This window comes from Streptomyces sp. NPDC031474 (assembly GCF_055581185.1).
This window is the reverse complement of record NZ_JBVIJX010000039.1, coordinates 1-44,982: the sequence shown is the minus strand read 5'-3', so window position 1 is coordinate 44,982 and position 44,982 is coordinate 1. Positions and strand designations below refer to the sequence as shown.

General features: G+C 69.4%; 44 protein-coding genes and 7 pseudogenes. 28 read left to right on the top strand and 23 right to left on the bottom strand.

Annotated elements, in window-relative coordinates; all coding sequences use genetic code 11:
• Window positions 1–105 precede the first annotated feature (105 nt).
• The 7 genes and pseudogenes from ACZ5SK_RS45580 to ACZ5SK_RS45550 form a co-directional block, all read left to right on the top strand.
• Window positions 106–441, top strand: a pseudogene (locus ACZ5SK_RS45580) (DDE-type integrase/transposase/recombinase); the annotation flags it as partial.
• Window positions 442–646: 205 nt separating this feature from the next.
• Window positions 647–1,084, top strand: a pseudogene (locus ACZ5SK_RS45575) (IS30 family transposase); the annotation flags it as partial.
• A complete protein-coding gene (locus ACZ5SK_RS45570; RefSeq protein WP_468577893.1) occupies window positions 1,065–1,379 on the top strand; it encodes an integrase core domain-containing protein in 315 nt (104 codons plus the stop codon). The pseudogene ACZ5SK_RS45575 and the gene ACZ5SK_RS45570, both read left to right, overlap by 20 nt.
• A gap of 578 nt (window positions 1,380–1,957) precedes the next feature.
• Window positions 1,958–2,203, top strand: coding sequence for a hypothetical protein (locus ACZ5SK_RS45565; RefSeq protein WP_457495995.1), 246 nt, complete (start codon window positions 1,958–1,960; stop codon window positions 2,201–2,203).
• Complete coding sequence (locus tag ACZ5SK_RS45560; RefSeq protein ID WP_468577891.1) at window positions 2,200–2,565, top strand: hypothetical protein; 366 nt, start codon at window positions 2,200–2,202, stop codon at window positions 2,563–2,565. The genes ACZ5SK_RS45565 and ACZ5SK_RS45560 overlap by 4 nt, the downstream gene beginning before the upstream one ends.
• Window positions 2,535–3,505: pseudogene (locus ACZ5SK_RS45555) on the top strand (ATP-binding cassette domain-containing protein). The gene ACZ5SK_RS45560 and the pseudogene ACZ5SK_RS45555 overlap by 31 nt, the downstream one beginning before the upstream one ends.
• 89 nt (window positions 3,506–3,594) lie before the next feature.
• Window positions 3,595–4,141, top strand: a pseudogene (locus ACZ5SK_RS45550) (SigE family RNA polymerase sigma factor).
• 22 nt (window positions 4,142–4,163) lie between these two features.
• Here the strand turns inward: ACZ5SK_RS45550 and ACZ5SK_RS45545 are convergent.
• Window positions 4,164–4,343: pseudogene (locus ACZ5SK_RS45545) on the bottom strand (hypothetical protein); the annotation flags it as partial.
• Between the two features lie 80 nt (window positions 4,344–4,423).
• Between ACZ5SK_RS45545 and ACZ5SK_RS45540 the strand changes: the two are divergent.
• Genes ACZ5SK_RS45540 through ACZ5SK_RS45530 form a run of 3 tightly spaced genes read left to right on the top strand, consistent with a single transcriptional unit; the run spans window position 4,424 to window position 7,808 of the window.
• Window positions 4,424–5,185 carry a tyrosine-type recombinase/integrase gene (locus ACZ5SK_RS45540; protein ID WP_334581031.1) on the top strand — a complete coding sequence of 254 codons (762 nt, stop codon included), beginning with the start codon at window positions 4,424–4,426 and terminating at the stop codon, window positions 5,183–5,185.
• A gap of 20 nt (window positions 5,186–5,205) precedes the next feature.
• A complete protein-coding gene (locus ACZ5SK_RS45535; protein WP_334573844.1) occupies window positions 5,206–5,484 on the top strand; it encodes a tyrosine-type recombinase/integrase in 279 nt (92 codons plus the stop codon).
• Window positions 5,481–7,808 (top strand): tyrosine-type recombinase/integrase, encoded by a 2,328-nt coding sequence (locus ACZ5SK_RS45530; protein ID WP_334573842.1) that lies wholly within the window; start codon window positions 5,481–5,483, stop codon window positions 7,806–7,808. The genes ACZ5SK_RS45535 and ACZ5SK_RS45530 overlap by 4 nt, the downstream gene beginning before the upstream one ends.
• Before the next feature lie 65 nt (window positions 7,809–7,873).
• Here ACZ5SK_RS45530 and ACZ5SK_RS45525 read toward each other — a convergent pair.
• The 3 genes and pseudogenes from ACZ5SK_RS45525 to ACZ5SK_RS45515 all read right to left on the bottom strand — a co-directional run.
• Window positions 7,874–8,506 (bottom strand): annotated as a pseudogene (locus tag ACZ5SK_RS45525) (IS5 family transposase); the annotation flags it as partial.
• A 75-nt stretch (window positions 8,507–8,581) separates the two neighbouring features.
• Window positions 8,582–8,812, bottom strand: coding sequence for a hypothetical protein (locus ACZ5SK_RS45520; protein WP_334573840.1), 231 nt, complete (start codon window positions 8,810–8,812; stop codon window positions 8,582–8,584).
• 188 nt (window positions 8,813–9,000) lie between these two features.
• Entirely contained in the window at window positions 9,001–9,702 is a 702-nt protein-coding gene (locus tag ACZ5SK_RS45515) for a DUF6192 family protein (protein WP_468577890.1), read from the bottom strand.
• Between the two features lie 49 nt (window positions 9,703–9,751).
• On the opposite strand from ACZ5SK_RS45515, the gene ACZ5SK_RS45510 reads away from it, so the two are divergent.
• Window positions 9,752–10,477, top strand: coding sequence for a glycosyltransferase family protein (locus tag ACZ5SK_RS45510; protein WP_334573837.1), 726 nt, complete (start codon window positions 9,752–9,754; stop codon window positions 10,475–10,477).
• A complete protein-coding gene (locus ACZ5SK_RS45505) occupies window positions 10,405–10,821 on the top strand; it encodes a glycosyltransferase (RefSeq protein ID WP_334573835.1) in 417 nt (138 codons plus the stop codon). The genes ACZ5SK_RS45510 and ACZ5SK_RS45505 overlap by 73 nt, the downstream gene beginning before the upstream one ends.
• A gap of 401 nt (window positions 10,822–11,222) precedes the next feature.
• On the opposite strand, the gene ACZ5SK_RS45500 is transcribed toward ACZ5SK_RS45505, so the two are convergent.
• Window positions 11,223–11,894 carry a CocE/NonD family hydrolase C-terminal non-catalytic domain-containing protein gene (locus ACZ5SK_RS45500; RefSeq protein WP_334573833.1) on the bottom strand — a complete coding sequence of 224 codons (672 nt, stop codon included), beginning with the start codon at window positions 11,892–11,894 and terminating at the stop codon, window positions 11,223–11,225.
• 691 nt (window positions 11,895–12,585) lie between these two features.
• Here ACZ5SK_RS45500 and ACZ5SK_RS45495 point away from each other — a divergent pair.
• Window positions 12,586–13,128: a hypothetical protein gene (locus tag ACZ5SK_RS45495; protein WP_334573831.1), complete on the top strand. Its 543-nt coding sequence runs from the start codon at window positions 12,586–12,588 to the stop codon at window positions 13,126–13,128.
• 148 nt (window positions 13,129–13,276) lie between these two features.
• Here ACZ5SK_RS45495 and ACZ5SK_RS45490 read toward each other — a convergent pair whose 3' ends face one another.
• On the bottom strand, window positions 13,277–13,603 hold the full coding sequence (locus tag ACZ5SK_RS45490; RefSeq protein ID WP_334573829.1) for a TetR-like C-terminal domain-containing protein: 327 nt from the start codon (window positions 13,601–13,603) through the stop codon (window positions 13,277–13,279).
• 5 nt (window positions 13,604–13,608) lie between these two features.
• Window positions 13,609–13,860, bottom strand: a complete 252-nt coding sequence (locus ACZ5SK_RS45485; RefSeq protein WP_334573827.1) for a TetR/AcrR family transcriptional regulator — start codon at window positions 13,858–13,860, stop codon at window positions 13,609–13,611.
• Window positions 13,861–14,001: 141 nt separating this feature from the next.
• Here ACZ5SK_RS45485 and ACZ5SK_RS45480 point away from each other — a divergent pair, with 141 nt between their 5' ends.
• The gene (locus tag ACZ5SK_RS45480) at window positions 14,002–14,652 is read left to right on the top strand and encodes a DUF1269 domain-containing protein (protein ID WP_468577886.1); all 651 of its coding nucleotides are present in this window, start codon (window positions 14,002–14,004) and stop codon (window positions 14,650–14,652) included.
• An 810-nt stretch (window positions 14,653–15,462) separates the two neighbouring features.
• Here ACZ5SK_RS45480 and ACZ5SK_RS45475 read toward each other — a convergent pair.
• Window positions 15,463–16,638 (bottom strand): trans-sulfuration enzyme family protein, encoded by a 1,176-nt coding sequence (locus tag ACZ5SK_RS45475; protein WP_334573824.1) that lies wholly within the window; start codon window positions 16,636–16,638, stop codon window positions 15,463–15,465.
• A gap of 671 nt (window positions 16,639–17,309) precedes the next feature.
• Here ACZ5SK_RS45475 and ACZ5SK_RS45470 point away from each other — a divergent pair.
• A complete protein-coding gene (locus ACZ5SK_RS45470; protein WP_334573822.1) occupies window positions 17,310–18,212 on the top strand; it encodes a LysR family transcriptional regulator in 903 nt (300 codons plus the stop codon).
• A gap of 8 nt (window positions 18,213–18,220) precedes the next feature.
• Here the strand turns inward: ACZ5SK_RS45470 and ACZ5SK_RS45465 are convergent, their stop codons facing one another.
• Window positions 18,221–19,417, bottom strand: a complete 1,197-nt coding sequence (locus tag ACZ5SK_RS45465; RefSeq protein WP_468577895.1) for an IS110 family RNA-guided transposase — start codon at window positions 19,415–19,417, stop codon at window positions 18,221–18,223.
• Window positions 19,418–19,601: 184 nt separating this feature from the next.
• Between ACZ5SK_RS45465 and ACZ5SK_RS45460 the strand changes: the two genes are divergently transcribed.
• The 4 genes and pseudogenes from ACZ5SK_RS45460 (at window position 19,602) to ACZ5SK_RS45445 (ending at window position 22,952) form a co-directional block, all read left to right on the top strand.
• Window positions 19,602–20,210 (top strand): transposase, encoded by a 609-nt coding sequence (locus tag ACZ5SK_RS45460; protein WP_334581029.1) that lies wholly within the window; start codon window positions 19,602–19,604, stop codon window positions 20,208–20,210.
• A gap of 19 nt (window positions 20,211–20,229) precedes the next feature.
• A pseudogene (locus tag ACZ5SK_RS45455) lies at window positions 20,230–20,394 on the top strand (NF041680 family putative transposase); the annotation flags it as partial.
• A gap of 301 nt (window positions 20,395–20,695) precedes the next feature.
• Window positions 20,696–22,405: an MFS transporter gene (locus ACZ5SK_RS45450; protein ID WP_468577884.1), complete on the top strand. Its 1,710-nt coding sequence runs from the start codon at window positions 20,696–20,698 to the stop codon at window positions 22,403–22,405.
• A 130-nt stretch (window positions 22,406–22,535) separates the two neighbouring features.
• A complete protein-coding gene (locus tag ACZ5SK_RS45445) occupies window positions 22,536–22,952 on the top strand; it encodes a nuclear transport factor 2 family protein (RefSeq protein WP_334573819.1) in 417 nt (138 codons plus the stop codon).
• Window positions 22,953–22,989: 37 nt separating this feature from the next.
• Here ACZ5SK_RS45445 and ACZ5SK_RS45440 read toward each other — a convergent pair whose 3' ends face one another.
• Entirely contained in the window at window positions 22,990–23,769 is a 780-nt protein-coding gene (locus ACZ5SK_RS45440; protein ID WP_334573817.1) for an IclR family transcriptional regulator, read from the bottom strand.
• 147 nt (window positions 23,770–23,916) lie between these two features.
• Between ACZ5SK_RS45440 and ACZ5SK_RS45435 the strand changes: the two genes are divergently transcribed.
• The 4 genes from ACZ5SK_RS45435 to ACZ5SK_RS45420 all read left to right on the top strand — a co-directional run bounded on the left by ACZ5SK_RS45435 (window position 23,917) and on the right by ACZ5SK_RS45420 (window position 28,549).
• Window positions 23,917–25,116: an FAD-dependent monooxygenase gene (locus ACZ5SK_RS45435; RefSeq protein WP_334573816.1), complete on the top strand. Its 1,200-nt coding sequence runs from the start codon at window positions 23,917–23,919 to the stop codon at window positions 25,114–25,116.
• A gap of 267 nt (window positions 25,117–25,383) precedes the next feature.
• Window positions 25,384–27,105, top strand: a complete 1,722-nt coding sequence (locus tag ACZ5SK_RS45430) for a thiamine pyrophosphate-binding protein (RefSeq protein ID WP_334573814.1) — start codon at window positions 25,384–25,386, stop codon at window positions 27,103–27,105.
• Between the two features lie 48 nt (window positions 27,106–27,153).
• Window positions 27,154–27,972 (top strand): SDR family NAD(P)-dependent oxidoreductase, encoded by an 819-nt coding sequence (locus tag ACZ5SK_RS45425; protein ID WP_361710204.1) that lies wholly within the window; start codon window positions 27,154–27,156, stop codon window positions 27,970–27,972.
• Window positions 27,973–28,000: 28 nt separating this feature from the next.
• Window positions 28,001–28,549 carry a VOC family protein gene (locus tag ACZ5SK_RS45420; protein WP_334573810.1) on the top strand — a complete coding sequence of 183 codons (549 nt, stop codon included), beginning with the start codon at window positions 28,001–28,003 and terminating at the stop codon, window positions 28,547–28,549.
• Window positions 28,550–28,772: 223 nt separating this feature from the next.
• On the opposite strand, the gene ACZ5SK_RS45415 is transcribed toward ACZ5SK_RS45420, so the two are convergent.
• The 8 genes from ACZ5SK_RS45415 to ACZ5SK_RS45380 all read right to left on the bottom strand — a co-directional run bounded on the left by ACZ5SK_RS45415 (window position 28,773) and on the right by ACZ5SK_RS45380 (window position 35,903).
• Window positions 28,773–29,711: a dioxygenase family protein gene (locus ACZ5SK_RS45415; protein ID WP_334573809.1), complete on the bottom strand. Its 939-nt coding sequence runs from the start codon at window positions 29,709–29,711 to the stop codon at window positions 28,773–28,775.
• Between the two features lie 11 nt (window positions 29,712–29,722).
• Window positions 29,723–30,778 carry a maleylacetate reductase gene (locus tag ACZ5SK_RS45410; protein WP_334573807.1) on the bottom strand — a complete coding sequence of 352 codons (1,056 nt, stop codon included), beginning with the start codon at window positions 30,776–30,778 and terminating at the stop codon, window positions 29,723–29,725.
• Window positions 30,778–31,374: a nuclear transport factor 2 family protein gene (locus tag ACZ5SK_RS45405; protein ID WP_361710211.1), complete on the bottom strand. Its 597-nt coding sequence runs from the start codon at window positions 31,372–31,374 to the stop codon at window positions 30,778–30,780. Before ACZ5SK_RS45405 ends, ACZ5SK_RS45410 begins: the two co-directional genes overlap by 1 nt.
• A 43-nt stretch (window positions 31,375–31,417) precedes the next feature.
• Window positions 31,418–31,582, bottom strand: coding sequence for a hypothetical protein (locus ACZ5SK_RS45400; RefSeq protein WP_334573804.1), 165 nt, complete (start codon window positions 31,580–31,582; stop codon window positions 31,418–31,420).
• 26 nt (window positions 31,583–31,608) lie between these two features.
• Window positions 31,609–33,099 (bottom strand): aldehyde dehydrogenase, encoded by a 1,491-nt coding sequence (locus ACZ5SK_RS45395; protein ID WP_334573802.1) that lies wholly within the window; start codon window positions 33,097–33,099, stop codon window positions 31,609–31,611.
• A gap of 144 nt (window positions 33,100–33,243) precedes the next feature.
• A complete protein-coding gene (locus ACZ5SK_RS45390; RefSeq protein WP_361710214.1) occupies window positions 33,244–33,648 on the bottom strand; it encodes a nuclear transport factor 2 family protein in 405 nt (134 codons plus the stop codon).
• The gene (locus ACZ5SK_RS45385; protein ID WP_334573799.1) at window positions 33,645–34,607 is read right to left on the bottom strand and encodes a PDR/VanB family oxidoreductase; all 963 of its coding nucleotides are present in this window, start codon (window positions 34,605–34,607) and stop codon (window positions 33,645–33,647) included. The genes ACZ5SK_RS45390 and ACZ5SK_RS45385 overlap by 4 nt, the downstream gene beginning before the upstream one ends.
• A gap of 9 nt (window positions 34,608–34,616) precedes the next feature.
• Window positions 34,617–35,903, bottom strand: coding sequence for a Rieske 2Fe-2S domain-containing protein (locus tag ACZ5SK_RS45380; RefSeq protein WP_361710218.1), 1,287 nt, complete (start codon window positions 35,901–35,903; stop codon window positions 34,617–34,619).
• Between the two features lie 293 nt (window positions 35,904–36,196).
• Between ACZ5SK_RS45380 and ACZ5SK_RS45375 the strand changes: the two genes are divergently transcribed.
• The gene (locus ACZ5SK_RS45375; RefSeq protein WP_334573796.1) at window positions 36,197–36,838 is read left to right on the top strand and encodes a TetR/AcrR family transcriptional regulator; all 642 of its coding nucleotides are present in this window, start codon (window positions 36,197–36,199) and stop codon (window positions 36,836–36,838) included.
• 136 nt (window positions 36,839–36,974) lie between these two features.
• Window positions 36,975–37,397, top strand: a complete 423-nt coding sequence (locus tag ACZ5SK_RS45370; protein WP_334573794.1) for a GlcG/HbpS family heme-binding protein — start codon at window positions 36,975–36,977, stop codon at window positions 37,395–37,397.
• Window positions 37,398–37,557: 160 nt separating this feature from the next.
• On the opposite strand, the gene ACZ5SK_RS45365 is transcribed toward ACZ5SK_RS45370, so the two are convergent.
• Complete coding sequence (locus ACZ5SK_RS45365; protein ID WP_468577879.1) at window positions 37,558–38,766, bottom strand: MFS transporter; 1,209 nt, start codon at window positions 38,764–38,766, stop codon at window positions 37,558–37,560.
• Between the two features lie 98 nt (window positions 38,767–38,864).
• Between ACZ5SK_RS45365 and ACZ5SK_RS45360 the strand changes: the two genes are divergently transcribed.
• On the top strand, window positions 38,865–39,440 hold the full coding sequence (locus ACZ5SK_RS45360; RefSeq protein WP_334573791.1) for a TetR/AcrR family transcriptional regulator: 576 nt from the start codon (window positions 38,865–38,867) through the stop codon (window positions 39,438–39,440).
• Between the two features lie 141 nt (window positions 39,441–39,581).
• Window positions 39,582–40,238, top strand: a complete 657-nt coding sequence (locus ACZ5SK_RS45355; protein WP_334573790.1) for a hypothetical protein — start codon at window positions 39,582–39,584, stop codon at window positions 40,236–40,238.
• Window positions 40,239–40,418: 180 nt separating this feature from the next.
• Here ACZ5SK_RS45355 and ACZ5SK_RS45350 read toward each other — a convergent pair whose 3' ends face one another.
• Window positions 40,419–41,186, bottom strand: coding sequence for a hypothetical protein (locus ACZ5SK_RS45350; protein WP_468577878.1), 768 nt, complete (start codon window positions 41,184–41,186; stop codon window positions 40,419–40,421).
• 184 nt (window positions 41,187–41,370) lie between these two features.
• Here ACZ5SK_RS45350 and ACZ5SK_RS45345 point away from each other — a divergent pair, with 184 nt between their 5' ends.
• Window positions 41,371–41,754 (top strand): hypothetical protein, encoded by a 384-nt coding sequence (locus ACZ5SK_RS45345; protein WP_457494941.1) that lies wholly within the window; start codon window positions 41,371–41,373, stop codon window positions 41,752–41,754.
• Between the two features lie 288 nt (window positions 41,755–42,042).
• Here the strand turns inward: ACZ5SK_RS45345 and ACZ5SK_RS45340 are convergent, their stop codons facing one another.
• From ACZ5SK_RS45340 to ACZ5SK_RS45330, 3 genes are all read right to left on the bottom strand, one after another.
• Complete coding sequence (locus ACZ5SK_RS45340; RefSeq protein WP_468577876.1) at window positions 42,043–42,666, bottom strand: TetR family transcriptional regulator; 624 nt, start codon at window positions 42,664–42,666, stop codon at window positions 42,043–42,045.
• A 324-nt stretch (window positions 42,667–42,990) separates the two neighbouring features.
• Complete coding sequence (locus tag ACZ5SK_RS45335) at window positions 42,991–43,971, bottom strand: Acg family FMN-binding oxidoreductase (protein ID WP_334573785.1); 981 nt, start codon at window positions 43,969–43,971, stop codon at window positions 42,991–42,993.
• A gap of 135 nt (window positions 43,972–44,106) precedes the next feature.
• Window positions 44,107–44,808, bottom strand: a complete 702-nt coding sequence (locus ACZ5SK_RS45330) for a response regulator (RefSeq protein WP_468577874.1) — start codon at window positions 44,806–44,808, stop codon at window positions 44,107–44,109.
• Window positions 44,809–44,982 lie beyond the last annotated feature (174 nt).

Sequence of the window (44,982 nt, the reverse complement as noted above, 5' to 3'; positions counted from 1 at the left end):
GTCACGCGACGGCCCACCTCGAACGGCCCGAGGACATTACGGGCGAACTGCCGAGCAAGTCAGCCACCGAACCCCGCTGACGAATCGAGGTTAACCGCTGACGTACCCGGCGAAAAACTCGTCGGCGACATCACATACATCGCGACCGGAGAAGGCTGGCTGTACCTCGCAACGGTTATCGACTGTTGCACGAAGGAAGTCATCGGTTATGCCATGGACGACCACTACCAAACCCCACTGATATCCAGGGCGATCCGCAACGCGGCACGCAACAGGACCCTCTCGGCCGGCGCGATATTTCATTCCGACCGCGGAAGTAACGGTGGATTCAACCGGTCGTCGCAACACCCTGATCTCGGAGGTGTGCGGCGTGGCCACGGCGGACTGGAGTTTGAAGACCAGCGATGTTCCGGAGGGGCGGCGTCGGCAGTGGCGCGCTGACCGTGCGTTGCGGCCGGCGATGCGTTCGCCGGGGCGGCCTGATCCGTCTCGGGTCGTGCAGCGCCAGTTCTGGCGACTGATCGCCACGGGGGTCACGACGGTGGAGGCGTCGTTGGCGGTCGGCGTGTCGTGGCCGGTGGGTGCGAGGTGGTTTCGTCACGCCGGCGGCATGCCGCCGATCTCGTTGGCCGAGCCCTCGGGCCGGAGGATGGAGGGCTGGGGCGAGGTGCCGCCGGTGAAGAACGGCCCGCCGTTGGGCGGTTACGGCGCCGTCGCGATGAACACTGCCCTGACTGAGTCGATGACGAAGCTACCCGAGCAGCTCCGCAAGACCCTGACCTGGGACCGCGGGAAGGAACTCTCCGGGCATGCCCAGTTCGCGCTCGAGACCGGGACGAAGGTGTTTTTCGCCGATCCGCACTCGCCCTGGCAGCGACCCACAAACGAGAATACGAACGGGCTACTGCGTCAGTACTTCCCGAAGGGCACCGACCTGTCCCGGTGGTCCGCCGAGGATCTCGAAGCCGTCGCCCTGGCTATCAACAACCGACCCCGCAAGATCCTCGGCTGGAAGACCCCGGCCGAGGTCTTCGAGGAACAGCTACGCTCACTACAACAACCCGGTGTTGCAACGACCGGTTGAACTCGCCAACTACATGTCAGCCGAGTTCGGGAAGACGCTCGACCGGTTCGGGCTCCGCAGATCTTCCGGCCGCACCGGGATCTGTTTCGACAACGCTATGGCCGAATCATTCTTTGGCGCCCTGAAGAACGAGCGCGTATCAAGGGTGACTTACCTAACCTGCGAGGCCGCCCGGCAGGACATCACTCGCTACATCGAATTCTGGTATAATCGCAAACGCCTCCACTCGGCGGTGGGTTACCGCCCTCCCCGCGAAGTCCACGCCGAATACGAGAAGTTGCGAATCGCCGCGTAAAATAGACGGTCAGAAGCATGTCCGGGAAACGCGTGGCCCCTCAACCCCAGCCTGTATCTGAGGCTCGGACGTCATGCGGTGAAGAGGGACGCCGCCCGCACGGTCTACCGACACCTCAACCCATCGGCACCGCGGCTCCGACGCAACCCGCATGACCGCCCACTCAGAACTTCATGTGCTCCTGCGCGGTGATGTCCGACGGTTCGACTCCCGCCCCGGACACGGCAGCGGCCGTGGTGAGCCGTATCGCGACATCACGCGATGACAGGCCGCGGGGTGGTTTGTCGCCTCCTGCACTCCGCAGCGCCGGGACGCAGTCAGTGCTGTCCGCGGATGGTAAGCCGAGGCCGGACGCCTGTCGCCAGCGCCCGCCCCTGTGCCTCCCTGTCCGTCCTTCTGACCCCCGGCGGGCGAGTCGGTGTGTACGACGGTAACGAGATGAGGCTTGGCGCCCGGGGAGCCGCCGGGTCAGGGGATCCGTAAGCGGATCGGTAAAACCACCGATGGCGTCGCATCGGCCCCCGCGGCGACGCTGTTGCCCAGCGGGAGCCCGCATACGCATACCTCCGCACACGGGAGTGGACGCCATCGTCGAGACGGTTCTGACCCATATCCGGCCGGACGGGGTCGTCCTCCTGCATGACGGGTGCCCGCCGGACGAACTGCCGACAGGTGACCGCACCCGGCTGCGGGAGCAGACGGTCGTGGCGCTCCGCCGCCTGATCCCGGCGCTGCGCGACCGCGGATTCGTCTTCGGGACGCTTCCGCTGCCGTCCGTTCAGCCGGTAGTCGACCTGTCCGCCGACATGCTCGGGGCTGGGTGACCGCGACAGTGAACAGCATCCTCTCCAACATCGTTTTGACCGTTTCCGTCTCCTATGCCCTCCTCGCGGTCGGCTATCAGGCCGTGCAGGCGTGCTATGCCTGGCGCGCCGATCACCACAGTCCCGCCTACGTGGATCCCATGGGCGCGCTGCCCAGTTGGGGCTCACGCATCCTCCCCGCCGCCGCTCCCGGCGGGCGCGGCGACGACCTGCCGGGCAACCCGCCACCGGCGCGGGCGGTCACCGATGCGCTTTCCGGAGTGCACCCCGGCATCCCACGTCAGGCAACCGAGCAGCCCGGTCGCGAAGCGAGCAAGGAGGGCGAGCCAGGATGGACAGTGGGATCCGCATGGAGGAGCTGACCAAGAGCTACGGCTCGGTCCGCGCCCTGGACGGCGTGAACCTGCGTGTGCCGGCCGGGACCGTGCTGGGACTGCTGGGCCCGAACGGGGCCGGCAAGACCACTGCCGTCAAGATCCTGACCACGTTGGTGAAGCCCGACGACGGCATAGCTTGGGTGGGGGGATTCGATGTCGCCCGTGAGCCCTGGCAGGTGCGTCGCCGCATCGGCGTCTCCGGCCAGGAAGCGGCGGTGGATCCCCTGCTGACCGGCACGGAGAACCTCGAGTGGTTCGGCCGGACGAGCCGTCTGAGCCGGCGGCAGGCGCGTGGCCGGGCCCAGCAACTCCTGGAGATCTTCGATCTGACGGAGGTTGCCGGGCGACCAGCCCGGACCTACTCGGGCGGGACCAGACGCCGGCTCGACCTCGCCGTCAGTCTGGTCAGCAGGCCCGAGATCCTCTTCCTGGACGAACCCACGACCGGACTCGATCCGCGCAGCCGTACCGCCACCTGGGACATCGTGAAGGAACTGGTCGACGGGGGGACGACCCTGCTGCTCACCACCCAGTACCTGGAGGAGGCGGACCGGCTGGCCGACCGCGTGGCCGTGGTCGACCGGGGCCGCCTCGTCGCCGAGGGCACGGTGGAGGAGCTCAAGAGCCGAACCAGCGACGACCGCATCGAGATCGTCCCGAGCAGCCCTGAACTGGTGACTGAGGCCACGGCCATTCTCTCCCGCTATTCAACGTCCATCCCTGTCGTCGTGTGGCCGGAACGACGGATATGGGCCATGGCGCCACATGAACGGGGCCTGCTCACTCGCCTCATGCGCGACATGGACGCCGCCACATCGAACTGGAGGACATCGAGCTGCGCCGGCCGACCCTGGACGATGTCTTCCTCCAACTCACGGGCCGTCCGGCCGAGGACCCGCGGCATGGAGAGGACACGATTCGGTGACTCAGTACCGTACCGGGCGGACCCGGGACCACGAGGAACGGACCGACGGCGAAGCGGCCGGCGGAAACGGGGATCAAGAGGCGGTCGACATGGCGCAGGGAGAGGTGCTCGAGTTCGAGGAGTACGTCCGCACCCGGCAGGACGCGCTGCTGCGCAGCGCACGGCGGCTGGTACCGGACCTGGTCGACGCGCAGGACTTGCTCCAGACGGCGCTGCTTCGGACGTACGGCCGCTGGGACGGGATCGCGGACAAGTGGCTCGCGGACGCCTATCTGCGCCGGGTCATGATCAACACCCGGACCGAGTGGTGGCGGTCGCGGAAGCTGGAGGAGGTGCCGACCGAGCAGGTTCCGGACGCCTCGGTCGACGACTCCACCGAGCAGCACGCGGACCGCGCCCTGCTGATGGACGTCATGAAGGTTCTCACTCCGAGGCAACGCAGCGTCGTCGTCCTGCGACACTGGGAGCAGATGTCCACGGAGGAGACGGCCGCCGCCCTCGGCATGTCGGCCGGAACGGTAAAGAGCACGTTGCACCGGGCGCTCGCCCGGCTCCGCGAGGAGCTGGAAAGCAGGGATCACGCCGAGTTCGGCCTACGCGCGTGAGGAGCGGGAGCGTTGCGCGGCCCAGTGCTGAATTCCGCTTTCGGTGGGTATAGCTACTGGTTGCGGGTGCTCGGGGGCGGGTGCTGGACGATGGTGTTACGGGCACGGCCAGGTCGTGACGAGGGTGAGCAGGCGGTGGTCCACCGCTCGGCGCTGGTGGTGCGGCGTTCGTAGTCGCGGGCCAGGCGGCGGGTGCGCATCAGGTGGGCGAAAAGACGCTCGACGATCCACCTATCAGTTTCGTGGAATCTGACCGCAGTGGAGATCATCTCTCTGCGGTACGACCACGGACTGAGGAGATGTGTTGAGCACGGTGGTGCTGGAGGAGAAGTGGCCGGTGCTCGGCCGGCAGGAGCAGGCGGCCGGGTGGTTGCGGGTGTGGACCGACCTGGGGCGGGCGCCCCGGACCATCGATGCCTATGCCCGAGGTCTGGCCGAGTACCTGGAGATGTGCGAGCGGGAGAACGTCGATCCGCTGACCGCGAACCGGGCCCATATCGCTGTCTACGTACGGGAGTTGACCTCACGGCCGAGTCGGTGGGGCGCGAACGTGGTCTCGATCGACTCGGGCTCGGGACTGGTCAACGCCACCATTCAGCAGCGCCTTGTGCCGGTCCGGCTGTTCTACGACTTCCTCATGGAGGACGGGCAGCGCGACTCCAACCCGGTCGGCCGTGGCCGCTACACGCCCGGCCGCCGACGCGGCGGGCATGAGCGCGGCCTCGTGCCGAGGCTGACGAAGCGGCCCTGGATACCCACCGAACAGCAGTGGATGGATGTCCTCGCGGTCGCCGCCGAGGAGCCGATCCGCAACCGCGTGATGCTCGCCCTCGCCTACGACGCCGCACTGCGCCGCGAAGAGCTGTGCTCCCTGCGTACCGACGACCTCGACCCGGCTCACCGAACCCTGCGGGTGCGGGCTGAGACGACCAAGAACCGGCTGGAGCGTGTTGTCCCGTACTCCGCGCCGACCGGCGTCCTGTTGTCGGGCTACCTCGCTCACCGGGCGACGATCAGCCGGGCACGCGGACCGCTGTTCCTGTCGGAACCCGGCGCAACCACGCCCAGCCGCTGAGCCTGTGGACCTGGTCGAAGGTGATCCGCCGAATCGCGCTGGACGCTGATGTCCCGCGATTCTCCACTCACACCACGAGACACCTGTGCTTGACCGACCTCGCCCGGATGGGCTGGGAACTGCACGCCATCGCCACTTTCGCCGGCCACCGCCACACCGACTCCACGCTCACCTACATCCACCTCTCGGGCCGGGACCTGGCCGACAAGCTCAACCGTGGCATGGAGCGGATCCACGGCTGGCGGGTGCAGATGCTGGCCCGCCTGGGCGAGCCCTCGAAGGAGGCGGTCTGGCAGTGATCGCGCTGACCGCCACCTCCGCCTCCACGACGGACACCTCGCTGTCCTGGCCGTGGCCGGTTGAGCCGGACCGCTACGACCGGCGCCCCGAACTCACCGGCGACGAACGGGAGGCGCTTGTGTCCCTGGGAACGGACCTGCGCCGCTACCCCGGCGGCCACGATCCGCAGGCCCCTCAGTGGAAGACCGTTCGGCGGCTGCTTCGCCCGCTCGACGACGTGCGCGCATCGCTGTGGTGCCCGGATGACGGAAGCTACCGCCGCCGCGTCGACGACGCTATTGCTCTGATTCTCCTGCGTTGTGCTGCACACCGCCGGACGGTCTGGGCCTGGTCAGCCGAGGACTGGCTCGCTCTGATCGGCGCCAGCGCCAGGCAGTTCACCGCGAACGCCCCAGGATGGGCCGAGGGAACCGCGCGCCCGTATCTGACCGCATACGCCTACCTGCGCGGTGGCTTCACCGAGTTCGACCACCTGGGCAGCTTCCGACGGCTGCCGCTGGCCTGGCGAGTGTTCGGCAAGCGTCCGGTCGACGAAGCGCAACAGCAGGTTGCGCAGGTGCTTCGTGGCTGGGGTTATGAGGTCGAGGCCGGCATCGACCCGCGGATCTCCCCGGTCCTGTGTCGGACGCTCCTGCTCAACCGCAGCCCGATGCTCGAAGACCTGACAACCGCGGCGTTCGACCGGATCCGTCAGCACCCCGACCTGCCGGATCGATACATCGGCGCCCTCTACGGGATCCAGCGCGCCGTGGCCACGCTCGGGCACTGCTCCCTGCCGCCGACTCCGTATCGCGGGCGGATGCCCGCGGTCGAGGGGACCGCTCAGTCGTGGGCCGAACGGATCGAACGCTGGCACTCCACCAGCACGTTGTCGCGCAAGGTCCGAGACAACCACCGCTCCCTGCTGTCGAAGATCGGACGGTGGCTGGCCGACGAACATCCCGAGATCACGGAGCCGGCTCAGTGGACCCGCCAGACCTGCGCGGCCTGGGTTGCCGCGGTGGACAAGCTCCGAGTCGGGGACTACGTCCAACGAGTCGCCAGTCACGAGAAGCGGGCAGGTCAGCAGATCACACCGCACAGCAAGTCGGGCTACCTCACCGCGACCCGCGCTTTCTTCCGCGACCTGCAGGAATGGGAGTGGATACCCCGGCGGTTCGACCCCGTACGCGCGCTGTCGACGCCCCGAACCATCGCGGCGATGCTCGGCCCCGACCCGCGGGTAATAGCCGACGACATCTGGGCCAAACTGCTGTGGGCCGGGCTCAACATCGGCCCCGATGATCTGCCGACCAGACTGAACAGCCTGCGCTATCCGTTTGAGCTCCTCCGGGTTCTGTCCCTGACCTGGCTGTTCAGTGGCCTGCGCAGTGACGAGATCGCGCGACTTCGCGTGGGCTGTGTCCGCTGGCAGCACGAGGGGTTCCCGATCCCCGGTGACTCCGACGAGGTACTGGCGCGAGACGCCGTCTGCCTGCTGGACGTTTCCACTCACAAGACCGGCACCTCGTTCACCAAGCCCGTCGATCCTCTGCTGGGCAAGGCGATCGAGGCATGGCAGGAACTGCGGCCGCAGCAGCCGAAGATGCTGGACCGCAAGACCGGCGAACACGTCGATCTCCTCTTCGCGATGAGGGCCCGCCGGGTCGCCAAGACCTACGTCAACGGGACGATCATCCCGTCGCTCTGCCAGAAGGCCGGCGTCCCGACCGCCGATGTCCGGGGCAATATCACCAGCCACCGGGCCCGCTCCACGATCGCCAGCCAGCTCTACAACGCAAAGGAACCGATGACGCTCTTCGAGCTGCAAGCCTGGCTCGGTCACCGGAGCCCAGAGTCGACTCAGCCCTACGCCAAGATCACCCCGAACACGCTGGCCAGGGCCTACAACGACGCAGGGTACTTCGAGCGCAACGTTCGCACCATCGAGGTCCTGGTCGACCGGGACGCGGTCACCTCCGGGGCTGCCGCGTCGGGCGAGCCGTGGCAGTACTACGACCTCGGCCACGGGTTCTGCACCTACACGTTCTTCGAACAGTGCCCGCACCGCATGGCCTGCGCTCGCTGCGACTTCTACACGCCGAAGGACTCCAGCAAGGGGCAGCTTCTGGAGGCCAAGGACAACCTCCAGCGCATGCTGGCGAACGTCCCGCTCAGCGACGAAGAACGTGCCGCCGTCGACGACGGCCAGGCCGCACTCGACCAGCTGCTGGAACGGCTGGTCGACGTTCCCACGCCGACCGGATCGACACCCTGCGAGATCGCCGTTCCGGCGACGGCGACGCTCCTACCGATCGGTGCCGTCAACCAGGGCAAATGCTGAGCTACTTGACAAATCAGATTCCACAGAAGCTTCGGCAACAGGATGAAGCCCTTCGCGTCGTCGGGGCGGGGCACGACCTTGATGGTGATGCCGAGGGTGTTCTGCGCCCAGGCGGTGAACTCCGCTCCGCCGTAGGCGTTGTCGGCCCAGACCAGCACGATCTCGGGGTGGGCGGCGTGCAGCCGGGTGAGCAGGATGCGGGCGGCGGCCCGTTCCTGGACGTCTGCGGGGGTGACGAGCAGGTCGACGAAGAGACCGTCCTGGTCAACGATGAGGTGGCGCTTGCGGCCGTTGATGTCTTTGCGTTTGTCGTATCCGCGAGTGGCGCGGGAGACGGTCCCGGCTCCCTTGACGGACTGCGCGTCGATGATCACGCGGACCGGCCAGGGGCAGCGGTCGCTGTTGAGGCGGATGCGGCGCCGCAGCTGGTCGAGGATCTTCGTGAGCACGCCCGCCTTCGCCCAGCGGGCGAAGTATCCGAACACCGTGCGCCAGGGGATGCCGAAGTCAGCGGGAAGCGCGCGCCGCTTCGCGCCGTTGTCGGTGATGTAGCGGATGGCGTCGATCACCCGTCGGCGGGGCCATTTCTCGGGCGCTCCGCCCTTGGCGGTCTGGCAGGCGGGGATCGGCAGCAGTCCTTCGAGCTGGGCCCATTCCAGGTCGGACGTGTCCGAGGGGTAGTGGTAGCGAGGCAGCATGGCGAGGCCGGGCCGCGACCGCGGGGAGGGGAGCCAACTGCCCGGCGGTCGCGGCCCGTTGCCTTTCCGTGGTGGTCATTCCAGGTGGGCCAGGAGTTCGAAGGTGGACTCGACCGCCCTCATCTGCGTGATCACGGTGCGGATGTAGGGGTCGTCGGGCTCCTTCTTCTCGTGGGAGAGCAGGATGCCCTCGATGAAGTTGGCGACGCGGTGGCGGAGGATCTCGAAGAACGCCCGCTCGTAGCCGATCCACACTTCCGGCGCGTCGTCGAGCATCCGGTAGCCCCACGTCTTGTCCCAGGTCACCGGCGGCAGACCGCGGGCAGCCGCGATCTTCCGGAGGCTGGCGATCCCGGTGTATGCCTGGGAGCGGGTGCGCTCGGCTCGGTGGCCGCCATCAGCCGGGTGATGTCCAGCCCCGACGGGCGGGCCTCCTGGAGAGCCTTGAGGACGGCTTCGGCATGGACGTGAGCGGGGACGCCCCGCCCCATCGCCTACTCGCCCGACCCTTTCAGCAGCCTCATCAGCTGCTCGTCCAGGTCGACCTCGCCGCGGGTGACGGCGTTTTCGATCCAGTCCGCCGCGGCGCGCACCCGCGACAGGCCGCGCTCGATGGTGTCGCGTTCGGCGGCGTCGTAGGAGGCGCCCTTCAGGTGCACGATCCGGCCGGCCGTGGCGACGAACTGGGCGCAGGCCGCGACCAGGTCCATGAACTGCGTGCCGTGCTCCATCCGCGCCAGCTGCGGGGCGGCCTCCTGGTGGACGTACTGGGCCTGCTGGCGGAACCGGTCGAACTGCGCCTCGTTCACGGCATGCCGGGCCGTGTCGTCGGCCATCGCCTTCGACGCGACCGCGGGACGGCGCAGGAAGTCCGTGGTCACCACCGCCGCGACCGCGTCGTACGAGGCCAGGTCGTGGATCGCCTCGACCTTCTCCTGGACGTCCTGCGGGGAGTCGACCTTCCAGCCCACCACCCGTTTCGCACTGTCATGGGTCCACCGCGGCGTCCCGTAGCGCGGGTGGGGCGGGGGGTTGTTGACCGCCTCGAACCGCTCCGCCTCGTCACCGATCGCGGCCAGGATCTTGTGGATGGTGTGCGACACGTCCGGGCGCCGGCGCTGCTTCGGCCAGCGCGAGGACACCCACCGGTAGTCCCGCACCGTCGTGTAGGCCAGGCCGATGTCCTCCGCGAACATCCGGCGAATCCTGTTCAGTGCCCCGGGCTCGGCCGCGCACGTCTTTCCCATGGTCCCGACCGCTCAGGCGCTGCGGTCGGCCGGTCATGACATCCTGTTCGCCGGGCAGGCCCCGGTCACCGTGTTGAGGCCGACCGGGTTTCCCCTGGTCGAGGTGGGCGACGGAACCACCACGGCCGAGATCTTCGCTCGCTTCAGCAAGAACGGGCCGAAGGAGCTCACGCAGGAGGAGATCAACCGCCTTGCCGTGATCGGCTTTGCCGAGCACAGCCGGTCCGCCCTCGGCGATCTGTTCCGGCTGGCCGAGACGTGGTGGCCGGACGTGATCGTGCACGCCACGATGCAAGGCACGGCGCCACTCGTCGCGGCCGTGATGGGCATCCCAACGGTGGTCCACAACTTCGGGGTGACCGCGGGCCTGCCCTACGTCGAAGGGATGGCCGCCGAGTTGGCCGGCGAGTACCGGGCCCGCGGGGTGACCGGGCCGCCTGAGCGCACCGTGCTCGACGTGGTCCCCGCCTCGCTCGGCGGCGACGGCACGGGCCGGCGGGTCAGGTACGTGCCGTTCAACGGCGGCGGCCCGCTGCCGGCGGACCTGGTCGCGCGCGGCGAACGGCGGCGGTTGTGGTCACGCTCGGCACGGCTCTGTCGCGGACGGCAGGTGCGCGGTACGTCGTCCGGCTCATCGAGCAGGCGGCCACGGTGGACGCCGACTTCCTGCTCGCCCTCGGCGGCGCAGACCTCGCGCCGCTGGGCGAACTGCCGCCCAACGTAAGGCCGTTGTCGGACTGGGTGCCGCTTGCCCAGCTGCTGTCCGGCTGCGACGCCGTGGTCCACCACGGCGGAGCGGGCACCATGATGGCGGCGGCGACCGTCGGCATCCCGCAGCTGTTCCTGCCGAGTGACGCCGACCACTTCACCAACGCCGCGGCTGCCGTTGCCCAGGGCTTCGCCCTGCGCGCCGAGCCCCAGGGGGTGGACGGCGACCTGCTCGACACCCTCCTGAACGACGACGCCCTGTGCAAGGCTGCCCTTGCCATGCGGGACGAGATCGCCGCGCTTCCCTCCCCGGCCGACATGGTCCGCAACATCGAGAGCCTGGCGACCGCCGCGCGCTGAGCACCGCGTCGCCTCCCGCCCTGGCTCGCTCCTGACACTCAGCGCCGCCGCACGTGCGTACCTGCCTCGACTGGGCCGAGCAACGTCTCTGCTTGACGGGCGGTCTGGGCGCGTCCGTCTTCCGCCACGCGGTCGAGGAGTCGTGACTCGTCCGCGTGGACGTGATGCAGAAGCGTCACCTCGGTTGCGCGCGGAGGTGGACGGATCATCCCGAAGGATCTGATCTGCGGGTCCGAAGAGCGCGGCATGGTCTGGCGACGCGCTCGATCCGTGGCCCGGTATGGTCCATTCTCCGGTAGAACCGGCGCAGCAGCGGGCGCACGCCCCGCTGGACTGCACCCGCGCCGCCCGCGTGGTCCTCGTGCTCGCGGGTGGCGAGCGTTCGGGGAGGGGCTGGAGCGTCACGCGTCCACCACCTGTGGATCGCGCCAGGCAGGGGCGGCTCGGTGAGCGTGCCGGCCATGACGTGGGCCATCGCGCAGCACATGCGCGTGGCCGGGGAGGCGCGACGGCGCTCGTGGCTCCCGCACGAGCCGCCGGTCCACTGGCCGTTCGCCGCGAGCGTGACCATCGCATTGGCCAGCCTCTGCACGTCCACCGTCGACCATGTTTGCGACCCGGTCCACTCCCCGCGGCATCCGGCCGCTCGCGACCGCGGGGAGCCTGGTGGGGGGCGGACGCTCTGGGTGTCGGCACCGCCCGGACTGGAGGGTCAGGGCACGACGGGCAGCAAGGCGCGGGGAATCGAATCGTCCGCCGGTGCCGATGGTGTTGGTGCCGGCGTTCCGCGTGGCCAGTGCGTTGGTGTCGGGGCCGGCCTGGCCCGTCCGCGGGGGTGTCAGCGGTCCCGTGAAGTGGCCTGCGATTTCGAGGACGAGGATTTCTCCGGGGTGGATGAGCATGCCGGTCGGCCACAGACCGAGATCGAGCTGTACGGGGATCCCCGGTTCGACGAGGTCCTCGCGTTCGTGGGAGAGGTACGGCTCCAGCGTCATCGATTTTTCTGCGTCGAGGGCCCGGTGGGAGGCGCAGATCCGGCCGAGCGGGCCTGCGTAGGCGAGCGCGGACGGCACTTGCCGTCCTGTTCGAGGGACCGCACGAACGTCCTCCAGGACCTCGATGTCGACCTGGACGGGCCGCGCGCCCTCGGCGTGCACACTGCCGGCGGGGATGAGCCGGGTCCCCGGAGCCGCTCGTGGTCGAGCCGGTCGACTGCGACCACCGGTGTTCCAACGGGGTGCCACCTCGATCGAAATCGAGCTCGTCGGAGTGGTCGCTGACCCATGCCCGGTTCACCGCGCCGAAACTCACCGGCACGCGAACGTCGGCCAGGATTCGGGTTCTCCGAGCGCGACGGCGAGGGTTGCTGATCCGGTAGCGCGTGCCTGCGTTTCACGCCCATCCGTGCAGCCAACGGGGGTGGTACGAGGTGTCGGCTCCTCCCGGCGGTCGTGTCCTCGCTGGACATGGCGTCCTCCCTGTCCGTGCGGTGGCTCGGCTGCGGCCGGCCGGTCCACGCATGCGTAACGCTGCGTGGCCCTGGGGAAGGGAGGAACAGCGCCTTCCGTTGATTGGAAACGGGGCAACGGTGTAGACCGGGGCAATCGGCGCTGGCAGCCACCGGCAGCACCTCCGGCAACAGTCGGACCGGACCATCCTGCTCAGCAGCCTCGCCCCGAGCCCATTCCGGCTGTCTCGTGCGCTTGGCCGCACCGCCAGGGCACCGCCCGCGCGGCGGCAACATCCTTCCTATACGGTTCCGGCATGTCCGATCTCGACGCCGAGCAACCGTCGGCCACCGGCTCCCCGGAACCTTCTGCTCATGAGCTCGAAGTCTGGCGCGAGCGGCTCAAGGAACGGATCTACGCGGTGATCACCATGCTCGCCGTGGTGGTCGGACTGGCGCAGAACGTGCATACCGGGCACAGCACGGCAGCGCTGTACGTCACGGGCACCGCGGTGGGCTTGTGGCTGGCGACGTTGGTGGCCGACATGCAGGCCCACCGCGTCGTGCATCAACGGTTGGCCAACCGCCGCGAGGTACGGCGCCTGCTGTTCGTCAGCAGCCCGTTGCTCAGCTGTGCCGCGGGCCCGCTTCTGATGATCGCCCTGTCGGCGGGCGGCGACTTCGATCTGTCCACCGCGCTGTGGATCGCGGTCGGCGTGGACGTCGCCTCGATGGCGGTCTGGGGCTTCGCGGGCGGGCTGCGGATGGGCGGTGGGGTACTGCCTTCGTGCGTGGCGGGGCTGATGGACGTGGCGATCGGCTCGGGCGTGGTGATGGTGAAGGTGATCACTGGGCACTGAGGGCGTCGGCGGGGGGCGATGTCCCTGGTCCGGAGCATCGGCTTCAGCCGTCAATGGCCCGGCCCTGCGGGTGAGGCCGGGCACGTGCGGGGTCGATGTGCCGGTCGGCCGCTGTGCGAACCGTTCGGTATCGGACTGAGTGTGGCTGTCACGTGTTCGGCTGCCAGGCCGCGAGGGCGGCGTCCACCGTGTGGGCCACCGTCTCCCTGTCCGGCTGCGCGCCGAGCATGAGCCGCAGGAAGAGCAGGGGGCCGAGGATCCGGGAGGCCAGGTCCTCGGTGTGGTCTTCGACGCCGGCGCGTAGTTCACCACGTGCGACGGCGGCGGCGAGCGCGTCGGTGAGATGCTCGCCGGCCCGGCCGAAGATGTCGTCGCGCAGGCTTCGCGTGTCCGGGTCCCGCACAGCGCGCTCCATGACGGTAGCGATTACGGAAGCGGAGACCGGCTGGTTGAGCCAGTCGGCTTGCTGCTGCATATGCGTCACCAGTTCGTCGCGGAACAGGCCGTGACCCAGGGTGAACGGGGGTGGGCGGCGCTGGTCAGCGTATCCAGAAGGAGGGACTGTAGGCCGGGCCAGTGCCGGTAGACGGTGGCGCGGCCCATTTTGGCCCGTGCGGCGACGGCGGCGTGGGTGATGCGTCCCGGTCCTCCTTCGGCGAGGAGTTCGGTGGCGGCGGCCAGGATCTTGGTGCGGCTGCGGCGGGCGCGGGGGTCGCTATGCGTACGGGGCATCGGGGCGCTCTCCTTCCGAGCAACTTGTGAGACGGCTTGACTCACAAGCTCGCTCTGATACATACTGTCTCACAGATGGCGAGGTGCTCGCGGCAGCGAGCCCCGCACGTCATCACCCTTGAGGCTCCAAGGAGAGAACTCATGTCTGTGACCATGAATGAGAACGCCATCGTCCTCCGTTTCGCCGACCGTGCCACCGCCTACCAGGCGCTCAGCGAGCTGAAGCACCTCAACTCCGCCACCACCGAGGTCCGTGGCGCCGTCCTGATCGAGCGCATGGACGACGGCACCGTCCACCTCCCCGAGGGCATGGAAACGGAGTCCGGACGCGGCACCGCGGTCGGTTCGCTGGTCGGTTCGCTGGTGGGCATCCTTGGCGGCCCCCTCGGGCTGTTGATGGGCTGGGGCATCGGTGCGCTGATCGGCGGAGGACACGACTACAAGCGGGCCACCGAAGCGGCCGAGGCCGTCGGTGCCTTCACGCCGCATGTCCCGCCGGGCGGCACCGTCATCCTGGCCGGCATCGAGGAGGCCGACACGGAGGCGATGGACCTGCTGGCCATACGCTACGGTGCGGCCCTCGAACGCCGCCCCGCCGACGACGTGCGGGCTGAACTGAAGGCGATGGAGAAGGCGGTCGACGAGATCAGGAAGCAGGAAGCCAAGGGCAAGCGCGACCTCAAGCGCGCCGACCGCGAGCACAAGGCCAGCGAGCGGAAGAGCAAGGACAGCGCCGACACGCCCGGGCCGAACCTTGCCCCGGCCGTCACGTCGGCCACGGACGCGGGGTAACACCCCCCTACCCCGCAAGGTGGGGGCGGGCCGGCCAGGTCCGCTCCCACCGCGCCATCGGCTGCTGCGTCGGTCACCAGGAGAAACTTGGCCGCCTCCAGCCGGGTGTGCTCCGCGTAGTGGGCCGGCGCCATGCCCAACTCGTCGCGGAACATCACGGCGGGTTCGAGGACGACCGCGTCCAGGAACCTGGCGCAGGCGGCGCGTGGTGGGCGCCCCGGCCTCGGACCCCCGAACTCGGCCTGCCCGCCCGGAGGTTGCAGGAGGACGACCATCCACCGGGCAACCTGGCGGGCAACGTCGGCGCCGTAGTCGTTCTCGATCATGGCCAGGACCAGGTCGGTGCTCGCGCTGAGCTCGGCGCCGGTGACGGAGGGGCAGTCTTCGATGAAGAGGGCGTCCGAATCCACCATGACGTGGGGGTACTCCAGGGTGAACCGCGTACAGCGTGTCGAGTGGCTCGTCGCCCGGCGTCCGTCCAGCATCCCGAGGGCGGCCGACGCGAAGGCCCCGGTGCAGACGGCGGAGATCCGCCACACCCGTCGGCTCGCGGGCTGCCGCCAGCGCCTCGCAGACCGCGTTCGACGTCAACTCCTCCGGTATGTCATGCGTGCCCAGGGCGAAGGTGCCGCCGATGACGTGCCCTTGCATCCTGTACCAGTACCGGCCGAGTGCTGCGCTCTGCGGCGTCGGGGGTCGTGATTGCCGGTCATGGAAACGGCTGTAGGTACTTCTCGGCGTCCCGGCCCGACCCTGTGTCAGGGCGTGGGCAGCGCCGTGTGCAGAGCTGCGGTGAGGTCCGCGATGAGGTCATCGGGGTCTTCCAGCCCACCGCCAGACGCAGCAGGCCGTGGGCGCGAAACACCTCGAGGAACATGGCCGCGCGAGCGGCGGGGCGTCCTCGTAGACGATGAGGGTCTCGTCGTGGCCGAGCGACACGGCGGAGGTGATCAGCCGCAGGCTGTTGACGAAGGCATTGCGGGTGTCGTGCTCGGCATCGAGAGCGAACGCGATCAGCGCGCCGAATCCCTGCCCGCCGAACTGGCGCCTGGCCAGCTCGTGCTGCGGGTGTGCCGGAAGCCCTGGGTAGGCGACGTGTAGCACGCGGGGATCGCCGTCGAGGAACTCAGCCACGCGCTGGGCGCCGGCGAAGTGCTGGCGCAGGCGAAGCGGCAGCGTGGTGCAACCACGGGAGATCAGCCAGGCGTTGAACGGGGAGATGGCAGCGCCCACGTTGATCGTGGCTTCGGCCTTGATCGGGACGATCAGCTCCCGCGGCCCGATGACGGCTCCGCCCATCGCGTTGCCGTGCCCGTTGATGTACTTGGTCAGGGAATGCATCACCAGGTCGGCGCCGTGCTCCAGTGGACGGAACAGCGGCGGGGGTGTGCAGGTGGAGTCCACGGTCAGCAGCGCGTCGGCCGCATGGGCGATGTCGGCCAGGGCCTGGATGTCGGCAGTCTTGGCGGTCGGGTTGGCGATGACCTCGGTATGGATGATCCGGGTGGTGGGGCGCATCGCAGCGCGTACGGCATCGAGGTCGGTGACGTCGACGAACGTCGCCTCGATACCGGACTTGACCGGCAGTAGTTCGGCGAACAGCCGCCATACCGCGCTGTAGGTGACATCGGAGACGATGACATGGTCCCCGGCGCGCAGATGCGTGAAGAACGCGGCGTACAAAGCCGCCATGCCGCTACCCAGCACGACCGCGTCCTCGCCACCCTCCATGATGGCGAGCTTGGCCTGGAGCCCGAGCTGATTCGCGCCGGACTCGCGGGTGTAGACGAGCAGATCGGGATTGTCCTGGTCGAGCGTGAACGGGTCCTTTGGCAGGCCGTAGGAGTTCGCCATGATGATCGGTGTACGGATCGCGCCCGTGGTGGCGTGGGCCTGGTTCCCGGAGTGCACCGCCTGGGACTGGAAGGCGAGCGTGGCCGGATCGTGCTTGTCGGGCCGGGCGGGCGGAGTGGACGGGTTCGGCATCGGACTCCATCGAATCACTGTGGGCGATCTCTGCCCCGGCAACTGGGCGGAACAGCCCGGCCGCTGCCGTCCGACGTGCCCCGCGACAGACTCCGAGCCGTTCGGGCAACAGGCCGAATACTCCCTGTCCTCCGCGGCCGGCCGCGGAGGACAGGGAGTATTCGGCGGATCGCGCCAACCGGCCTCAGGACCGGATCGCTGCGCGGCGGCGGGTCACCGCATCGTGCGAGGGGAGGAGGGCAGGCGGCGCTGCCGGAGCCCGACGTCAGACGCGGACGGCCTGCGTCGAGCAGCGGAGCGCAACCCGCGGTTCCCTAAGGTGACCTTAGAGTGCAGTAAAACGACCTTGCGTCCAAGTGGCGTCTCCTGACCAGCACATCTGGCAGCCGCGATGCCTGTGCGACGGGCAGGCAGCGTCCGTGACAGCTGCCCCGCTGGAGTAAGAACCCAGTGAGAGAGGGCGCGTTGACGCCGCACGGCTCAGACCTCCGGTCAGCTGCCGCAGTGCGGGCAGTGCGGGCAGTGCGGGGGGCAGGACCGTGGCGGCGACTCGCCGTATCTTCGCGGCGTGCTCGCAAGCCCATCTTCCGCCGCTCACCAGGACTTTCGGGAATCCGAGATCACTTATGCTGAGTCGGACAACAGCGATACTCTCGCGGAGGCCTGGCGTCATGGGTCTGGATCTCAACCTGCTGGTCCCGTTGAACGCACTGTTGCAGGAACGCAGTGTGACGCGGGCGGCACACCAGCTCGGTCTGAGCCAGCCCACCGTGAGCGCCTCGCTGGCCCGGTTGCGCCGCCACTTCGGCGACGAACTGCTCACCCGCGTGGGCAACGTCTACGAGCTCACGCCGCTGGCTGTACGCCTGGCTGAGCAGACCGCGCAGGCGCTCGGCTCGGCGGACCGGGTCTTCCAGATCGGCCCCGCCTTCGACCCCGCACTAGCGGGACGCGAGTTCACCCTGGCGGTGAGCGACATGCATCTGGCCACCTTCGGCCGGGCCTTGGCGGCTCTGGTACGAGACGCGGCACCAGGGTTGCGGCTGCGGTTCCAGCACATCACCCCGTACATCGTCGGCCATGCCCATGATCATCTACGCACCGTCGACGGCATATTGCTGCCGCAGGGGCTGGTGGCGAATCTTCCGGCCATCGACCTGTACGAGGACCGCTGGGTGTGCGTCGTGGCGTCCGACACCGCCATGCCGGAGCCGCCGACCTGCGAGGAACTCGCCGTACGCCCGTGGGTGCTGCCCTATCACTTCCCGACGATGGGCTTCTCGCCCCTGCGCCGACTGCATGCAGAGGGCTTCGAACCGCGCGTCGAGATCACCGTCGAGAACTTCCTCACCATCCCGTACCTGATCGCCGGCACCGACCTGGTGGGCGTGATCCCCGAACGCGCTGCCCGCCTGTTCCCCACAGGCTGCGGCACGGTCGTGGTCGAGCAGCCCTTCGAAATGGGGCGGCTGGTGGAATCCCTGTGGTGGCACCCCCTGCACGATCGCGACCCCGCGCACATCTGGCTGCGGAAGACCGCGGCCCGGGCCGGCCGACTGGTCGCCGCTTCCTAATGGTGTTGTCAAGCTGCTGTAGCCGCTGGGGGCGTCACTTCGTAACACCGTCGGTCACGGATCAGAGCCCACAGGACGTTGACGCGTTGGCGGGCAAGGGCGAGCACGGCCTGGACGTGCTTCTTGCCCTTGGCACGTTTGCGGTCGTAGAACTTCCGTGAGTTCGGGTCGCAGCGGACGCTGGCCAGGGTGGAGGTGTGGAAGACGCGCTGGAGTGTTCGGTGGCAGGCGATCGGCCGGTGGAGGCTGCCGCTGACCTTGCCGGAGTCGCGAGGTGCGGGGGCGACGCCGGCGAAGGCCGCCAGGGCGTCCGGGGAGTCGAAGTCGTCCAGACTGCCGCCGACAGCGGCGACGAACTCGGCGCCCAGTACGGTGCCGATGCCCGGGACGCTCAGGACGATGTCAGCGAGTTCGTGTTCGCGAAATTGGCCCTCGATGAGCTTGTCGATCTCGGAGATCTGCTCGTTGAGGGCCATCACCTCCTCGGCCAGGGTATGGACCAGCTTCGCGGTGGTCTTCTCCCCGGGGACAGCGGTGTGCCGGCGCTCGGCGGCCTCGACCGCGGCTTCGGCCAGGGATCTCGCGTTGCGGACCTTGCGGTTGGCCAGCCACTTCGTCAGCCGTGCGGCGTCGGCGCGGCGGATCGCGGCCGGGGTCTGGTAGCCCGTCAGCAGCTTGAGCGGGCCGGTGTTGGTCAGTTCCAGGGGCCGTTCCAGGGCCGGGAACATGCTCAGCAGGGTGCCGCGCAGGCGGTTCACCACGCGGGTGCGGTCCTCGACCAGATCGGCACGGCGCCCGGTCAGCAGCTTGAGCTCGATGGCGGCTTCGTCGCCGGGACGGATGGGCCGCAGGTCGCGGCGCATCCTGGCCTGGTCGGCGATCACGTAGGCGTCGCGGGCGTCAGTCTTGCCTTCGCCGCGGTAGCCGTCGGCCGCCCGGTTCACCAGGCGGCCGGGAACGTAGAGGACTTCCTGGCCGTGGTTGACCAGCAGCGCCAGCAACGGCGCGGGCTCGCCGCCGGTCATGTCGATGGCCCAGGTGACCTGACGGCCGTCGGCCGGGTCCAGGACGTCACCGATCAGTTTCAGCAGCTCGGGTTCGTCATTGGGGACCCGCCGCGACAACAGCGTCTTGCCGTCGGCATCCAGTGCGAGGCCGTGGTGGTGGCCCTTGCCGCTGTCGATCCGCGCCCATATCCGGCTCATCATGCTCCTGACCCGCTTGTTCGTGCTGTTCGTGGCCACGGACGACCTCGCCGGCATTGCTCTACACAGCGACAGATTCGCACTTCCTAATCGGCGGCCGAGTCGTCGTGGGGCGCCGGGCGGCGAAGCGGCGTAAGCCACGAGCTGGCAGCAGCCTGATAGCCACACCCGGCGTCCCTGGGCGATCCAACCCTACGAATGGCTCGATCAACCCGATCAAGAAGGTAGAGCCAGCCTGAGCGATCCGGACTCACTGCTGCAACTGGGCAAACGGGGCGGCTACCTGCAGGGATACAACCTGCAGATCGTGTGCGCGCGCCGCCAGATACTGCTGGCCATCGCCCTGCACGACAACCCGTCGGACCGCACAGCACTGATCCCGATGGTCAGGAAGACCCAGGACAACCAGCACGCGGCAGGTCTGTCTGGCGACATCCTGCTCTGGCTCGCGCACAGCGGATACGCCAGCGCCGCCTCCTTCGAGGAGCTCGCCGACCTGCCGCTCCTGGTCTCGGTCACCAGCGAGGCTGACCAGGCAGGATTCCCCGCGAAGCGCCAGGCCGCCCCCGCCGGCCAACAGGCCATGGCCGACCGCCTGGCGACCCCGACCGGCCGGGCCCAGTACCGCCAGCGCAGCGCTCTCGTCGAGCCGGGATTCGCCCAGCTCTTCCAGCGATTCGGCCGACACCTCAACTACCGCGGACGCCGAGCCGTCGACACCGAGATCAAGCTCCTCGGCACCGTCCACAACCTCAGCAAACTCCTCGTCGGCACCGCAAAATCGCGCTCTTGACTCCAGGACGGGGGAAGTCGTGCGACAGCCTCTCACCTGCCCGGCCCGTGCACCGAAACCCTCAACGCCCGGACCAGGCAGGCCACTTGCCTCGAAGAACCGACGGCCCGTCACCCGCTACGACGTGGGCAAGACCGTGAAACGACCCGAGAACATCACCGAACGAAACCGACTCAGACCATAAAGAACAAGCTCAGGGATGGTGCGCTGCGAAACCGCGGATCAGCGGCGGCTTGTTCGTCTAATGAACATGACCGTTGAGCGTGACGGGGGTCACTCCTAACTTGACGCTGCTCGGCCGGTCGCCGCCGCGCCGAGCAGCCTTCTGAATCAGGTCCGGTGGATGGGCGACGCGGAGACGCTCCGCGAGCTCAGGGGCGGCATGGCAGCGGTGTTGCCGGGATGACCGCGACAAAAAGCACCCACAGCAGGGTCCGGCAGCGGACGCCGGTTCCACAGCAGCGCTTCACGCCAAGGAGTCGTCCATGGTTCAGATCGATTCACCCAAGGCGGTAGAGGGAGAGGGTGGCAGATACACCCTGACCTCGGGCACCCTGGCCGCGGTGGTTCTCGCCGTGTGCCTCGCGCAGATGGCCCTTGCCGTCCCTTCGCTCATCACCGGGCTGCTTCAGCAGGATCTCGCGCCGTCGTCGGCCCAACTGACGTGGGTCGCCGACGCCTTCTTTCTTCCTGTCGCCGCGTTGGAACTGGGCTTCGGCGTGTTCGGCGACCTGTTCGGCCGTAAGCGTCTGCTCGTGGGGGGCGCCGCGCTCATCGCGGTCGGCTCGACCGTCGCGGTCCTGGTGCCGGGTTCGGGATACTCGACCGACACCCGGGTGTCGTTGCTGATCCTCGCCCAGCTCCTCAGCGGCATCGGGGCCGCGGCCATCTTCCCGACGAGCCTCGCCATGGTGGCGGCCGGCACCCACACCACCGCCACCCGCGCTCGTGGCGTGGCGATCTGGGCCGCCGCGCTGTCGATCGGCGGTTTCCTCGGACCGCTCCTTGCGGGCCTCTCCACCAAGATCCACAGCGGCTGGGCCGGCAACGCGAACTGGCGCTGGGCCTACGTCGGTGTCCTCGTCATCGCCGCGGTGAGCGCGCTCCTGTCCCTGGCCTTCGCCCGCGACTCCTCCGCGCCCGAGGGCCGGTCCCTCGACTGGCCGGGGCAGATCACCTCCGCACTCGGCCTGTTCGCTCTGCTCTACGCCGTGATCCAGGGCTCCGAGAGCGGCTGGGGGAGCCCGCAGATCGTCATCGCGTTCCTCGCCGCGGCCGTGCTCCTCGGGCTGTTCGTCTTCGGGGAGAACCGTACGGACGCGCCGCTCCTTCTCCTGAGCGTCTTCAAGAACCGGGCGTTCGCCGTGAACTCGGTGGTCACCGTGATCGGGATGTTCGGCTTCCTCGCGATCATGTACTCCACCAGCATCCGCCTCACCATCGTCCAGGGATTCAGCCCACTGCGGGCCACTGTCGCCTACCTCTTCTTCGGAGGCATCGGCCTTGTGCAGCTGCCCCTCACCTTCAAGCTGCTCGAGCGGTACAACCCCCGGTGGGTTCTCTTCAGTGGCCTGACCCTCATCGGCGCCAGTGGGCTGTGGTTCGCCGGCATTCCGACCAGCAACCGGGCACTGCCGTCCATCTTCGGACCGCTGATCCTCGCCGGCGTCGGCTCGGCACTGGCCTTCGCCGCCATCAGCGCGGTCGCGGTCAACACGTTGCCCAACCACCTCGCCGGCATGGCAAGCGGCGCCACGAGCACGTTCCGGGACCTCGGGTTCGCGCTCGGCCCCGCGATCATGAGTGCTGTCGCACTGAGCCAGGCCGCCAAGGAGATCTCCCGCAACCTGGCCGGCAATCCGACCCTGAGCAAGGCCTACGCGGCTTTCCAGGCGGCCCCGGCCCATGCTCCCGCGGATCAGAAGCCGCAGTTGGAGGCGGCGGTGCACGCCGTGGGCTCGGGCCCGCTCGGCGCCAACTCGGTGCCGGGCAGCATCACTTCGCCGGACGGTCACGTCATCCCCTTCAACCCGCTCAAGGACGTCGCTTTCCACGCCCTCAGCAGCAGCTACTCCCTGGCGTTCGTCCTCGGTGGCGCGGCCGCTCTGGTGGCGGCGGCGCTCACCCTCGTAGGCGGGCCCGGTGGCGTGGACCAGGCTCATCTCGACGACGACCCGCACACCCTCGACGGCTGACCGCCCGACGAGCACGCCGGCGCCGGGACAACCGGAGCGCTCGCCGCGACTCCCCGAAAGCGGTGGTCGCGGCGGGCCATGGCGTACAAGAGAAAACGATCAACCGACACACTCGGACAGGAGTCGCACCATGACCACGACACACCCGGGGACGAGCAGGAACGACGTCCGGACACCGGCCACGGTCGCCGAGGCGGAGGCCGCGTGGCTCGTCGCGATCACGAAGGGAGACGAGGAACAGCGTGAACTCATGCTTCCCGACTGTGTGATCGTGCACGGCCCGGTCGGGAACGTCCATGAACGCGAGCACTTCCTCGGCTACAACGCCTCCATGGGACCCACCGTCGAGGCCGAGACCAGCGAGGTGACCTGCCGGGAGCGGGGCGGACGGGCCATCGTGACGTGCTTCCAGAAGATGCGCATCCGTCGCCTGCCCGACCTGCCGCCGTTCCTGGTCCAGGCCGTGGCCACCCGGGTGTGGTTCTCGACCGACGAGGGATGGCGCCTCGGTCACATGCAGCTCTCCCGGCGGCAACCGCCGGCATGACGCGCATGACGTGCCGGTTTCCTCGCCCCGCGAGAGGTCACGAGGTGCGAATGGGGATGCCGGGCCTCCAGCCGAGACTCCTGGACAACCCCAGTCCGCTCGCGACCAGCGAGGGAACGGCCGCCTGCAGTTTGATCGAGCCCGAGGCCACCACGACGGAGAGGGCCGCGACGACCTTGCCGCGGCCGTCGACGATGCGCGTCGCGACCGACTCGGCCCCTTCGCTCAGCTCTTCCTTGACGACCACCGTTCCCGTCGAGCGACAGGACGCCAGCTGGCCACGGAGCTGGACCGGGTCCACGATCGTTCTGGGAGTGAAGCGGCGCAGTCTTCCGGCCAACACCTCATCGATGAACGCCGGACTGCTGTGGCTCAGCAGCACCTTGCCGACGCCCGAGCAGTGCAGGGGCAGCTGGCCGCCGACCTGTGAGGTCAGACCGACGGCGTTGACGGCCGACAGGCGCTCGATGATCACGGCCTGGTCGCCCTGGAGGACGGCCAGCTGCACATGCTGGCGAAGAGCTGTGTACAGGTCCTCCACGAACGGCTGCGCGGCGCTGCGCAGCGTCTCGGCGCGAGGTGCGAGGGTCCCGAGGCGCCACAGCGGCAGGCCGATCGCGAAGCGGTTGTCGCTGGTGCGTTCCAGCGCGCCCGCCTCCACGAGTTCCAGCGTCAGACGTCTGGCGGTCGCGTGCGGCATGCCGGTGCGCCGGACCAGGTCGGCGAGGGTCAGCTCGGTGTTGTTGGGGTCGAAGGCGAACAGCAGATCCCAGAGTCGGGAGCTGACAGTGCGTCCTGGCTCGTTCGCGCGAGGCATGGGCCTCTCCTTCATCCGGTGCGGCGCAGGTGACTCTACCTTCCATGTTCGTTGGATGAATGAAGGTGTTCTTTCAGTGCGCACGTTGCCGGACTCTTGCAGGCAGCCAGTCACCACCTCGCCAGAGGCCAACGGGAGTGAAAGAGCATGATGACTACGGAAGCAGGCCCCAGGATCGCGATCCTCGGCGGCGGCATCGGAGGCCTCGCTGCCGCGGCCTTCCTCCACGACAAGGGCTTCCACAGTGACGTCTACGAGCAGGCCGCAGCCCTCACCGAGGTCGGTGCCGGCCTGGTGATCGCCCCCAACGCCGCCCGCCTGCTCCGGCGTCTCGGCGTGCTGGACCGGTTCATCGAGCGCGCGGTGCAGATGGAGATCGGCTGGGAGTTCCGGCGCTGGGAGGACGGCACCGTCCTCTCCGCGGAGAACCTCCAGGACGGGTGCAAACGCCTGTACGGCGAGCACACGTACACCGCCCACCGCGCCGATCTGCTGAATGCCTTGAGGTCGGCCGTCCCCGAGGACTCGCTCCATCTCGGCAGGCGCTGCGTCTCGGTCGAGTTCGAAGGCGACCAGGCGGTGCTGCGGTTCGAGGACGGCGACACGGTTCGCCCGGACATCCTCATCGGTGCCGACGGAGTCCACTCACGCGTTCGTGGCGCGATCGTCGGGCCGACTCGGACCAGGGAGTCGGGCATCTGCGCCTACCGGGCCCTCGTGCCGGCGCGCAAAGCACCCGAATTCGCCAGGCGGCGCGCCCAGACCCTCTGGATCGGCCCCGACCACCACCTCGTGCACTACCCGGTCTCCGGCGGGGACTATGTCAACCTCGTCGCCTTCGCACCGGCCGGCGCGAGCAGTGTCGAGTCGTGGACGGCCACCGCGACGCTCGGGGAACTGCTCGACGAGTTCGACGGCTGGGATCCGCGTCTGGTGGAGCTGATCAGGTCGGCCGAGACACCGGGACGCTGGGCGTTGCTCGACCGCGAGCCCCTCGACAACTGGAACCGCGGCAACGCGACCCTGCTGGGTGACGCGGCCCACCCGATGTTCCCGTTCTTCGCCCAGGGCGCTGCCCAGGCGATCGAGGACGGCGCCGTCCTGGCCCTCTGTCTCGCGGAGGACCCGGACAGCCCGTCGGCGGCGCTGGGACGCTACGAAGAGCTCCGCCGACGCCGCACGGCGCGCTTGCAGGAGGTGTCGCACGGGAGGTCCCACATCAACCACCTTCCGGACGGCCCCGAGCAGCACGCCCGCGACCTGGCGTACTCGCAGGCCGACCCACTCAGGGCGAACGGCTGGATCTACGAGTACGACCCCGAGCTCGCCGTCTCGGCCTCCGTGTGAGCGGTCCAAGGTCAGCGGGTCGTCAATGATGAACGCCGCGTCCATCACGCCGTCCACGCGGCTGCGCCGAACGGACTCGCACCGCCTGGAACGACGTACCGGGCCGCCGGGAAGTCCTGCCTGCGGGTGTCGGCCTGTCTCGGTCGGACAAGGCGTTGACCATCCAACGAACACGGCCATTGTCGTCACAGGGGCCGCGCCCGAGACTCCGGTACGGACGGCCCGAGATACGGCCCTGTTCCGGCGACTTTTGTCGGCACCCTGAGGATGTCCAGAAGGGCGGATCACCGAATGGCACCCGCAACCGGTAGTGGGCTCGTCGTGCGAACGCTGCAGCGAGCCGGAGTCAACGTCGCCTTCGGCCTGCCCGGAGCACATATCGACGGCATCCTCCAGGACGCCCTGGACGCCAAGCTCCGGATCGTCGACGTGCGCCACGAGATGAACGCCGGCCACGCGGCCGAGGGCTACGCGCGCGTCACCGGAAAGCTGGGAGTCGCCGTCGTCACGGCCGGCGGCGGCTTCACCAACGTCCTGACCTCTGTCGCCAACGCCCATCTGGACCGGACCCCGGTCCTCTACGTCGTGGGCTCCGGGCCTCTTGAGACGGACCAGGTCAACGACCAGCAGGCCGGGTTCGACCAGGTCGCGATGGCAACCCCGGTGACCAAGTTCGCGCACCGCGTCACCCGTACCGAGCTGATCCCCCGCCTGGTCGCCCAGGCGATACGCATAGCGCAGTCGGAGCCCAAGGGCCCGGTGCTCCTCGACATTCCCTGGGACGTCCTGCGTCAGCAGGTCGACGCGGACGAGGTCGAGGACTACCGCATCGACCTCGACGGCACCGGCATCGCCCCCGCCGGTGGCATCGACCGGATCGTCGAGGCGCTCGCCGCCGCCCGGCGGCCGATCGCGCTGGTCGGCAAGTCCTTCGTCACTGCCGAGGCGCGGACACAGTTGCACCAGTTCGCCGCCCGTACCGGAGTGCCCCTCTTCTCCGACTGGGAGGGCCTCGGGGCGATCGTGGGTTCCGAGCAGCACGTCGGTCTCATCCAGTCCCTGGCCACCGTCCCCGAGGACGAGCGGCCCGACCTGGTCCTGCTGCTGGGGCTGCGCTTCGGAATGGCCACCCAGTTCGGCACGGGCCGACTGCTCCCGAAGAGCGCGCGGATCTTCCAGATCGACCCCGACGGCCGTGAACTCGGCCGTCTGCAGGACGTCGAACTCGGCGTCCAGGCCGACCCGATCGGCACGATCGGCCTGCTGAACGAGCGCCTGGGCGACAGCCCCGTGCCCTCCGGGCGCGACGACTGGCTGGGGACCCTGCGGGACATCTCGGCCACCCGGCGATCCGCGCTCGCCGCCGAGACCGAGGAGCACGAGGACGACGCGATCCACCCGTACCTCGTGGTCCGCACGATCGCCGAGAGTGTCCCCGAGAGTGCCACCGTGGTCGTCGACGGCGCCCTGACCGAGCTGTGGCTCTCCGAGACGATCGCCCTCGCCCCGCTGGCCCACTACCTCGGGCACGGCTACCTCAGCTCGATGGGCAGCAACTTCGGCGTGGCCCTGGGAGCGCAGTACGCGGCCCCCGACAAGGCGACGATCCTCGTCACCGGCGACGGCGCCGTCGGCTACAGCCTCGCCGAGTTCGACTCCCTCGTCCGCGCGGGACTCCCGGTCGTCGTGATCGTCCTCAACAACCAGGCCTGGGGCGCCACCCTGCACACCCAGCAGTTCTTCTTCGGACAGGACCGCGTCACCAACAACCGCCTGCAGAACGGCTCCTACAGTGGCGTCGCACGGGCTCTCGGCGCGGACGGCGTCGACGTCACGGAACTCGACCAGCTCCGCCCGGCGATCGAGGCCGCTCTGGCGGCCCGCCGGCCGACGTGCATCGACGTACGGGTGAGCCTCGCCCCCATTCCGCCGGAGGAGCGCGTCCTGAACGGCGGAGCTCCGTTCGGCGGCGTCGAGATCGACGCATGAACCGCCACTCCTGAACCGTCACTCCTGATCCCCCCACGAAGGAGAACCATGAACGACACGACTGACGCCGGAAGCGGCGACGGGGCCGTCGAGGACCGGCGTCATCGTTTCCTCGGAAAGACCTGTCTCGTCACCGGCGGCAGCAGAGGCCTGGGTCTGGCGGCCGCACAGGCCTTCGCGCGCGAGGGCGCACGCGTGGTCATCATCGCGCGGGACCCGGACCAGCTGAAGCTCGCGAGCGATCTGATCGGCCAGGGCACGATCGCCGTGGCGGCCGACCTCTCCTCAGTGGCCGGCATCAAGGCCGCCGTCACCGAGGTCGCCGCACAGGTCGACCACCTTGACGCCGCCTTCCTCAACGCCGGGCAGGCGGGCATCAAACGCCTCGGCGACATGGACGAAGCCACCTGGGACATGGTGTTCGACACCAACGTCAAGGGCTCGTTCTTCCTCATGCAGGGGCTCAGGCCCTTGCTCGCACCCGGCGGGGCCGTCGTCTTCTGCGGCTCGGCGGCCGGCCGGAGGGCCAGCGCGGGAACCGCCGCCTACGGGACCAGCAAGGCCGCGCTGGAGCACCTGACACGCATCCTCGCCGCCGAGGTCATCGGCGACGGAATCCGGGTCAACATCGTCATTCCAGGCGGCATGAACACCGACATCGCCGCCCGCACCACGGGCCTTCCGCCCGGCGGAGCCGAGGCATTCCGGGAGCGGGTCAGGATCAGCACTCCCATGCTCCGAGAAGGAGAACCGGACGAGCTCGCCGACGCGGTGCTCTTCCTGGCCTCGTCCGAAGCCGGCTACATCACGGGCGCGGCCCTCCCGGTGGACGGCGGCGCCACCGGCTTCACCCGCCCGTCTGCCTAGAGACGATCGACGATCGAGGACAACCACCATGGAGTTTCCTTTCGGTCAGCCGACCGACGCCATCATCCAGTTCGCGTACATGGTCCCCGACCTCACCGCCGGGATGCGCTGGTGGACCGGTGAACTCGGCGTCGGCCCCTGGTTCGTGAACGAGAGGATCGGCGGCGCGGGCTCCACCTACCGTGGTGAGCCGGGAAAGGCCGAGTTCACCCTCGCCCTCGCCTTCTCGGGACACATGATGGTCGAGCTGATCCAGACCCTGGACGACGAGCCGTCCGTCTACAGGGACGCCCACGAGCGCCGTGGCTACGGCTTCCATCACATCGCCAAGGCCGTGCCGAACGTCAGGGAAGAGGTCGCACGTCGTGAGGCGGGCGGAGCGTCGGTGCTCTTCCACGGTCGTGTCCCAGGGGGTGAGGTCTTCTTCCTGGAGACCGGTGAGGATGCCCCGGGGATGATCGAGCTCGTCCAGGACGACGAGATCACGCGCGGGATCTTCACTTCCGTCTGGCGGGCATCGGTCGACTGGGACGGCACGCGCCCGCTGCGCGACTTCGCGGAGCTGCTGCCGGCCTGACGGGAGTCGCGCGGGACGCGGCCCGCCTTCCGGCAGGAAGGCGGGCCGTTGGTGATCTCGATGTAGGTGGCACCGGTGACCGGGCGGTGGTCAGAGTTCCGGTGACGGCGGCGCTGCCTTCGTAGCCGGGCCCGGGGACCGTCAGTTCCTGGTTCTACCGGATCAACCTCGGTAAACCGTACCTGGCGACGGGAACGCCTCCTCGGTGGGAACGGTGGGCCGGTCACACGCCCTTGGGGGCAAGGACGATGTCGAAGCGCACCCGGCTCCAGGTGCCGTCGAGGACGCGGCCGTCGGGCGTCGGCGTACCGGCGGGCTGCTGCTCGAACCGCTTGATCAGTGAGTCCTTCACGCCGAAGACGGTGTCCTTGCGGCCGATCGGGTCGCCCTCGGGGAAGATGTGGGTCACCAGCGTGCGTGTCCCTTCGTGGGACACCATGAAGTGCAGGTGGCCGGCGCGCAGCGGTGAGCGGCCGACCGCTTCGAGCATCTTGCCGACGGGTCCGTCGTCGGGGATGGGGTACGGCGTCGGGGTGAGGCCCCAGAAGCGGTAGCTGCCGTCTGCGGCGGAGAAGAGGTGGGCCCGGCCGGCGCGCTTGCCGGCCTCGTACTGCACGTCGTACAGCCCGTCCTCGTCGGCCTCCCAGACCTCGATGAGCGCGCCGGCGAGCGGGGTGCCGTCGGTGTCGGTGACGGTGCCCTCGACCCAGCAGGGCTCGCCGGGGGCGCCGAAGGCCAGGTCCTCGCCGAGCTCGATGGCGGGGGAGTCCTCGACGAAGAACGGCCCGAAGACGGTGGCCTCGGTGGCGCCCTTGTAGGCCTGGTTGTTGACGTTGATGGTCTGCATGCTCGCGCCGAGGGTGTCGGAGAGCAGGATGAACTCCTGCCGGACCTCGTCGGTGATGTGGCCGGCCTTGGTGAGGAAGTCGATCGCCGTCCCCCACTCCTCCTCGGTCAGCCGGACCTCGCGGATGAAGGAGTGCAGGTGCTTGACCAGGGAGGTCATCAGTTCCTGCAGCCGCGGGTCCGGGCAGGCGCCGAAGGAGGCCACGACGTTGTCGACGAGTTGCTGCTCGACCGCCTGCTGCTCCGGCGACACCTCGCGGTAGATGGTGCCGTGGGCACCGGCCCGGGCCGAGCCGGGGTTGACGTAGGTAGCCATGACGGCCTCCTTCAGTTGATCGGGTCGCCGGCCCACGCCGCCGTCAGCAGCGCGGTCAGGTTCTCGTCGGTGACGGGGGCCGGGTTGTTGTCGGGGATGGCCTTCATGATCGGCCCCAGCGCCTTGGCGATGCCGTCCTCGGGCATGCCGTAGTCGCGCAGTGCCCTCGGCGCGTCGAGGGCACTGCGCAGGGTGGCCAGGCCGGCGCCGGCCTTCTGGGAGCCGAATGCCTGGGCGATACGGGACTCCGCCTCGGGAGCGTGCGGGGCGTTGAAGGCCAGCACGTAGGGCAGCACGACCGCGTGGGTCTGTGCGTGCGGGAGGTTGAACATGCCGCCGAGGACGTGGCAGATCTTGTGGTGCATGCCGGAGCCGGCAGAGGCGAACGCGACGGCGGCGAGGTAGGCGCCGTACAGTGTCTGCTCGATGCCCTTGACGCTCGTCGAGTCGTCGGCCACCGTCGGCAGACCGGTCGCGAGTGCGCGGATGCCCTCCTGCGCCAGTGCCCGGTCGATCGGGTCGGCACGCGGTCCCCACATCGAGTCCACGCAGTGCGCCATCGCGTTCAGGCCGCTGGCGACGGTCATCTCGCCGGGCAGGGAGGTGAGCAGAGCGGCGTCGTAGACGACCGAGGCGGGCAGCACCCTGTCGTCCACGCCGGTGGTCTTGGTCTCGCCTTCGGTCAGGCCCCACACGTTGGTCGCCTCGGAGCCCGCGTAGGTGGTGGGCACCGCGACGATCGGCAGCCCGGTGGTCAGCGCCACCGCCTTGGCCAGCCCCGTGGTCGAGCCGCCGCCGACGCTGACGAGGATGTCCGCGCCCGCGTCGACCGCCGTCCGCAGGGCTCGCCCCGCGACCTCGACCGGTACGTGCATCACGACCTCTTCGTGACGCAGGACGACCGGGATCTCCTTGGCGATCGGGTCGGCCAGCTCCTTCTCGCGGTCCGACGCGATCAACATGACCTTGGAGCCGCCGAGTGCCTCGACCTCCGCCGCCACGGCGGCGGGTGACTCCCCGGCTGCGAAGACCACCCGCTGGGGAAGGGTCGCGTGGGTGAACTTCATCAGGCCTCCATCAGCCATTGCTTGCCTTCGCCGTACAGTTGTTCGACGGCTGGGCCGGTGAGGCCGGGAAGCCCGTCCTTCACCGTGAAACCCGCCTTGGTCTGAAGGTAGGCCAAGTGCCGGTAGCCGGTCGGGAACCGGTCCAGGAGTTCCGGGTCCAACGTGAGCGAGGCGGCGGGGTCCACGACGTCGAGCCGGTCCTTCTCGTAGACCGGCTGCCGGCGCACCAGGGTCCAGTGGCCCTCGTGGCGGGAGAGGAAGTCGTAGAAGCGGCCGGTGCACACGACATCGACCTCGACACCGTCGACGCTCGCGCGCTGATTGATCGTCATCTTCGTCTGGGCGATGGCTCGGTCGCCGACGATGTCCGCGGTGTGGCCGCCCAGGAAGTGCAGGATGCTGACGCCGTTCTCGAAGCCCTCGCGGCTGGCCTTGATGAAGTCGGTGGCGCTGCCCTGGAACCAGGTGGCGCTCATCCAGCCGTCACGCGGATGCCAGACCGTGGCGAAGCGGCCCCAGTCCCCGGCGTCGCGCCACAGCGCCCAGTTCTCGATGAGCCGCCGTATCTCGTGGCGGTCGTTGTCGGCCTGCGACATTGTTGACTCCTCGGAAGGGTGGAGATGCTGGTACAGGGGCTCGTCAGACGGACCGGAAGAACTCCTCCAGCTCTCGGTCGAGCCGCTGGGAGGCCTCTGTTTCTCGGGCGTCCGCCAGCCATGCCGCTCCCACCGCCGGGCTGAAGGCAGCGGCTAGGCACCACAGCCAGGGGAGCAGGAGCCGGGGGCGCGGCGCACGCTGTGTCACGTGCGCCGTACGGCCTGGCCGCATCGTCAGATGGGGTAGTGGCGGGATCCCGACTGGATGGTGATCCAGCGCAGCTCGGTGAACTCCTCCAACGCGGCGCGGGACCCGAACCGGCCCCAGCCGCTGGCGCCGACACCGCCGAAGGGCATCTGGGGCTCGTCGTGCACGGTGGCGCCGTTGATGTGGCAGATGCCCGACTTGATGCGGCGGGCCACGTCGAGCGCGGCGGCCGCGTCCCTGCTGAAGACCGCGGCGGAGAGCCCGTACTCGGTGTCGTTGGCGACCGCGACGGCTTCGTCGGTCGAATCCACCTCGATGATGGAGACCACCGGTCCGAACGTCTCCTCGGTGTAGATGCGCATGTCAGGCGTGACCCCGCGCAGCACGGTGGGGTGCACGAACAGGCCGTCGGCCGTGCCGCCCGCCAGGACCTGCGCGCCCTTGGCGCGGGCGTCCTCGATCAACTCGACCACGTGGTCGCGGGCCGCGCCGTGGACCAGCGGACCGACCTGCGAGGCGGGGTCGCTCGGGGGTCCGACGACGAGCTTGGAGGCACGCTCGGCCAGGCGGGAGGAGAGCTCGTCGGCGACCGTCCTGTCCACGATGACGCGCTCGGTCGACATACAGATCTCGCCCTGGTTCATGAAGGCGCCGAAGCTGGCCGCGGCGGCGGCCTCCTCCAGATCGGCGTCCGGAAGGACGAGGAAAGGCGCCTTGCCACCGAGTTCGAGCACGACACGGGTCAGGTGGCGACCGCCGAGTTCGCCGATGATACGGCCGACCCGGCTGGACCCGGTGAAGTTCACGCGCGTCACGGCGCGGTGGGCGATCAGCGCCTCGACGACGGACGGACCGTCCTCGGGCGCGTTGCTGATGAGGTTGACCGCTCCGGCGGGCACCCCGGCGTCGTGCAGCACCTGGACGATGGCGGCCTGGGTGAGGGGCGTCTGCTCGGAGGACTTCAGCACCACGGTGTTGCCCCACACCAGCGGCCACACGATGGAGCGCACACCGAGGATCAGCGGCGCGTTCCAGGGTGCGATGCCGACGACGACACCGACCGGCTGACGTACCCCGAGGGCGGTGAGGCCGGGCACGTCCGACGGGATCACCTCGCCGACGGCCGCGTACGCCTGGGCAGCCGCCTCGACGAGCATGCCCTTCGCGACGTGCACGTTGAAGCCGCACCAGGGGAGGGTGGCGCCCATCTCGCGGCTCATCGTGGCCACGATGTCGTCGGTGCGCTCCCCGAGCAGGACGGCGGCCCGCTCCAGAACCGACCGGCGCGCGGCCGGCGGAAGGCTTGACCACTCCGGAAGAGCGGCCGCCGCCGCGTCCACCGCGAGGTTGACGTCCTCGACGGAGGCCGCCGCGACCCGCGCGATCGGCTCACCGGTGAGGGCCTCGGTCGTATGGAAGTAGCGGCCGTCCCTGGCCGCGACGTGCTCGCCCGCGATGAGGAGGTCGCTGGTGCGGACCGCGCCGGACGGGGGAGCCTCGGTCTCGGTGGCTGACATGTGTTGCCTCATCTCCACAACAGCGGCGATCGCCGCACGAACCCTGCACGTCGAACTCTCCGCCCACGGCGGCATGCCCTGAACCCTCATGTCCGTTCATCGAACAGCCGCATGAGGGTTCAGGGCGGTCGGCCTTCCGGGACGTCAGACCGGCGGGAAACGCCTGCCCATGACCATGTGCGCCAGGCGCCAGCCCTCCGCGGTCTCCTCCCAGACCTTTGTCACTACCTCCTGCATCGGGAACGGCGCGATGTTCTCGTCGAGGACGGTGTACATCTCGTGGAAACACGTGGTGATCGCGGTGTTGCCACGCACCGTGATCTCGAGCTCCGTGGCCTTCGCGGCGACGGAGCGGCGGCGGGTCACATGGAAATGGGCCCAGGTCTCCCGGTCGTCGACCATCCCGACCGGGCCATGGACGACGCGGCTGTCCTCGAGCATGAGGGGGATCAACGCTTTCTCGCCCTCGACGAGAGCGGCGAGCCATGCAGCCTCGGCCTGCTTGATCGCCTCGACGGCTTCGGTGTTCGCGGTGGATGCGGATGTCATAGGTCCAGCTCCAGAATCGGTGAGTGTGCTCGCGATGAGCACGTGGTGAACATGCCGTCGGCGCGCTCACGGTCGGTCAGGACGTCGTCGCGGTGGTCGGGCTCTCCGGCGATCACGCGCACGATGCAGTCGCCGCAGATTCCCTGCTGGCAGGAATAGGGGGCGTCGACGCCGGCCGCGAGCAGGACATCGAGGACGCTCTCGCCGTCCTTGATCTCGAACTCGCCGCCGGTCTTGGCGAGCCGCACCTTGAAAGCCCCGCCGGCCGTGTGGGCGGCGGCGTCCTCCACGGGTGCGAAGCGCTCCTTGTGGATCGCTTCGGCGGGCCATCCCGCTCCGAGTGAGGACGAGATCACGAAGTCCATGAAGCCGCCGGGACCACAGACGTAGACCACCGTGTCGGGGTCGGGCGGGCCGATGTCGGTGGCGGTGCTGAACCGCTGGTCGTTGGGGCCGTCGTCGAAGTGGAGCCGAACGCGGGGGTTGTGCTCCAGCTCGTCGGCGAACGCCGAGTCCGCCCGGCTTCGGGCGCAGTAGTGCAACTCGTACTCCGCGCCCCTGGCTTCGAGCTCGTGCGCCATGGCCAACAGGGGAGTCACGCCGATACCGCCGGCCACCAGCACATGGCGACGTGCCTCGTCCGAGACCCCGAACCTGTTCCGCGGCATGGAGATCCGCAGCCGGTCGCCCTCGCGGAGCCGGTGCATCGCCAGCGAGCCGCCGCGCGACGCCGTCTCGGCCAGCACTGCCAGCCGGTACCGGGTGCGGTCGTGCGGCGGCCCGCACAGGGAGTACTGGCGGACCAGTCCGGCGGCATCGTCCACCAGTACGTCCACGTGGGCACCGGCGGCGAACGCCGGGAGCTCGACGCCGTCGGGACTGACCAGATCGAGCACCACGACCCGGGCGGTCGCGTCGCGCCGGGCGGCCACGATGGTGTCGAGCCACTCAATGCTCATCATTCCTGCTCAGACACCAGCCGCGGCCGGGGCGTCGCCCGCGGGGCGCTTGCCGAGGGTGAACAGGCCGGCGTCGGTGTGGTGGACCTCCGACGCGTCGCGGATGATGTTGATCGGGTCGCGCCCGGCCTCGACGTCGTCGACCATCGTGAGCAGCATGCGACGCAGCATGACGACACCGCGGTCCTGGGTGGCCAGGGTCTCCTCGGAGTCCAGGGTGATCGCTCCCTGTGAGCCCTGGGCCTCAGCGTCACCGGGGAACCTCTGGCGCTCCTCGTCGGTCAGCTCGTGGTTCTGCTTGCCGTTCTGCGTGATGCCGATGGCGAAGTCGACCATGCGCCGGGGATCGTTCGTGCGGATCGAGAAGAAGAGCCGGTGGCTGGTGTCGTCGGAGGGCACGACCCACAGCAACTGGTCCTGCCGTTTGTCGGGGGCGACGGTCACGAAGTCCGGCAGGCCGAAGACGTTGGGAAGGAGTTGCTCCATCGTGAAGCCGAGCTCGCTGACCTCGCCGTCCTCGCCCTCGACCTCGAGTCGCTGGGTCTGCTTCAGGCCGTGGTCCGTGCGCTCGTACGTCAGACGCTCGGCGATGGTGGCCGGGTCGAAGAAGTTCTCGGGGTAGCCGAAGGTGCCGGTGCCCTTCATCTGGTATCCACTGTGCGCGGAGTGGAGCCAGGTGACGTGCGACGGGTCGGCGGAGTTCTCGTAGAGGTTGAGCCAGCTGAAGTCCGCCGGCATGCCGGTGACCGCGGCGTGGGGAACCGGCCAGCTGGCGAAGTACTTCTCGTCCTCCGCGGGGTTCTCCAGCGCGTCGTAGCGGGGGAGTTCGGGCTTGAGCTCGGGCGGGCCCATGTAGACGAAGACCAGGCCGTAGCGCTCGCCGACGGGGTACCAGGGCTGACGGGCGGCGTCGCGCTTGCGCCCCAGGGCCGGCTCGCACGCCTGCTCGATGCAGCGGCCCTGGACGTCGAACTTCCAGCCGTGGTAGCAGCAGCGGATGCCGTCGTCCTCGACGCGGCCGTAGAAGAGACTGGCGCCGCGGTGGGTGCAGCGCTCGATCACGACACCGGGGTTGCCCTGCCCGTCCCGAAACACGACCAGGTCCTCACCGAGTACGCGGGTCTTCTGCGGCAGGGCACCGGCGATGAGCGTCTCGGAGCTGGCGATCGGGTGCCAGTAGCGGCGCAGGGCCTCGCCCATGGGGGTGCCGGGCCCCACCTCGCGGAGGCGTGCGTTGTACGAAGGCTTCGGACGGCCGTAGGCCGTGCCGGTGTCGACCTCTGAAGTGGTGGTCATCGTTCTGTCTCCCGTGCGGCTCGGGTGCACAGCAGATGGAGCATGCAGGGCAGGGGGAACACCTGCGAGGGCACCGTCGTGTGCGACCTCGAATAGGATTGTGGATTCACATTCGCATTTAGCCCGCGGGTGCGTCAAGAGGCATGTTCAGGTGCTCGTCGGCCGGGGAAGTGGTCGCTCGGCGGGAGGCGTGGTGGGGGCGCGAGGCGATGAGGCGCACCGCTGATCGTGGTCCGGCGTCGCCGCGTACAGGGGCTGCCGGAGGGGATGTTGGCGGCGTATAGGCTGGTGCGGTGAGCATCGAACCGCCACTTGACCTGCCGCCGGCGCAGCAGGCGCGTAGTCGGCTGACTCAGCAGCGCATCCTGGAGGCGGGCACGGCCCTGCTCGAAGAGGGCGGCACCGAAGCGCTCACCGTCGCAGCCCTCGCTGCCCGGGCGGGTGTCTCGGTGGGCAGCGTCTATCGCCGGTTCGGTGACAAGGACCGCCTGATCGCGGCCTTGCAGCACGACATGATCGACCAGCTCCGCGCCGACATCATCCGCCGCTTCACTCCACTGCGAACGGATCCGGCCGCACTGGTCGCCTCGGCCGTCGCCGGACTCACCGAGACGTATCAGGCGCACGAGCGCCTGATGCGAGTCTTCCTGGCCGCGGGCGCCACCGATCCCGCGGTGGCCCAGGTCGGCTCCGAGGCCGCCGTCGACGCCGCTCGTGTCTTCCGGAAGTTCCTGGAGCCGATCGTGCCGATGATCGACGCGCCGGAACCGGAGACGCGCGTGGACGTCGTGTACCGCTTGATCTACGGGACCTGTCAGAACCGTGTGCTGTACGGCGAACCGTTCGAGTCCGACCTGCCGCTGACGTGGCGTCAGCTCACCGACGAGCTGGTGAACGTCGCCTGCCTGTACCTGCTCGGTACGGCGGCGCAGTGAGCTCTGCCGTACCGGATGCGAATGTGATCCCCACTTCATATTCGCGGTCCGGTGGCGACATGCTGAGCGGACTCCACGGAAGACGGCCCCTCGACCTTTCGGTCGACGAGAGGCCGGCAAGGGAAGGGACCGCTCCATGCGAGTGCCGCTCAGCCACGAGATCGCGCACGGCGCCGTACTCGCGGCCCTGGAAGCAGGACGGGCCGAGCGTCACCAGGTGTGCGCCGTCGTGGTCGACCGAAGCGGCGTCACGAAGGTTCTCCTCAGTGACGACGGCGTGGGCCTCCTCGGTGTGGAGACCGCGCGACGCAAGGCCTACACGTCGGCCGTGAGCGGTGTCCCGACAGCCAAGTTCGCGGCCTTCGTGGCGTCCCCTCAGATGCAGGTGGCACCTCCCCACCTGCTCGATGCCAACCTGCTCCCGGTCGCCGACGGCGTGCCGATCGTGACGGCCGACGGCGAGGTCATCGGCGCCATCGGCGTGGGCGGGGCCGACGACACCACGGACGACCGCATCGCGCAGCAGGGTCGTGATTCCGTCGCGAAGGTCGTTGCGTAGGCCGTTGTCGCGCGGGGCTGCCGGGTGAGGAGATGTCCGGTGGGCTGTCGGCCGGGCGGAAGGCCGCGTTCACCCGAGGCGGCCCGCCCCACGGTCGTACGGCGCCTTCGGCCTCGCTCGACCGGGACGGTGTACCGCCTCGGCGCCTGACGGGAACGCCTCACCGCGGCAGGTCGGCCAACCGCGGCGGGGTCTGCCGGCTGCCGCGCTGTCCGCGGCGACCGGTCAGGTACGCGGCGAGGGCGAGGACCGCCGCAAGGGCGATGAGGGCACAGACGGCACCCCAGCCCAACTGGACATAGGCGCGGGTGCCGAGCCATGACCCGGCACTGCCGCCGAGGAACGCACACGTCATGTAGCCGGTGTTCAGACGGCTGCGGGCCTCGGGGCGCAGCGCGAAGATCCTGGCCTGGTTGGCGACCTGACCGCACTGCACCGCCACGTCCAGCAGGAGCAGTCCCACCGCGAGCGCCACCAGCCCCGCCGCTCCGCCCAGCGAGCCCGCGGTGAGCACCGCCGCCGCGGCGAGAGCGGCCAGGATGCACCACAGGTTCACCCGGTCGGCACCGAGCCGGTCCACCCGGCGTCCGGCCGCGGGGGCGCAGAACATGCTGCCCGCCCCGATCAGGGCCAGCAGCCCTACGGTCTGGGTACCCATGCCGTAGCGGGGCCCGGTGATGAGCAGGGCCAGCGCGGTCCAGGCCGCGCTGAACCCGCCGAAGAGGGTGACCTGGAAGAGCACGGAGCGCCGTAGCTCCCGCTCGTCGCGCAGCATCCGCAGGGTGCCGGCGAGCAGGGTCGGGTAGCGGTCGTCCACGGCCGGGGCGTTGCCCGGCAGCGCGAGGCCGAGGACGACGGCCAGCAGCCCGGTCAGCACGGCGGCGACGAGATACGGGGCGCGCCAGCCCAGGTCCTCGCCCAGGACGCCGCCGAAGGTGCGGGCCAGCAGGATGCCGCCTATCAGGCCCGCCTGGAGGGTGCCGATCACACTGCCGCGCCGATCGGACTCGACCAGACCCGCGGCCATGGGCAGCAGCAGCTGCGGAACCACGGTCGCCACACCCACCACGGCACCCGCCGCCAGGAGGAGGCCGGTGGCCGGTGCGAGACCGGCGACGAGGAGGGCGACACCGGTCGTCGCGAGCAGGCCGGTGATCAGCGGGCGGCGCGGGAGGCGGTCGCCGAGGGGCACCAGCAGAAAGATTCCGACGGCGTAACCGAGCTGGGTCACCGTCGCCACGATCGCCGCCGTGGCCGGGGGGACGTCGAGACCGTCGGCGATGAGGGGGGTGAGGGCCTGCGGGAAGTAGACGTTCGCCACGCCGACGCCACAGGCCAGCGCCATCAGAAGAGGCAGCTTGCGGGTCATTGCTCAGCTCCAACCGAACGAACTGGATGGTTCGATTATCGAGCCTGGCATGCACGCCTTGCATTCGTCAAACGAACCAGTTCGTTACCATCGGATGCATGGCATACGACTCCACGGCGACCAAAGAACGCATCCTCGCTGCGGCGACCACGGAGTTCGCCGCACATGGCGTCGCCGGCGCCCGGGTGGACCGTATCGCCGCCGCGGCCAAGGCGAACAAGCGCGCGATCTACGACTACTTCGGCGACAAGAACAAGCTCTTCGCCCTCGTCGTCGAACGCACCCTGGCCGACCTCGCCGAGGCCGTCCCGCCGAGCGACGACCTGCCCGGCTATGCCGAGCGCCTCTTCGACTACCACCGCGCCCACCCCGAGGCCCTGCGACTGGTGATGTGGGAGGCCCTGGAGATCGGCGAGGAGCCCGTCCCGGCGGAAGAGGCCCGGACCCGTCACTACCAGGACAAGATCGACGCCGCCGAATCCGGCGGGGCGGACGGCGACGCGCGGACCCGTGTGTTCTTCACCCTCGCCCTGGCAGGCTGGAGCATCGCCATGCCCCAGTTGCGGCGCATGGTCCTCGGCCCCGACCACAGCCTCGACGACCTCCGCGACGAGGTCTCCCGGTCCGTACGGGCCCTTTCGACAGGGGGAGAGGCACCCGGGCAGAGCCGGTGACGCAGCCGCGGACGCGCCCGCAGCGGGGAGGGTGCGGCGAACTGACGGTCGACGAAGCCGGACCCCGCGCGGTGGCAGGACATCGGCATGGGGGAGCATCTGCTCAGCCAGCGTGCCATCGTCTGCCTGTGAGGGACCGTCATGCGTTCTGCCCGCCGTACCGTGCCGCCCGTCCTGCTCACCAGCCTGCTGCTGGCGGGCTGTTCACCCGCCTCACTCGGCACGTCGACGCCGTCCGGGACGCAGAGCCCGGCACCGGGAGCGCCGACCGGCTCGGGGCGGGCGATCGCGGTAGGGGCCGGACCGCAGAAGGACTACACGGTGCAAAAGCAGCCGGCCGCGGGCTCCTGCCACTACCGGTACGTCAAGGGGGAACCGCTGGAGGATCCGAAGTGCACGCCGGGCGCGATATCCCCCGCGGTCACGCAGAAGAACCTGGCCTCGACCATATGCCGCAAGGGCGGCTACACCTCCGGGGTACGCCCCTCCACGTACGTGACAGGCAAGGAGAAGAAGCTCAACGCCGCCTCCTACGGCTTCACCGGACGCATGGGGGACGCCGAGTACGACCACCTGATCAGCCTGCAGTTGGGCGGGGACCCGAACGACTACCGCAACCTGTGGGTGGAGCCGGCCGACCCCGGCCACAAGAAGGGCTCCGGGGTCAACAACGCGAAGGACCCGGTGGAGACGAAGCTGCACACCGCGGTCTGCAAGGGAACCGTCACCCTCGCCGCCGCACAGCAGGCGATCGTCACCGACTGGACCACGGCCCTGAGCACGCTTCACCTCGCCTGAAAGCGGCTGGGGAGCGCTGGGAACGAGGCGCGCCCGGGAGAGCGGCCGACGGTCTTCCGATACGGTGCCGCGCGGACGGTCGGCGCACGAAAGCCCCGGCTGGACGGGGGAGACCAGCCGGGGCCGTGTGCGGTGGCGTGCGGAGGGCGGTCGCCTCGCGGCGAAAGGCTCCATGGGGCTTCAGCCGAACGATCGTCCCCATGGGCTATAGGTGAGGCCCGGGGACACTGTCCCCTCCACCAGCCACGTAGAGAGGAACGGCCGACCAGCTCCGGTTGTTCCCCGCCCCCCTCCCTCAGCCGCTGTGAGCCGCGGCACGCCCAGCATGCCGCGCAGCCGGGTAACTCGTCGCTGAGGGTGGCGGGTTCGGCGTCGTTGCCAAGGATCTCCTCCTCGTTCACCTCCGTGGCACCGGCCAAGTCGATTCATCCCAGACCGATCGACAGCAGGGCCAGGCTTGATGGCGAAGCAGACCCAGAACACGAACTGGGTGCCGGTCGCGAGGTCGTGGGTGCTGCCGTCCTCGTAGCGGCAGTACGCCTGTGGGGGAAACGCCTTCGAGACGCCGACGCCTCCGTAGTACATGGAACACGGGTCCTCGCCGGGGTCCTTGAGCGTGTCGTCCGCCGTGACGACCAGCAGCCAGGCCAGCGCCGCCACCGGAACCGTGACGAACACGATCATCTTCGCCCAGGTCGGCAGGCGGGGATGGCCGAGAAGCCCGAGCAGCGCGATGATCACGACCACGAACACCGCGGTGACGGCCACTGCGGTGAGCGGCAGGCCGGCAGACGTCCCGATCACCGTGTCCGCGTCGCGCAGGTCGACGCCCTCGTCGAGCAGACCGGCCGGCACGCCGACCTCCCAGCCCATGCCGGTTACGCCGCCGCCCAGGACGAGTGCGCCGCCGCCCAGGACGAGTGCGCGGGTCGTGACCGTGGAAGCCATGGCATGCAGAACGCGCCTCGCGGCCGACTTCGCCGCTCGGACATCGATCGCCTGGCCCTCGAACACGCCTTGGGTCTGCTGGAGGAGCGCGGGTACGACGGGCTGCGGATGAAGGACGTGGCGAGTCGGCCGGGATCGGGCTCTGCGCTCTGTATGGGCGTTGGGCGGGCAAGAGGAGTTGGTCATGGCTGCTCTGCGGGCGGACATGGCGCAGCACGAGGAGGCCGAGAGCGGCGACCCGCTCACCGACCTGGATGCCGCCCCTGGGGCGCGTCGCCGATGCCGTGCCGAACGGCCTCGGCCGCCTGATCGCCGTCTGATCGCCGCCTGCCTGAGCCAGCCCGACTCCGAGCTCGCGCGCGTGGCGCGGGAGGCCAGGCTCGCGCCGATGGCTGACGGTCTCACCGCCCGCCCGGAGAAGGTGATCGGGCCGGTGCCGGACGCGCGACAGCGCGCCGGAAGCGGGCTGTCCTGCCTCATCTGGAGTGCGGCCCTCGCGCGGGAGGACAGCGATGCACAGTCCTTGCGCGACCAGGTCCTCGGCATCATGGGAGTGACCTTGCCGTAGGCAGGCAGAGCAGGTCCTGCGGCCACAGTTCGGTCGCAGCCCTGCAACGGCTGTCTGGCGCGCGGGTTCCTGCCTTGATTCCACCGAGATCTCGCGAACCTGCGCACGTTCGGCTGCGCGATGTCCAAGGGCCGCAACGGCGAGCACGACCGCGGCGGCGTCGAGCTACCGGAGAGAGCGGGCGCCACGTTGCCGTGACGCTCCACCTCGGATCAGCCGACGGGCAGGGTCCTGCCGCAAGCGGTGAACAAAGCCCCCGCGGGCCCCTTCGTCAGGTGCCCACTGCGTTCATGCCGCACCCTCCTGGCCTGCGAGGCTCATGTCGTCGCTCGCGGCGACGTGTTCGGCGGGTGCGATGAGGAGGTGCCTGGCGGTGTCCAGGGTGTCCCGGATGTGCTGGGCGAGGGGGCGTCGGTCGGGGTCGTTGACCCAGCGTTCGTAGGCGACCTTGAACGCGGCGATCCCGATTTCCGCGGCGAGTGCTGCGGTGGTGGTCGGCAGACCACGTTCGCGCAGCGCGTGGGCGAGCGTGGAGGCGAGTGCGGCGAGTTTGGCCAGTTCGCGTTCCTGGAGTCCGGGGTTGGCGGCGATGACGGCCTGGCGTTGCGGTGCCAGGTCTGCGCGTTCTTCGAAGACGGGAGCGGCTTCGGTCAGGGCGCGGGTGATCACCTCCAGCGGCGGGAGCGGGACGGGGGCGGCGGCCGTGGCGTCCGTGAGGATGTCAGGGAGGGGGTTGTCGGCCGGGAAGAGGACTTCCCGTTTGTCGGCGAAGTGCCGGTAGAAGGTCCGTTCGGTGACCCCGGCCCGGGTGGCGATCTCCGCGACGGTGGTGGCGTCGAAGCCCTGGTGGTTGTAGAGCTCCAGCGCCGCCTTCTCCAGGCGGCCTCGTGCGTCGGGTTTCCATCGGCTCATGCTCCTAATTTACTCGGCGTCCAGAGGGCCGCCGAATCGTCCATAGAGTCCGGAGAGCGCAGGTCGGACGCACTCCGACCTGCGCTCTTCCGTGGGGTCTGTGAGACGAATGTGAGACGTTTCCGCCGTCAGGACGCGTGCTCTGCCGAGGGCTTGGCGACGACCTGGTGGGCTTCGCCGCTCACCCACAGAGTCGTGTTCGATTCCCGACGTCCAGTTCTTCGAGACGTCCGAGGACGGCGGCGCGTTCCTCCACCGGGTGACGGACGGAGCCGCCCGCTTCGTCGCCCACGTCGACGACATCGGCCGGGGGCGGTGACCCCGTCACAGGGGGTCCGACGCGGCGACGCGACCCTGATCGGCACGTGGGGACGGAGGCCCTTCGGGGCCGTAGCCGAGGCGGATCAGCATGTGGGCGTGGGCGGGACGGGCCTCCGTCGACGAGCGGAGCTGTCGGCGCAGGTCGGGCCATTCCAGTGCCTGGTGCAGGAGTGACGCCCGGATGTCGTGGGCGGTGGCGACCAGCAGGACACGCTGGAGGGCCTGCCCCGCGCGAAGCCAGTCCGTCCTGCGGTCGTGCATCGTGGAGAGGACGGCGATGGCGGGCCGTTGCTCGAAGGGGCGGGCGAGCAGCCCTTCGAGCGTGCGGTGAGCGCCGAAGTCCCGCATGGGGACGGTCTCCCGGAAGTCCTGCGGGCCGACCACTTCCGGCGGCATGCCGAGACCGGTGCCGTCCCCCTCCCGCAGCCAACGGCGGCTTTCGGCGGCTCGGTCGTGATCGAGCGTGTTCCGGTGCTCCGCATCGCTCGTGAGCCGGAGAACGTGGTCGGTTGCGGCGTGGGAGAGGTGGGCCAGGGTGGCGCCCTCGGAGTGGGCCGCTTCGGTGAGTTCGGCCAGTGCCGCGGTGGGCAAAGGGCGCTCGGAGAAGGGGAAACGGCTGCTGTGCCGGCGCCACAGCGCGTCGTAGAGACCGGGGAAGGAGCCCTTGGCGGGACCGCCGAGTCGGATGGCGGCGAGCAGGTCGGGCTCGGCGGGACTCGGCAGCAGCCGGGTCACCGGCTCCCAGCCGAAGCGTGTGATCGCCACCCTGAGGTTGAAGAGGGCGCAGCCGACCGAGAGGTGGAGGGCGCGGCCGACCGGGTCGGTGTGCCGAAGGCCGCGGTCCGTGGCCGCGCGGATCTGCAGCGTGACCGTGTCCGCGTCGAGCCGGAAGCGCCAGGGCTGCGTGTTGTGGATCGAGGGGGCTGTCACCGCGGCGGAGACCAACGTCTCCAGGGTCCGGGCGTCGAGGGCGGTGGAAGGCATCGGGGGCTCATCCCCTCACTCTGCGGAAGGGTGCCGCCGGTATCGGCGGTCGCCTCAGCGTCCCCGGTGGGGGAGCGCCGAGACAGGGGCCGTCCGGCCCATCACGGGGTCCCGATGGGGCCCGTCCTCCATTCCCTACTTGGTTCGACGTTCGTCCGTCTCCGGCTGCTCCAGATGGGCGGCGAGGACGGCCGCCTGGACGCGGCGCTGCACGCCCAGTTTGGCCAGGAGACGGGAGATGTGGTTCTTGACGGTCTTCTCCGAGAGGTAGAGCTTCTTGCCGATCTCGCGGTTGGTCAGACCGTCGCCGATCAGCGCCAGGATGTCTCTCTCCCGTGGTGACAGGCTCGCCAGCTCGGACGGCACGGCGGGGCTGTCCGCGGGTTCGGCGCGCAGCGAGCGCATCAGGCGGGCCGTGGTCGCGGGGTCCAGCATCGACTGGCCTGAGGCGACGGTGCGTACCGCCGATACGAGGTCGGAGCCCTTGATCTGCTTGAGGACGTAGCCGGAGGCGCCGGCCATGATCGCGTCGAGGAGGGCTTCCTCGTCGTCGAACGAGGTCAGCATCAGACAGGCCAGCTCGGGCATCTGGTTGCGCAATTCGCGGCAGACGGAGATGCCGTCGCCGTCCGGCAGCCGAACGTCGAGGACGGCGACGTCGGGGCGCAGGGCGGGGCCTCGGGCGAGTGCGTGGTCGACGGTGCCGGCGTCGCCGATCACCGAGATGTCCGGCTCGGCGTCGAGCAGATCGGCCAGGCCGCGGCGGACGACCTCGTGGTCGTCCAGCAGGAACACCCGGATCGGGTTCTGCTCGGTGAAAGTACGTGGCTCAGGCATGGGCGACCCCTCGTTCCCCGGTGGCGGACAGACTGCGGGCTGTCCATGAGTCGATCATCATGCGCGGGGACCGAATGCACTAGTAGGACTCCGTTAGGTTGTTCTGGCTCTTGGGTTTTCGCTGGTGGGGGTTGTTCTGGGCAGGGGGCGCTGGCAGGTGGTGCAGGTGCCGGT

Coding starts and splice junctions, on each gene's coding strand:
- ACZ5SK_RS45360 (WP_334573791.1), top strand. CDS start 38,865: ATGGCATACGACTCCACGGCGACCAAAGAACGCATCCTCGCTGCGGCG.
- ACZ5SK_RS45370 (WP_334573794.1), top strand. CDS start 36,975: ATGCGAGTGCCGCTCAGCCACGAGATCGCGCACGGCGCCGTACTCGCG.
- ACZ5SK_RS45410 (WP_334573807.1), bottom strand. CDS start 30,778: ATGAAGTTCACCCACGCGACCCTTCCCCAGCGGGTGGTCTTCGCAGCC.
- ACZ5SK_RS45430 (WP_334573814.1), top strand. CDS start 25,384: ATGTCCAGAAGGGCGGATCACCGAATGGCACCCGCAACCGGTAGTGGG.
- ACZ5SK_RS45495 (WP_334573831.1), top strand. CDS start 12,586: ATGTCCGATCTCGACGCCGAGCAACCGTCGGCCACCGGCTCCCCGGAA.
- ACZ5SK_RS45480 (WP_468577886.1), top strand. CDS start 14,002: ATGTCTGTGACCATGAATGAGAACGCCATCGTCCTCCGTTTCGCCGAC.
- ACZ5SK_RS45380 (WP_361710218.1), bottom strand. CDS start 35,903: ATGACCACCACTTCAGAGGTCGACACCGGCACGGCCTACGGCCGTCCG.
- ACZ5SK_RS45390 (WP_361710214.1), bottom strand. CDS start 33,648: ATGACATCCGCATCCACCGCGAACACCGAAGCCGTCGAGGCGATCAAG.
- ACZ5SK_RS45425 (WP_361710204.1), top strand. CDS start 27,154: ATGAACGACACGACTGACGCCGGAAGCGGCGACGGGGCCGTCGAGGAC.
- ACZ5SK_RS45450 (WP_468577884.1), top strand. CDS start 20,696: ATGGTTCAGATCGATTCACCCAAGGCGGTAGAGGGAGAGGGTGGCAGA.
- ACZ5SK_RS45345 (WP_457494941.1), top strand. CDS start 41,371: ATGGCTGCTCTGCGGGCGGACATGGCGCAGCACGAGGAGGCCGAGAGC.
- ACZ5SK_RS45515 (WP_468577890.1), bottom strand. CDS start 9,702: ATGTTCGCGGAGGACATCGGCCTGGCCTACACGACGGTGCGGGACTAC.
- ACZ5SK_RS45445 (WP_334573819.1), top strand. CDS start 22,536: ATGACCACGACACACCCGGGGACGAGCAGGAACGACGTCCGGACACCG.
- ACZ5SK_RS45395 (WP_334573802.1), bottom strand. CDS start 33,099: ATGTCAGCCACCGAGACCGAGGCTCCCCCGTCCGGCGCGGTCCGCACC.
- ACZ5SK_RS45415 (WP_334573809.1), bottom strand. CDS start 29,711: ATGGCTACCTACGTCAACCCCGGCTCGGCCCGGGCCGGTGCCCACGGC.
- ACZ5SK_RS45435 (WP_334573816.1), top strand. CDS start 23,917: ATGATGACTACGGAAGCAGGCCCCAGGATCGCGATCCTCGGCGGCGGC.
- ACZ5SK_RS45385 (WP_334573799.1), bottom strand. CDS start 34,607: ATGAGCATTGAGTGGCTCGACACCATCGTGGCCGCCCGGCGCGACGCG.
- ACZ5SK_RS45340 (WP_468577876.1), bottom strand. CDS start 42,666: ATGAGCCGATGGAAACCCGACGCACGAGGCCGCCTGGAGAAGGCGGCG.
- ACZ5SK_RS45440 (WP_334573817.1), bottom strand. CDS start 23,769: ATGCCTCGCGCGAACGAGCCAGGACGCACTGTCAGCTCCCGACTCTGG.
- ACZ5SK_RS45485 (WP_334573827.1), bottom strand. CDS start 13,860: ATGCCCCGTACGCATAGCGACCCCCGCGCCCGCCGCAGCCGCACCAAG.
- ACZ5SK_RS45470 (WP_334573822.1), top strand. CDS start 17,310: ATGGGTCTGGATCTCAACCTGCTGGTCCCGTTGAACGCACTGTTGCAG.
- ACZ5SK_RS45490 (WP_334573829.1), bottom strand. CDS start 13,603: ATGCAGCAGCAAGCCGACTGGCTCAACCAGCCGGTCTCCGCTTCCGTA.
- ACZ5SK_RS45330 (WP_468577874.1), bottom strand. CDS start 44,808: ATGCCTGAGCCACGTACTTTCACCGAGCAGAACCCGATCCGGGTGTTC.
- ACZ5SK_RS45475 (WP_334573824.1), bottom strand. CDS start 16,638: ATGCCGAACCCGTCCACTCCGCCCGCCCGGCCCGACAAGCACGATCCG.
- ACZ5SK_RS45510 (WP_334573837.1), top strand. CDS start 9,752: ATGGTCCCGACCGCTCAGGCGCTGCGGTCGGCCGGTCATGACATCCTG.
- ACZ5SK_RS45355 (WP_334573790.1), top strand. CDS start 39,582: ATGCGTTCTGCCCGCCGTACCGTGCCGCCCGTCCTGCTCACCAGCCTG.
- ACZ5SK_RS45365 (WP_468577879.1), bottom strand. CDS start 38,766: ATGACCCGCAAGCTGCCTCTTCTGATGGCGCTGGCCTGTGGCGTCGGC.
- ACZ5SK_RS45420 (WP_334573810.1), top strand. CDS start 28,001: ATGGAGTTTCCTTTCGGTCAGCCGACCGACGCCATCATCCAGTTCGCG.
- ACZ5SK_RS45350 (WP_468577878.1), bottom strand. CDS start 41,186: ATGGCTTCCACGGTCACGACCCGCGCACTCGTCCTGGGCGGCGGCGCA.
- ACZ5SK_RS45465 (WP_468577895.1), bottom strand. CDS start 19,417: ATGAGCCGGATATGGGCGCGGATCGACAGCGGCAAGGGCCACCACCAC.
- ACZ5SK_RS45405 (WP_361710211.1), bottom strand. CDS start 31,374: ATGTCGCAGGCCGACAACGACCGCCACGAGATACGGCGGCTCATCGAG.
- ACZ5SK_RS45335 (WP_334573785.1), bottom strand. CDS start 43,971: ATGCCTTCCACCGCCCTCGACGCCCGGACCCTGGAGACGTTGGTCTCC.